Source organism: Bauldia sp., assembly GCF_020442045.1.
In the GTDB taxonomy this organism is placed as follows: Bacteria; Pseudomonadota; Alphaproteobacteria; order Rhizobiales; family Kaistiaceae; genus Bauldia.
This window is the reverse complement of the sequence record NZ_JAGRLA010000108.1, coordinates 1-57,671: the sequence shown is the minus strand read 5'-3', so window position 1 is coordinate 57,671 and position 57,671 is coordinate 1. Positions and strand designations below refer to the sequence as shown.

Below are 57,671 nucleotides of genomic sequence, written 5' to 3'. Positions count from 1 at the left end.
CGGTGCCTTCGGCGCCGGCGCCGCAGACCAGCACGCAGATGTGCTTCATGCCTTCGAGCCCGGCGACGCCCTTGTTGAGCGCCGCCATCGCGGCCGCGCCCGACAGGTCGGCGGCGATGCCCATCTCGAACCACAGCCAGCGCGAGGCCGCCTCCATCTCCTCGTCGGTGACGAGGACGATGTCGTCGACATTCCGCTGGACGATCTCGTAGTTGATCTCCTCGGTCTTGCGGCAGGTCATGGTCGGGACCCTCGAGGTGACCTCGGGGAGCTCGACCAGCCTGCCCGCGTCGAGGCAGGCCTTGAGCGTCGGCGCGCCGGTCGGCTCGACGCCGACGATCCGGATGCCGGGCCGCCGCGCGCGGATAGCCGTCGACATGCCGGCGATCAGGCCGCCGCCGCCGATCGCGATCAGGATCGCGTCGATATCCGGGAGGTCATCGAGAATTTCGAGGCCAAGCGTGCCCTGGCCGGCGATGACCAGCGGATCGGCAAAGGGATGGAAGTAGATGGCGCCGGTCCCGGCGACGAGATCGAGGGCGGCCTTGTTCGACTGGGTCCATTCGTCGCCGACGACCTCGACCTTCGCCTCCCATGCCCGCATCTTCGCGACCTTTTCCGGAGAAACGCCGGAGGGGACGAAGATCGTCGCCGGAACGCCGGCCGCGTAGGCGGTGCGCGCCACGGCGAGGCCGTGATTGCCGCCGGAGGCGGTGACGATGCCCTTCGCGACTTGCCCGGCCGGCGTGGCGAGCAGGCGGTTCATGGCGCCACGCGCCTTGAACGAGCCGGTGACCTGCAGCGACTCGAGCTTGAGCGAGACCCGGGCGTCGGTCGGCGGCGGGTTCTTCAACTGGCCGAGGGGAATGACCGGGGTGTGACGCACCTTGCCGGCGATGCGCTCCCGGGCGGCTTCGATATCAGCGATGTCGACCGTCAAAGCTCTTCTCCATAGGGGGCGGCGACCACGAGGCAGCAGTTGCCGGGCTGGACCCGGCCGGGCTGACGGCGGCCGTAGAGGATGCCGTCGGCATTATAGGCGAGCGTTTCCGGCGGACGGGTCGGGTCCCACGGGCAATGGATACGGCCTGCCGGCTCGCCGGCCTTCACGTCGCGGCCGTTGTGGTGGAAGGCTTCGAAGACGCCGTCCATGGTCGCGTAGACGAAGGCGGAAGAGCCGGGGAGCTCGAGGACCTTCCGGTTTCCGTTGCGCAGCTCGATGGCGTGGCCGGGAAGCGCGCCGAGATGGGCGAGCACGTTGCGGATGCCGCGCCGGCAGATTTCCAGCGCGTCGATCGACACGGTGCCGCCGCCCGCCATCTCGGTGCCGACGGTGATCAGGCCCGAGGCCATCGCCGAGGCGGTGGCGGTGCGGGTATCGCCGAGATTGCTGATCACGACGATGGCGGGCGCGTCGAAGGCGCGGTTGGCCTCGATGCTCTTGCGGAGGAGCTCCTTGTCCTCGCTCGGCTCGACGACCGAGCTCGGAATGATGTCGAGGGACGAGCCGCCGGAATGGAGATCGAGAAAGGCGTCGCCGCGCGGCAGGATCTCGTCGGTCATGAAGGCGGAGATCTGCTGGGTGATGGTTCCGGCCGGGTCACCGGGGAATGTGCGGTTGAAGTTCAGGCCGTCGACCGGCGAGGTGCGCCGGCCGGCCATCGCCGCATGAACGTTGTTGGCGGGCATCAGGATCAGCCGGCCCTGAACCTCGCCGGGATCCAGGTCGCGGATCAGCTCGGCGATGGCGATCGGTCCTTCATATTCGTCGCCGTGATTGCCGCCTTCGAGGATCACGGTCGGTCCTTCGCCATTGGCGATCACGCCGATCGGAATGCGGGTGACGCCCCAGGCATCCTCGTGCGGCGAATGCGGGATCATGACGAAGCCGGTCTGCTTGCCCGGCTTGTCGAGATCGACCGTGGCGAATGCTGTGGTTGCGCGTGGCCCGGTAATGCGGCGGCCCATGGTATGCCTCTTGTCTTCGATTTGACGCGTCTTGTCGGCCGGATCGGAAGGAGGAATCAATATATACTCATTCCCGCGGCGCGATCAGCCGCGCAGCCGTGAAAGGGGAGGCAAAATTTGCAGAAGGACAGCAAGGTTCTGCTGGTCGGCGAGACCTGGATGTCGGCGGCCACGCATTACAAGGGTTTCGACGACTTCCGCAGCACCACCTTTCACTCGGGTGCGGGGCCGCTGCTCGCGGCGCTCGCCGACAGCGAGTTCGACGTCACGCAAATGCCGGCCCACGAGGCGGCGGAGGGATTGCCTTTCACCGTCGAGGCCCTTTCCGGCTATGACGTGATCCTGCTTTCCGACATCGGCGCGAATACGCTGCTGCTGCACCCGGACGTCTGGCTCCACGGCAGGACCGTGCCGAACCGGCTCAAGACGCTTCGCGACTGGGCGAAGGCCGGCGGCGGGCTCGGGATGATCGGCGGCTATCTCACCTTCCAGGGCATTGACGGCAAGGGGCGCTGGCGGCGGACGCCGGTCGAGGAGGCGCTGCCGGTCCGGTGCCTGCCCTATGACGACCGCATCGAGGCGCCGGAGGGTTTCGGGGCCGAGGTCCTGCTGCCCGACCATCCGATCGTCGCCGGGCTGGACCCGGAGTGGCCGGCGCTGCTCGGGGCCAACGAGGTGGTGGCGAAGGATGGCGAGGACGTCGAGATCGTCGCGCGCCTGCCGGCCGATTTCGGCGGTCATCCGCTGATCGTCACCGGGACCCATGGATCGGGCCGGACGCTCGCCTGGACATCCGATGTCGGACCGCACTGGCTGCCGCAGAGCTTCGTCGACTGGCCGGGATACGCGGTCTTGTGGCGGAACATGCTCCGCTGGCTGGCGAAGCGCGTCTAGGCGGTCGCGGCGGCTGTCGCCTTCCGAAAAATCGAGGTCCGCCCGCCCTGGTCGAGGGATTGCGCCCGCGCGCCAGGTCGGGTGAAACAATCGGAACCACGGGGGAGGTCCAGGATTGAACATTTCGGAAAGCGGTTCGACCGGCGGGCAGGCGGAGCCGGCGCTGGTCGGCATCGACCTCGGGACGACGTCGATCCGGGCGATTGCCTTCGACCCGAGGGGCCGCAAGGTGGCCGCCGCGTCGCGTCCCACGCCACTGAACACGGTCGAGACCGGCGGCGAATACGATCCGGACCGGATCTGGGCGGTGGTGCTCGAGGTGCTGTCCGACATCGGCGCCGCGCTCGCCGGCCGTCCGGTCGGCGGGATCGCGGTGGCGAGCGTCGGCGAGAGCCCGGTGCTGATCGGCGATGACGGGCAATCGCTGGCGCCGTCCATCGTCTGGTTCGATCGCCGGACCGAGCCGCTGGTCGAGGAGATCGCGGAGCGGATCGGGGAGGACTGCGTCTTCCGCATCAGCGGCCACGCGATCCAGCATTACTTCACCCTGCTGAAACTGATCTGGATGCGCCGGCACCGGCCGGAGGCGATGGCCGCGGCCCGCCATGTACTGATGATGGCCGACTGGATCGCCTATCGTCTCAGCGGCGAAATGGCGACCGACCCGTCGCTCGCATCGCGGACGCTCTATTTCGACATCGTCAACCGCAAATGGTCGGCGGAAATGCTGGCGCTGGCCGGGGCGGGACCGGATCTCCCGGCGCCGATCACGGCGAGCGGCACGGCGCTCGGTCCGCTTCTCGACGACGTCGCCGCGGCAACCGGCATCAAGGGACGCCCGATGATCGGCGTCGGCGGCCACGACCATATCGTCGGCGGCTTCGCCGTCGGGCTGAGGCAGCCAGGAACGGTCATCGACAGCATCGGCACGGCGGAAGCGCTCCTGCTTGCCGGTGCCCGGCCGCTGTCGGACCCGGAACTGGTCACGCGGGGCTATTATCAGGGCGCGATCGGGACGGACCGGGCGATGTCCTATCTCGGTGCCGGCATATTCAGCGCCGGCGGGGCCATGGAGTGGCTGCGGTCGATCGTCGGCGGCCTTCCCGTCGACACGCTGATCGCCGAGGCCGCACGGGTGCCGCCCGGATGCAACGGCGTTGCCTTCCTCGCCGACCTCGGCGGGCTCTCGCCGCCCGATCCGGACCCGCACGCCCGCGGCGCATTCGTCGGCATGACGCAGCAGACGACACCGGCGGTGCTCTACCGCGCGGTGCTCGAGGGGCTGGCGATCCAGTCGCGGATGATCTTCGACGCGATGGGGGCCTTTCCCGGGGTCGAGCCGCCACGTGAATTGCGGCTGATCGGCGGCGTGTCGCGAAACCGGCTGTTCCTGTCGATCAAGGCGAGCGTCATGGCGCGTCCGATCGTGGTGGTGGACGAGCCGGAGGCGACGGCGCTCGGCGCGGCGTTGCTCGGCGGGATCGCCGGCGGCGTCTTCCCTTCGCTCGACGCGGCCCTGGCGGGGCTCGACCGGACGGAATTCGTCGTCGAGCCGGACGATGCCGAGGACCGCTACGCAGCGCTGCGGACGATGGTTTTTGAGCAACTGCATGCTAGGATGCGGCCGATCAACCGCAGTCTCCACGTATTTCAGGGAGGAAGCGAGGCTCGGTGACCAGGGCCGGCGGGCACCAGCCTGACGGCCTGAAAGGCGGAATCATGCGGCGATTCGATTCGCGGCATGGCCAAAGCAAATGGGAGGAAGGAACATGATTCAACGCAGGTCATTTCTCGGTCTGATGGGTGCTGCGACCGCCGCGGCGGGAACCGGATCGCTGGTCCTGCCGGCGGCCGCCGAGAACAAGAAACACACGATCGCCCTTGTGCCCGGCCTGACGACCGATGCCTTCTACATCACCATGCATCGCGGCGCCGACGCCGCCGCCGAGGCGCTTGGCCAGGATCTCCTGTTCCAGGGCGCTTCGGAGTGGAACGTCACCCTGCAGGTGCCGGTGCTCGACGCGGTCATCGCGCGCAAGCCCGACGCGATCCTGATCGCGCCGACCGACAAGGTGCAGCTGGTCGAGCCGCTGAAGAAGGCGAACGACGCCGGTATCACGGTGGTCTGCGTCGATACCTTCATCGGCAACGGCGTGTTCCAGACCGGCGCGGGCGACGCCGATTTCCCGATCTCCTATGTCGCTTCCGACAACGTCCTCGGCGGCGTCATGGCGGCGCGGGCGCTTGCCCAGTCGATCGGCGAAAAGGGCAAGGTCTATGTCTCCAACGTGAAGCCGGGCGTGTCGACGACCGACCAGCGCGAGGAAGGCTTCAAGCAGGAGATGGCCAACCATCCGGACATCGAGGTGCTCGAGACCCAGTTCAACGACGACGACGCGAACAAGGCCGCGGCGCAGGTCCAGGCGGTCATCGGCCGCGTACCGGACCTTGCCGGCGTGTTCGGCGCGAACCTGTTCTCGGCCTCGGGGACTGCCAATGGCGTCAAGCAGGCCGGCAAGCAGGGCGAAGTCAAGATCGCGGCATTCGACGCGCCGCAGTCCGTCGTCCAGGAGCTCAAGGACGGGACCTTCGAGATCGTCATCGCGCAGCATCCCGCCGAGATCGGCTATTTCGGCGTTGTCGCGGCCTATGCCCATCTGACCGGAAACCCGGTTCCGACCCATATCGGCACCGGCTTCACCGTGATGACCAAGGACAATATCGACGATCCGAACGTCTCCAAGTATCTCTACACCGGCTAGGCGCGGGACCAGCCGTCGAACATGAACCGCCGGCCCCGGAGGGGACCGGCGGTTCGGTCTCTTGGATCGCGAAAGCGGATAGCCGATGACCGCTCTTTCCAGTGAAGCTGCCCCACCGCCCGGGCGTACATTCCTGTCGAAGGTCGCCGACCTTCGCGCCTGGCTGTTCCTTGTCATCCTCGTCATCTTCTTCGAGACCTGGGCGCAAACGGTCTACGGCGTCACCTTTGTCGGCAATACCTATAACCTCCAGTCGATCGGCATCTTTGCGACCGCCCCGTTGCTGCTGGCGCTCGGCCAGACCTTCGTGATCATCTCGGCCGGCATCGACCTTTCGGTCGGCTTCACGATGGGCCTGGCCGCGGTTGTCTCGGCCCATATGGCCAATCTCGGCGCAAGCCATCTCGGCCTGCCGCCATTCCTGTCGATGTTGCTGGGCATTGTCTCGGGCGTGGCCGTCGCCTTCGTTCCCGGCCTCGTCAACGGCTGGCTGATCGCCCGGCTGCGGGTGCCGCCTTTCATCGGCACCCTCGGCATGTATGGCATCGCGCGGGGGGCGGCCTATCTCATCGCCGGCGGCATGACCGTGCCGGTTTCCAACGCGTGGTTCGCCTGGATCGGCAACGGCCGGATCGCCGGCGTCCCGATCCTGGTGATCATCGCGGCGGTGGTCGTGCTGATCATGCACTACATGCTGTCGCAGACCCGCTTCGGCCAACACACCTATGCCTTCGGCGCGAGCCGCGTCGCGGCGGTGCGCTCGGGCATCAATGTCGGCAAGCTGACGATGCGGATCTACCTGCTCGCGGCGGTTTGCGCCGGCCTCGCCGGGGCGCTCTATTCGGGACGCTTCGCCGCCGGCGCGGCGCAGGCGGGGGAGCCGCTGCTGCTCAGTTCGATCGCCGCGGTGGTGATCGGCGGGGCGAGCCTGTTCGGCGGTTCCGGGAATATCGCCGGCACCGTCGCCGGCGCGCTGGTCATCGCGGTCATCGAATACGGGCTGGTCTTCATCAACGTCGAGCCGTTCTGGCAATTCATCGCCGTCGGCGTGGTGATCATCATCTCGGTGCTGGTCGACCAGAGCCAGAGGAAGCTGCTGGGAGGGCGTGTCGATGAGTGAACCGCTCCTGTCGATCCGCGGCGTCTCCAAGTATTTTGGCGGCGTCCATGCGCTCGAGGACGTCTCGATGGATCTCAAGGCCGGGGAGGTCGTGGCGCTGGCCGGCGACAACGGCGCCGGCAAGTCGACCCTGATCAAGGCGGTCTCGGGCGTCTACAAGGCCGATCGCGGGGAGATCAGGCTCGACGGGACGCCGATTTCCTTCGAAAGCCCGCAGCAGGCGCGCGATCGGGGCATCGAGACGATCTACCAGGATCTGGCGCTTGCCGACAACCTGTCGATCGGCGCCAACATCTTCCTTGGCCGTGAACCGAAGCGCCGCGCATTCGGCTTCCTGCCGGTCCTCGATCGCGCGCTGATGGCGGATGCGGCGCAGGAGACGATGCGGCGGCTCGACTTCCACGTCGATCGCCTCGAGGCGCCGGTATCGGCCTTTTCGGGCGGGCAGCGCCAGGCGGTCGCGATCGGCCGGGCGATCTACTGGAACGCCAAGGTGCTGATCATGGACGAGCCGACCGCGGCGCTCGGCGTGCCCGAGCAGCGCAAGGTCCTGGCGCTGGTGATGGCGCTGAAGGAGCAGGGGAAGGGCGTCATCTTCATCTCCCACAATCTCGGCGACATCTTCGCGGTGGCCGATCGCATCGTCGTGCTGCGGCGCGGCATCAAGGCCGGCGAGCGCGTGCCGGCGGAGACGACGAGCGACGAAATCGTGCGGTTGATGGTCGGCGGCTGACCTCACGGGTGCTATCGTTCCGCCGAGTCGACCGAGGTCGAGGGCAGGACGTTCCATCCCTTCCAGATCGCGCGGGCTTCTTCGCAGCTGATGAGCACTCCCCGATCCGTGACCAAGCCGGAAGCCCGCCGCATCTGGCTGCGCGCCCAGCGGCTGGATGCGCAAGCGCCGTTCGGCAGCGGGCCGGAGGCGACACGCCTGGCGACCGAACATCTCGGCTATGTGCAGATCGACACGATCAACGTCATCGAACGGTCGCATCACCATATCCTGTTCACGCGGATTCCCGACTATCGCCGCGCCGACCTCCATCAGGCGCAAAGCGTCGACAAGAGCGTCTTCGAGTTCTGGACCCACGCGCTTTCCTATGTGCCGACGAGGGACTTCCGCTTCTTCCTCAGGGCGATGAAGAACGACTGGCGGCGACACGGCTGGTTCGGGGAGGTGAAGCCGGGCGACTCCCGCAAGGTGCTGCGCCGGCTCCGGGATGACGGGGCGCTGACGATCCGCGACATCGACGACGACGTGCTGGTCGACAAGGATCACCCCTGGGCGAGCCGCAAGCCATCGAAGCGCACGCTGCAGCTCGCCTTCCACCAGGGCAAGGTGACGATCAGCCAGCGCAGCGGGATGCTGAAGACCTACGAGCTGACGGACCGCCATTTCGGTTGGGAGCGGCCGCCGCGCGCCGCGACCGAGCGCGAGATACTCGCCTACCGGCTGGATCGCGGACTCCGTTCCCAGGGCATCGTCAGCCTCGATTCGCTCTGCCATCTCGACGCGCGGTCGAAGCCGGGGATGCGGGACTTGATCGAGGCGCGGCACCGCCGCAAGGAACTCGTGCCGGTCGCCATCGACGGCATGGAAAAGGCGGCGCACTGGGCGCGTCCCGAAGACCTCGAGGTGGCGGGCGGCGCCGAAGAGGCGCCGGTCCACATCCTCTCGCCGTTCGACCCGCTGACGATCCAGCGCAAGCGCCTGCAGCTCTTCTTCGACTATGAGCATCGCTTCGAGGCCTATGTCCCCAGGGCAAGGCGGGTGTTCGGCTATTTCGCCCTGCCGGTGCTCGTCGGCGACGAGATCGTGGCGGCGATCGATCTCAAGACCGACCGCGAGCGACGAAAGCTCCTCGTCCAGAACTGGACGTGGGTGGGCAAGGGCGCCGCCCGCCGGCACAAGAAGGCGATCGATGAGGCGCTGCACCGCTTCGAGCGCTTCCAGCTGGCGGACTGAGGCTGCCGGGGTTCGCGCGAGCGACGGATATGGCGGAAGGGGAGGTGGCTGCGATCACGGCCGGACGGCGCAGGATGCGCCGGCCACCGGCTTGCGAAGGCGGGACGATGCCCTTGCGCATCGCGCGGGAGCCGGTTGACGGCCCGGCAGACGCCATTTAACGTTAAACGTACCGGGATGTTGCAGCAAATCATAGGTGTGAAGGTGATCATTTCGTCCGAGCTGAAGCAGAAGCTCTACGCAGCGGTGTTGTCCGATGTCCTGGATGGAATGGGGCATGGCGGCCAGGCGATGCGCCCTTTCGTCCGGCCGCTGGATGAATCGCTCGTCCTTCTCGGCAGGGCGCGGACCGGCGGCTACACCAATACCTATTCGGTCGAGGACGACGAGAATCCCTACGAGCTCGAGATTCGTCTCATTGACGATCTCAAGCCGGGCGACGTGCCGGTGCTCGGCTGCGGCGGTCCGACGGAAAGGATCGCGCCGTGGGGTGAGCTCCTCACCACCGCTACGATGGCGCGGGGCGGCGTCGGCTGCGTCACCGACGGGCTGGTGCGGGACATCAAGCACATCCGCGCGCTCGAATTCCCGGTCTTCCACGGCGGCATCGGTCCGCTCGACAGCCGCGGCCGGGGGCGGATGGTCGAGATCGACCGGCCGGTGCAGTGCGGCGGCGTCACCGTCCATAGCGGCGACATTGTCTTCGGCGACGCGGACGGTCTCGTCGTCGTGCCGCAGGACATCGCCGACGAGGTGTTCGAGCGGGCGCTGGCGAAGGTCGCCGACGAGAACCACACCCGCGACGAATTGCTGAAGGGCAGCCTCCTGGGCGACGTCTACGCCAAATATGGCGTGCTCTAGGCGCGCCGCAGGCGCCGATGAGCGTCCCGGATGCCCATGGCGGGCCCTTCGACCAGATGTGAGTGAGGTTCCTGCCAGCCGATCGCCGACCAACCAACCGGAGACCGCGTTTCGTGATCGACGCCGAGACCAGCGACCCATCCCGTTCCGCCCCGGCCGATCCTTCCGGCAGGGCGCTGCGTTTCGCGGTCGATACCGGTGGCACCTTCACGGACCTGATCGTCGGCGAGGCGCAGGGCAGCGTCGGCATCTACAAGGCAGCGACGACTCCCGAGGACCCGGCGGCCGGCGTGCTCGACGCATTGGCGATCGCCGCGAGCGACGCCGGGGAAAGCCTCGAGGCCTATCTCGGCCGGGCCGAGTCCATGGTTCACGGCACGACCCATGCGATCAACGCCATCGTCACCGGCCGGACGGCGCGCACCGCGCTGCTGACGACGAGCGGGCATCCCGACACGCTGGTCTTTCGCGAAGGCGGCCGGCAGGAGGCGTTCAACTTCACGGTGCCCTATCCCGAGCCGTTCATTCCGAAGGCGCTGACCCATGAGGTGGGCGAGCGGGTGCTCCGGGACGGGTCGGTCCATGTCGCCCTCGACGAGGCCGAGGTGGTCGACCTGTTGAAACGGCTGGGAGATGACGGGGTGGAGGCGATCGCCGTCAGCCTGCTCTGGTCGATCGTCAACCCGGCGCATGAGCTGGCGATCGGCAGGCTGATCGAGGCGCATCTTCCGGGCGTCCCCTACACCCTCTCGCATCGCATCAACCCGTCGATTCGCGAATACCGGCGGGCGATGTCGACCTGCCTCGACGCATCGCTGAAGCCGATCATGGGCGCCTATATGAGCGGCCTCGGGGAGCGGCTGGCAAGCGCCGGCTTCAAGGGGCGGCTGCTCGTCGTCACGTCGCAGGGCGGTGTCATGGACGCGGCCGATGTCGCCCGGGCGCCGGTGCACCTGATCAACTCGGGCCCGAGCATGGGACCGGTCGGCGCCCGCGCCTACGCGGGTGACGCCGCCTCCGAAACGCTGATCGTCGGCGATACCGGAGGGACCACCTTCGACGTCTCGCTGGTCCGGGCAGGGCGGATTCCACGGACGCGCGAGACCTGGCTGGGGCGTCCGCTGTCGAGCCACATGACCGGCATGCCCTCGGTCGATACCAAGAGCATCGGTGCCGGGGGCGGCTCGATCGCCTGGGTCGACAGCGGCGGGCTTCTCCATGTCGGGCCGATCAGCGCCGGCGCGGTGCCGGGACCGGTCGCCTATGGCCAGGGCGGGATCCGGCCGACGGTCACCGACGCGTCGGTCATCCTCGGATTCATCGATGCCTCCTTCTTCCTCGGCGGACGGATGGAGCTCGACCGCGACGCCGCCGTCGCGGCGGTCCGTCGCGAGGTCGCGGAGCCGCTGGGTCTTTCGGTCGAGGAGGCGGCGTCGGCGATCGTCGGGCTGGCGACGGAGACCATGGTCCAGGCGATCATGGGGATCACCGTCAACCAGGGCATCGATCCTGCTCATGCGGCCTTCGTCGCCGGTGGCGGCGCGGCCGGTATCAATGCCGTCGCGATCGGGCTGCGGCTCGGCTGCCACACGGTGCTGGTGCCCGAGACCGGTGCGGTGCTCGCCGCCGCCGGCGCGCTGGTCTCCGACCTGATGGCCCACCACCAGGCGATGTTCCACACCGACAGCCGCGCCTTCGACATGGACGGCGTCAACGCGGTGCTCGACGATCTCGAAAGCCGGTGCCGCGGCTTCGCGACAACCACGGGCACGGACCCCGCGGCGGTCGAGATCGACTGGTCGACCGAGGCGCGCTATCCGGACCAGGCATGGGAGATCGAGGTGCCCCTCCGGGCCGGCCGGTTCCGTGTTCCAGAGGATGTCGCGGCGCTGGTCGAGGATTTCCACAAGACGCACCGCGAGATCTTCGCGGTCGACGATCCGACCTCGGCGATCGAGACGGTCGGCTGGAATGCCACCGTCCGCTGCAAGATCGGCGCGGACCGGCCGGGGCGAATCCGCGTTCCGGCGTCGTTCGAGCCGCTGGCGCGGCGCCGGGTCTATTTCGCCGGGCCTGGCTGGACCGATACGGCGGTGCACCGCTTCGAGGCATTGGCCGAAGCCGACACGATCGTCGGTCCGGCGGTGGTCGAGTCCGATTTCACCTCCGTCGTCATCGACCCCGGCACCACCGCCCGACGCGACGCGATGGGCACCCTCGTCATCGACCTCGACAGCCAGGAGCCGTGAATGGAACAGAGCCCGACAATCGGCGGCGTCCAGATGGCGGTGCTGACCGCCCGCTTCGAGGGCATCGCCCGCAAGATGGCCAATACCCTCCACCGCACCGGCCGATCCGGCATCCTGACGATCGCGCGCGACTTCTCCTGCGTGATCCTGACCGCCAACCACGAGCTGCTGACGGCGTCCGACAGCCTGCCGATCCATGTGCTCCGCGGGCCGGAGATCATGTGCCGGACGATGACCGACAACCATCCGGAGCTGCGGCGGGGTGACGCCTATCTGCACAACTCGCCCTATCACGGATGCACCCATCCGGCCGACCATTCGATCCTGATCCCGGTGATCGACGACGACGGCATCCACCGCTTCACGGTGCTGGCCAAGGGCCATCAGGCCGACTGCGGCAACGCGCTGCCGACCACCTATATGGGCGCAGCCAAGGACGTCTACGGCGAGGGGGCGCTGATCTTCCCGGCAGTGAAGATCCAGAGCGACTACCAGCACAACATGGACCTGGTGCGGATGTGCCGGATGCGGATCCGGGTGCCTGACCAGTGGTGGGGCGACTATCTCGCGACGCTTGGAGCGGCGCGGGTGGGCGAGCGGGAAATCCTCGCGCTCGGGCGCGAGGTCGGCTGGGAAGCGCTGGAAGCCTATTGCAGGGCCTGGTTCGACTACAGCGAACAGCGGATGGTCGACGTGATCCGGGCGATGCCGAAGGGAACGATCACCCGCAAGAGCCGCCACGACCCGTTCCCGGCGACGCCCGCCGATGGCGTCGAGATCAAGGTGACGGTCGACGTCCAGCCGGACAACGCGATGATCGAGGTCGACCTTCGCGACAATCCGGACTGTATGGAAAACGGCATCAACCTGTCCGAAGGTTGCGCGCTCTCGGCGCCGATGGTCGGCATCTTCAATTCTATCGACCATACGGTTCCGAAGAACGAGGGCAGTTTCCGCCGGATCAGGGTTCACCTGCGGGACGGCTGCGCGGTCGGGCGGCCGTTCCATCCGACCTCATGCTCGGTGGCGACGACCAATCTCGCCGACCGCGTCGCCAACCCGGTGCAGTGCGCGATCGCCGAACTCGCCGACGGCCTCGGCATGGCGGAGACCGGGGCGGTGATTCCGCCATCGTCCGGGGTGATCTCGGGCATCCATGACGGCGAGCCCTTCGTCAACGAGGTCTATCTCGGCTGCACCGGCGGCGCCGGCACGCCGACGACCGACGGCTGGCTGACCATCCTCCATGTCGGCAATGCCGGCATGTGCTACCAGGATTCGATCGAGATCGACGAGCTGCGGCATCCGATCCTCGTTCACGAACGGCGGCTGATGCCGGACACCGAAGGCGCCGGCCGGTTTCGCGGGGCGCTTGGCGCCTATTCGGAATTCTCGCCGCTCGGCTGCGAGATGACCGTCGCCTATGTCAGCGACGGCAACGCCAATCCCGCCGCCGGCACGCGTGGCGGCCGCCATGGCGGGCCTTCGTCGCAATTCCGCAAGCTCGCCGACGGCACGCTGGAGCCGGTGCCGGGATGTGCCGAGGTGGTGATCGGTCCCGACCAGGCGATGGTGTCGATCAGCTGCGGCGGTGGTGGTTACGGGCCGCCGGCGGAGCGAGCCCCGGAGCGGGTCGTGAGCGACGTCCGCGAGGGATGGGTCAGCCGGGAAAGGGCCGAGAGCGTCTATCGCGTCGCACTGACCGCGGCGCTCGACCTCGACGCGGAGAGGACGGCGCTGCTACGCAACGACGTCCGGCCGGCCTGATTTGCGTCGCGGGCAATGGAGCGGCAAGGCCGGGGCCGATCAGGAGGCAGTCTGTCGATGAAAGCGGACCGGTCGCGCCCACAGCGGGGACGCCCGCCGACGCTGCGGGACGTCGCCGCCTATGCGGACGTATCGATGATGACGGTTTCCAACGTCATCAACGAGCGGACGGCGCGGGTTTCGGAGCAGACACGAGTCCGTATCCTCGCCGCGATCGACAAGCTCGGCTACCGGCCGCAGCGCAGCGCCCGGGGCTTGCGCATGCAGCGCGAATACGCGATCGGCCTGACCATCGTCCGCCCCGACCGTCGTTTCCTCGACGATCCCTACGTCACCGAAGTCGCGGCGGGGATGAGCAATCGCCTCGCCGCGGCCGGCTACGGACTTATGGTCAACGGGGTCACCGACGTCGACGGTCTGAAGGCGCTGCTCACCCATGCCTCGAATGTCGACGGCCTCGCGGTGATGGCATCCGGTCCGCGCCCCGGGCGCGAGGAAGTCTACCGGCTCCTCGAGCGGCTGCACCATCCGCTGGCGATCATCCAGGACGACATGGCCGGCCTCGCCGACACATGCTGTTTCATCCAGGACGACGAGACGGGCGCGCGGATGATCACCGAGCAGGTGATCGCGGCGGGGGCCCGCACGCTGCTCTTTGCCGCGCCGGATCACCTCTGGCCGGCAGTGGAGCGCCGCGAGGCGGGCGTGCGCGCCGCGGCGCGCAGGCGCGCGAAGGTAATGCGGATCGGATGCAACGAAGCCGATTTCCAGGGCAGCATCGCAACCATCCTCGCCGCCTTCGAGCGCCGCGGCGTGCCGGATGCGGTGGTCGGAGCCAACGACCAGATCGGTATCGCCGCGATCCACGCGGCCATGCAGCGAGGGCTCGTGGTTCCCGACGACCTGATGGTCACCGGCTTCAACGCTTTCCCGTTTCGCCAGTTCTCCGGACCGTTGATATCGAGCATGCGTTCACCGGCCTATGCGCTTGGCGAAGCCGCGGCGGTAGGGTTGCTGAGCCGGATCGACGGCGAAGGCTTCGAGACGACGAAGCAGGTCCTGCCGGTGGTGCCGGCCGAAGGCGTGACCATCCGGATGTGCCGGGAGACGTTATGATCGCCGCGCGCATCCCGATGCGCGGCAGTTGATCCTCGGAGAACCGTGACCATGAAACTGACGGGCTACAGTGATCGATGGTCGGTGCGACCCGGCGAGACGATGACCTTCCATGTCCACAGCGTCGCGCCGAGCTATGAGGCGCAACTGGTGCGGCTCATCCACGGCGACGAGAATCCACATGGACCGGGCTTCCGGGAAGCGGAGATCGAGAGCGCGCTCGACGGCCCCCATCCGGGGGCGCCGCGCACGATCCGCAAGGGCTCCTATGGCCTTGTCGCCCAGGCGATGCCCGGGGGCGATTTCTCGATCGATGCCTGGATCTGGTCGACCCTGCCCGGGCCCGCCCGGCAGGGGATCATGGTCTGGGCCTCCGGCGACGCTTCGGCTTTTGGGCTGTTCCTCGGCGCCGACGGTCATCTTGAGGTCGACGGGGAGGGGACCATGCTGCGGTCCTCGCGCGCCCTCGCGCCCAAACAATGGTATCGCGCGACGGTCACGGTCTCGCGCTCGGCCGGGACGGTGGCACTGAGCGTCGAGCCCGGAATCTGGCTGCCGGAATCCGTGAATCCCGACGGCGGCGAAGTGACGCTCGCGGCACCGATCGCCGCCGGCGACGGGCGGCTGGTCTTCGCGGCCGGCAGGCTCGAGGAGACGCCGGACGGGCCGCACCCGCGCGAGGTCTTCAACGGCAAGATCGCGCGGCCCCGGATCGTTGGCCCGGACGGGGCGACGCTCGCGGCGTGGGATTTCTTCCAGCATGCGGGCGAGGCGACGATCGCGGGGGTTTGCGGCGGCGCCGACGGCCGCACCGTGAACCGGCCGTCGCGGCTGATGACCGGCCCCGGCTGGCCGGGAGCGACCAATTCGACGACGCCGCTGCCCGAGACGCATGACGCCATCCATTTCCATGACGACGACGTCGCCGATGTCGGCTGGCCGGTGAGCCATGAATTCGCCGTCCCCGCCGATCTCCGCTCGGGCGTCTATGCGCTTCGCCTGCGCACCGGCGAGGACGAGGAGCATCTGCCATTCTTCGTCTGTCCGCCAAAGGCGGAGGGGGACGCCGCGCCTCTGGCGGTGCTGATGCCGACGATGAGCTATCTCGCCTATGCGAACGAATCCCTCGATGTCAGCGACTCCGTGCAGGTCTCGCCGCGCCAGGACATGACCATCACGCCGGAGCGCTACGCCTATGTCGCCGAGAATGGCCTGAAAAGCCTCTATGACAACCATCGCGACGGCAGCGGCATCGCCTATGGGTCAAGGCGCCGGCCGATCATCGATTTCCGCCCGAAGGCGCGCTGCCGCACCTTCGACGCGCCGCATCAGTTCGCCGCCGACCTCCACCTGATCGACTGGCTGACCGAGAAGGACTACGCCTTCGACGTCATCACCGACGACCTGCTTCACGCCGAGGGCGCTTCGGTCCTCGATCGCCACCGGGTCGTGGTCACCGGCAGCCATCCGGAATACTGGACGGCGCGGATGCTGGACGCGCGGGACGACTGGCTCGATCGCGGCGGGCGCTTCCTCTATCTCGGCGGCAACGGCTTCTACTGGGTCACCGGAGTCGCCGAGGACGAGCCCGACGTCATCGAGGTCCGGCGCTATTCCGGGACGCGCACCTGGGCCGGGGAAGCCGGCGAGGAGACGGTCAGCGTTTCCGGCGAGCGGGGCGGCCTGTGGCGGGATCGCGGCCGGCAGCCGAACAACCGCGTCGGCATCGCCTTCACCGGCCAGGGCTTCGACCGTGGCGCGGCCTATCACCGGACGGAAGCGAGCTTCGCCGATGTCCATGCCTGGATCTTCGCCGGCGTCGAAGGCGATGTGGTGGGTGCCGGTCCATCGCTGGTCCTCGGTCACGGCGCGGCGGGCTTCGAGGTCGACAAGGCCGACACCCGGATCGGGACACCGCCGCACGCGGTCGTTCTCGCTTCGACCAGGGGCTTCACCGACGCCTATCAGGCGGCGATCGAATGCTTCCCCCAGATTCACCCCTGGATGGGCGGCTCCAACGCGCAATCGGGTGTCCAGTCGGATATCCTGTTCATGCATGGTCCGCACGGGGGCGCTGTCTTCTCAGCCGGTTCGATCACCTGGTCGGCAACCCTGTCGGCGTCCGGATATGACAGCGATACCTCGCGGATCACCGCCAATGTCATTGATGCGTTTCTCGGCGGGCGGCTTCCGGGAGCGCCGCGGGAATGAAGACAGAACCAGGGTGCCCCGCGCGACGGGACACGTGCGGACGTCGCCCGTCGGAGGGAACGGCAGGCCGGAACGAGGGCTGGCGGACCGGGCGTGGATCAGGGCTATTCGGATTGACCTTCATACCCCGTGGGGGTACGTCTCGAGCATGCAGGACGACACGAAACAGGCGGTGTTGAAGCGACTCGGCCGGATCGAGGGGCAGATCAGGGGCCTCTCGAAGATGGTGGCCGAGGACCGGTACTGCATCGATATCGTGACCCAGGTCTCGGCGGTGCGGGCCGCGCTGCGCAGGGCCGAAGACGAGATCCTGAAGGACCATGTCGCGCACTGCGTGACCGGCGCGATAAGAAGCGGCGACGAAGACGACCAGCAGCAGAAGATCGCCGAACTGATGGACGTCATCGCCCGAACCTCGCGCTGACCGGTGAAGAATCGCGGATCCGCATCGACGGGTCTCCTGAAAGCTCCACCCGCGCGTATCGTCAGACCCTTTCCGACCGGTTCGGGACCTGTTCGGAAGAGTCGCTGGATCATGCTCCACTCTATTCTATGATGCTACCGCACAGAGTTCAGGCGCTTGTATAGACAATAGGCGGCGCGCGGACCCGATATCCCACGTCGGAGACCACCAACGCTGGCAGGTGACAATGGCCATCGGTCAACCCTCGAAAAGAAATACCGAACCACGAATAATCGAAATCGATACCAAACGAATACTCGGCCGGCAGCAGGATCACTATGCGGTGATCGACATCGGATCCAATTCGATCCGCCTGGTTGTCTATGACGATTTGAGTCGCGCGCCGTTTCCCCGGTTCAACGAAAAGGCCCTCTGTACGCTTAGCGCCGGCCTGGACGAAGATGGCAACCTGTCCGACGAAGCCATCTCGGCCGCGGTCCATGCCATCGCGCGTTTCCACGCCGCCGCGAAGGCGATGAACGTCCGCCGTATCGACGCGCTGGCGACAGAGGCGACGCGGCGCGCCCTGAACGGCTCCACCCTCGTCGAGACCATTCGCGAGAGGACGGGCCTCGAGACGAGGGTCCTGTCGGGCGAGGAGGAGGCGACCTACACCTCCTACGGGGTTATCTCCGGCTTCTTCCAGCCCAGAGGCCTGGTCGGCGATATCGGCGGCGGCAGCCTCGAGGTGGCCGAGGTCGTTGGCGATCACGTCGGCGAACGCATGACCAGCATGCCGCTCGGGACCCTGCCCGTGAAGAAGCTGATGACGGAGAATGTCGATACGGCAAAGAAGAAGATCGATGCGCTTCTTCAACAGAACCTTCCGCCCCTTCTGACCGATCCGGTCTTCTATGCGATCGGCGGCGGCTGGCGGGCGCTTGCCCGCGTGCATATCGCGATGCACGGGCTTCCGGTCAATGTCGTCCACGGCTACGAGATGCCGGCCAACGAGGCTCGCGCGCTCGCCAAGAAGATCGCCCGTATGTCGCCGGAGCAGGTTGCCGACCTTCCGGACGTTCCGGGCCGTCGCATCGACACGTTACCGGCATCGGCGCTCGTCATGTCGCGGGTGCTGCGAAACCTGAAGCCCGACCGTGTCGTGTTCTCGGCCTATGGCCTGCGGGAGGGATGGCTCTATTGCCAGCTCGATCAGAAGGAGCAGTACCGCGATCCGCTCCTCGAAGGAGCGCAAGCCATCGGCCTTCCGACAGCGCGTGTGCCCGAATTCAGCAAGGCGCTCGGCGATTGGACCGAGGGCCTGTTTCCGGGCGAGGCGCAGAGCGAACGTCGCCTCAGGCTCGCGGCCTGCGCCCTGACCGACATGTCCTGGCGAGACCATCCCAAGGTCCGCGCCATCGAGAGCTTCCTGCGCATCCTGCAATTCCCGTTCATCGGCATCTCCCACCCCGAACGCGCATTCCTTGCCGTCGCAATCCTCGCGCGCTACGGCGGAAAGGTCGATGACGCGGTGAAGTCGGCGACACGTGAGCTGCTCAGCCCCAGCGAGCTTCGACGCGCCGAGATCCTCGGGCGGGCCATGCTGCTCGGGCACCGCTTTTCGGCGAGCGTGCCGGAGATATTGCGACAGGCGAATTTACGGATAGAGGCGGACGCGGTGCGGCTGGAAGTCCTGAATCCCGAAAGTGTTCCGGACAGCGATGCAACCCAGAGCCGGCTGCGACAATTGGCGGATGCCGCGGGCGTCGCCGGCGCGGAGATCGTCTCGGGAGGCGTCCCGGCCGCGAAGTCCTGAGACCCCCGGCGGCGCATCCCCACCTCCGTTGACCGTCACGCGAACTGCCGCCTCCTCTCGAATCCGCGCCAAGTCATCAGCGATCCTTCCGGGCCAATGACGACAGCGAAATCGGCCGCTGCTCGACGATCGATTCCATGGCGAAGTAGGATGTAACCGTCTCAAGCTCGACGCGAGAAATGATGTCCTGATAAACAGCGTCGTAGCTTGCCATAGTACTAGTGATGATCTTCAGCAGATAATCGTAGTCCCCACCTATGCGATAAAAGTCAACGACTTCCGGGATCACAGAGATGCTTTGGCGGAATCGGTTCAACCAGTCCGCGGAGTGATGCCGGGTTCGCACCATCGCGAAAACAACGAGCCCGGCGCCGAGCTTCTCCCGATTGAGCAGGATGGTCCGTCCCCGGATCACGCCGGACGACTCAATCGCTTTCAACCTCCGCCAGCAGGAATTCTGCGACAGCCCGACCCGCTCGGCGAGCTGCCGTTGAGATTGCGATGAATCGAGCATCAGCTGCTCGAGGATACGAATATCAATCTTATCCATTTGGCAGAATATGTCGTTCAAATGATAGAATGTCAAACAATTCCCGTGTGAATATGATGAACATTTCACCAAAAATCCTTGTTATCATCATTCTTAATCCGACAAGGAGTGCACGGTAAGATGTCGCCTTTTTCCGCATTGGAGGATCTGCTCGATCAGCCAGATATCGTCGATCGGGTTCGCGCCGGCATCATTGGCGACGATGCGACGCTGGATGGCCCGTTCGGCCCAAAGCCCCTCGTATATGCGGACTATGTGGCATCCGGTCGGGCGCTGACCCTGATCGAAGAAGTTGTGTCTTCTCGCATCCTTCCGTTTTACGCGAACACCCATTCGCGGGCATCGTTCGTGGGCGAGTTTTGCACCTCGCTTCGTGAGGAGGCGCGTTCAAGAATCTCGCGTTTGCTCGATGTCGGGCAGGCGCACAGCACCATCTTTTCCGGTTCGGGTGCGACCTCAGGGTTGAACCGTCTTGTCAGGTTGCTCGATATCGAGGCTCTCGTCAGGAACGGAGGCCGGGCCACGGTTCTGATTGGGCCGTATGAACACCACTCAAATATCCTTCCCTGGCGTGAGACCGGTGCAGATGTTGTGGAGATTGAAGAAGCGCCCTCAGGCGGCCCCAGTCTTAGCGACCTTGAAGCGCGACTTCGTGCATCGGCCGGCTCCGACGTCATCGTCGGGTCCTTTTCAGCCGCTTCCAATGTGACCGGCAAGCTTACCGATACCGACGAGGTCACAAGGCTCCTGCGCAGCTACAAGGCGCTTTCCGTCTGGGACTACGCCTGTGCTGCGCCGTACCTTCCAATGACGATCGGAAAGGGCGGTGTCGAAAAGGACGCCATGGTTTTCTCTGCCCACAAATTCGTTGGTGGGCCTGGTGCGTCCGGCGTTCTGATCGTTCGCGACGACCTTGTCCGGCGCACGACGCCGACGCAGCCGGGCGGTGGCACGGTTTCGTATCTGTCGCCGTGGGACCACCGGTATTCGGCGCGGCTTTGTGACCGCGAAGAAGCGGGAACTCCGAACGTGCTCGGCGATATTCGCGCCGCGATGGTGCTGATGGTCAAGGAGAAGCTGGGCATCGATTGGCTCTTGTCGCGGCAGGCCGCCATGCGGCAGAAGGCCGAACATGAATGGGCCCGAATACCCGAAATCGAGATTCTCGGCGGTACCGGTTTCTCAGATGCTCTGCCGATATTTTCGTTCCGCGTGCGCGATGCGACGGGACGGCTCGTCCATCATCAGTTGTTTACCAGGATGTTGAGCGACCTTTGCGGAATTCAAGCGCGGGGAGGCTGTTCCTGCGCCGGCGCGTACGCGCATAGGCTCCTGGGGATAGACCGGAAAGCTTCGAAGCGGATCCTGTCCGACATCGACCTGGGAATCGAGGCATCGAAGCCAGGATGGGTGCGGCTTAATTTCTCGCCGCTGCTGACAGACCAGAAGGCGGATTACATCATTGAGTCGGTCGCGGCCCTGGCCAAGCAGGTGTCAAGTTTCGAGCGGCTGTACGAAGTTGACCAAAAAAATGCCCGCTATACGGCCAAAGCGGCCGGCAAAAGCCCAATCGTTGCGGAATCGGTTGATGTGATGGCGCCGGCTGTCTAGGTGCTATCGACCGGTCCGACTCATTTAACGACGGATCGAACTGATCCGATTAGTGCACTAACGCTTTTGTAATGTTGCAAGAAAGGGACATCGGGATGAAACGATTCGAAACGTCTTCCATTGGACGGCGAGGCGGGCTGTCGGCATTCGCGGCGGCGGTTCTGGCCGTTGCGGCGAGCCTGGCGCCAAACGGGAGCCATGCGCAAGAGACCGTGAAATTCGGTGTCTCGCTGCCGATCACCGGCGACATGGCCGAGTTTGGCAGCTTCATCAGAAACGGGATTGAATTGGCTATCGACCAGGCCAACGCGAAAGGCGGCTTGGACGGCAAGATGGTCGAGCTTGTGATCGAGGATAGTCGCGGCGACCCGCGCGAGGCGGTGCTGGTGGCGGAGCGCTTCGTCGCCAATGATGAGATCCTGCTTGAGATCGGCGATTTCACGTCCTCGGCCTCGATGGCAGCTGCTCCGGTCTACGAGGCGGCGGGCATGGCGCAGATTTCGCCAACCGCGTCCCACCCTGACTTTTCAGGCCTGGGCGACAACATGGTGCGCGTCATGGCGATCCAGAAGGCGGAAAGCCAGTATCTCGCCCGTTGGGCAGTGCAGGACATGGGAAAGCAGAAGATCGCCACGATCTATACCAACGACGACTGGGGGGTGCAGGCCAGCGCCTCATTTGCCGACGAGGTCAAAGCCCTGGGTGCCGACGTGCTGACCGAAGAAGGCATCACGCCGGGCGAAAAGGACTTTGCCGCCGTCGTGACCAAGATCAAGAATATGGGGCCTGACGCCGTCTTCATCGCCGGACATTCCGCCGAAACGGGCGCAATCCTGGCCCAGTCGCGTCGCGCGCGGCTGCAGACGCAGTTCTTGAACTCCGGCGCGCCGCGATCTCCCGAATTGCTTGAGCTGGCGGGCTCCGCCGCCGAGGGCATTGCGGGCGTCGCACTCTATTTTCCGGAAAATCCCGATCCGGTGTCGAAGGCATTCACGGACGCCTATGTGGCCAAGTACGAAAAGACGCCTAATCTCTTCGCGGCACTCGGCTACGATGCCGGCCTGCTGGCGCTGCAAGGTGCCAGCGCCGCGGGTGGAAAACGGTCCGCCGTCGCGCCCGCGATCTTCCAGTTGAGCGACTTCGTGGGTGTCACGGGCGGTTTCGACTACACCGCTTCGCGTGATCCGGTGAAAACCTATAACCGTACCGTCGTGCGCGATGGCGAATGGGTGATGTCCGAGTGATCCGAATCCGGGCGGCGGCCAAAACCGCCGCCCGAAATCGATAAAAGACAAGGCGATGTTCGAGCAGCTGGTCAACGGCCTCACGCAGGGCAGCATCTATGCGCTGCTTGCACTGGGCTTCACCATCATCTTCGGCGTGCTGCGCATGGTCACCTTTGCGCATGGCGAGGTTTTCATGGTCGGCGCCTATGCCGGGTTCGTGGTCTTCACCCACCTGCAGGACAACCTTGTCCTGGCACTCATCGCCGCAGTGGTTGCCACCTTCCTGCTCGGGGCGCTGATAGAAATCGTTGCCTTCAGGCGCCTGCGGAACGCGCCTCACTTCTCGTCGCTGCTGGTGACCATCGGCTTTTCCGTCGTGCTGACGCAGCTTGCGCGGCTGATCTTTGGCGCCGAAGTAGAATCCATCCCGATGCGCCAGATCGAGGGACTGGCCTTTTCCGAAATCCGCATCGGCGAAGTCTATGTTTCGTACCTGCAACTCTCCGTCCTGATGGTCGCGCTTCTGATCATGGCTGCGACCTTCCTCTTCTTCCGGTACAGCCGCCTGGGAACCGCAATCCGCGCCACGGCGCAGGACCATGAAGCTGCGATGGCCATGGGCGTCGATGTCAACCGCATCTTCACCATTACTTTTGCCTTCGGATCGATGATGGGCGGGATCGCGGGCGTGCTGATCGGCTTCTACTACAACCTCTTCTACCCGACGATGGGCGTAATGCTGGGCCTCAAGGCGTTCAGCGCGGCGGTGATTGGCGGGCTGGCCTCGATGCCCGGAGCGATCCTGGCGGGACTGCTGATCGGGGTGGTCGAGGTGTTTTCGGTGGACTTCGTCAACTCAAATTTCCGCCACCTGATCGCGTTTGTCTTCATGTTCGCCGTTCTGCTGATCCGTCCGCAGGGTCTGTTCGGCGGTGGCCAGCTCAAGGGCGCACGGGGCGACTGATGCCGCAGATTGTCAAGAATGCGCTTGAGAACAGCCCGCTAATCCTGTTTCTCGCCGCGCTGGTCGCCGCGCCCTTCGTGATCTCGAACCAGTATGTCCTGCAGATCATGATTTTCATCGGGATCTACGTGATCCTCGCGCAGAGCCTGAACCTGTTGAACGGCTATATCGGCCTCATCGCCATCGGCCATGCGGGATTTTACGGGATCGGCGCCTATACGTCGGCGATGCTGACGGTGGATATGGGCGCGCCGTTCGAAGTCGCGTTCCTGGCCGCCGGGCTGGTGGCCGGTGCCTTCGGTTGGGCGCTGGGGCGACCGACGCTCCGGCTCGAGGGGATCTATCTCGCCCTCGCAACACTGGGTTTCAACATCATCGTCTGGCTGGTTCTGCTGAACTGGAACGGGTTCACCGGGGGACCACTCGGCATCAAGGACATACCGCGGCCAAGTGTCTTTGGTTGGGAGGTCGACACGCGGATCGAGAATTACTTCTTCGTTCTCGCCGTCGTCGCGGTGGTGGTTTTCACCATGGCACGGCTGGTGAATTCGCGCTTCGGGCGGGCACTGGTGGCGATCCGCGAGGATCAGCTTGCCGCCGCCGCAATGGGCGTGAACGTCACCCGCTACAAGGTGCAGGCCTTCGTGATCTCGGCCTTCTACGCGGGGATTGCAGGGGCGTGTTATGCGCATTCCGTTCGCTACATAAGCCCTGACAGCTTCACCATGCTGGAGAGCTTCATTCTGCTTGCCATTCTCGCGCTTGGCGGATCGGGAAACATGATCGGTCCCATCGTGGGCGCGGCGATCCTGATCGCCATTCCCGAACTGTTCCGCGCGGTGTCTGAATACCGGATGCTGCTTTACGGGCTGGTGCTGATCATCGTCATGCAGGTGCGGCCGCAGGGATTATTCGGCGGGCATCACTACGACCTGCGGCTGCGGCTGTTCGATCGGCGGCAGAGAAAAGCCTATCGCGGTGACGTCTTCCTGCCGCCAGAGGCCATGTAATGGCCGGTTTTCTCGAGATCGGCGGCCTTTGCAAGGACTATGGCGGCGTTAGAGCGGTGCAAGATGTGTCGATGCAGGTTGACGAGGGCGAGATCGTCAGCCTGATCGGCCCCAACGGCGCCGGGAAGACGACCCTGTTCAACTGCATCACCGGCACCGCTGCGGCCAGCGGTGGAAAGGTGAGTTTTCTGGGTCAAGACATAACGCACTTGCCACCGCATCAAATCGCCGGGACCGGCATCCGTCGCACCTTCCAGCATATCCGCCTCTTTCGCGATATGACCGTGATGGAGAACGTGTTGGTTGGTGCCCACCTGACCACCCGAAGCGGTATTGTCAGCGGCATCCTGCGTCCGTCCTGGCAGCGCGAGGAAGAGCGCGCGGCGCGGGCGCGCGTCATCGAGGTGCTCGAACAGTTCGAAGAGCGGCTGCTGCCGCGCGTCGACCAGAAGGTGAAGGTGCTGTCCTATGCCAATCAGCGACGCGTGGAGATAGCGCGCTGTCTGATCGGCCAGCCAAAGCTCATCCTTCTGGACGAGCCTACGGCGGGAATGAATCCGCATGAGACGCAAGGCATCGTCGATCTGATCTTTCGCCTGCGCGACCTGGGCTACACACTGCTGGTTGTCGAACACAAGATGCGGCTGGTGATGAGCGTCTCGGACCGGGTTGTCGTGCTCGACCATGGCGAGAAGATCGCCGAAGGCGCGCCGGCAGACGTGACAGAGAACCCCGAGGTGATTGAGGCTTATCTGGGGCAGAGAGAGAATGCTGGAATTGAATGACGTCAATACCTGGTACGGCTCCGTCCACGCCTTGCGCGGCGTGTCGCTGAGCGTGGGCGAGGGGGAGATCGTCGCGCTCCTGGGGGGCAACGCCTGCGGCAAATCCACGACGATGAAGTCCATCCTGGGCTGGGTGAAGCCGCGCAGCGGCGACATAGTCTTTCGCGGAGAGCGCCTTATCGGCAAACGGCCGTCCCAGATTGTCGATGCGGGCATCGCACCGGTTCTGGAGCGCCGGCGCATGTTCCCGCAACTGACCGTGCGTGAAAATCTGATGATGGGCGCCTGGCGCCGACGCGATAGCAAGGGGATCGCCGAGGATATCGCCAAGATGGCCGAGATATTTCCGGTCACGGCGTCCCGCGCCGGGCAGGCGGCAGGAACACTGTCGGGCGGAGAGCAGCAGATGGTCGCCATGGCGCGCGCCCTTATGGCTCGACCGAAACTGCTCATAATGGACGAGCCTTCGATGGGCCTTTCGCCAAAATATGTGCGCACGATCTTCGACCTGATCGTCAATCTCAATCAGAGCGAAGGGCTGTCGATCCTCCTGGTCGAACAGAACGCCAATGTGGCGCTGTCGATCGCGTCGCGGGGATACGTGCTGCAGACCGGGGTGGTGGTGATCGCCGACAGGGCAGCGGCGCTGCTGGAAAATCCGCTGATGCAGAAAGCATATCTCGGCATCGCGTAGCATCTGAAACAACAATCAAAAGAATGGAGACGGAAATGGACAGGCAGGAACGATTCCGCGCGGCGGTTGCGGGTGAAGCAGTGGACCGGGTGCCGCGCACCTGCTGGACCCATTACATGACCGAGACCCTGGGCGGGGCGGAACATGCGCGGCGGCACATCATCTATCAGGACGAATACGACTGGGATATTCTTAAGGTTGTGAACGATTTTCACTACCCATTTCCCGATGGCGTCGAGACAATCCGAGGCCCCGAAGACATAGATCGCTTCGAACCGGCGCCGATGACTGATTATATGTTTGCCGAAGAGATCATTTGCTTGAAGATGCTGCGCGAGCACTATGGACCGGGCATGCCAATCCTGTTCACCACCTTCGATCCGTGGCGGCAGGTAGTCCGGCGCGCGGGGATGGCTTGCATCCCGATCCTCAAGGCGCATCCAGAGGAAACGCTGCGGATGCTGCGAGCGGTGGGCGAGAGCATGTGCGCCTTCATGGCTGCGCTGCGCGAGGCGGGATGCGATGGCATCTTCTTTAGTGTCAACAGCGGCAATCAGCCCGGCTCGCCCTTGCACGCGGATGACGACACCTACGAGCTCTTCATGCGACCTTTCGAGATGGAGATGCTCGAGGCGATGGCCGGCATGGTGCGTCTCATCCATCTGCACGGCGCGCCAATTTCGCTGGATCGTTTCGCGGATTACCCCGTCGAGGTGTTCAGCGTTTCAGACAAGCTGGCGGGCAACCCGTCTCTTGGTGCGATCCGTGAGGCGACCGGCAAGGGCGTGATCGGCGGTGTGGACGAAAGCCGCATTGCTGACATGACGCCCGACGAGTTGCGCACGCAGATCCGCGATACCCTTGCCACCTGCGGCGAGCGCGGGCTGATCCTCGCCCCCGGTTGCACGATTCCGGTTTATACGCCCGCGCATCTTATCCGGATCCTCGCGGACAAGGCCGACTGAAGCTGCGGCATGGACGATACCGACCGCCGCATCCCGGCGGCGGTCGGGGAATCTGGACAGGGGCGATGAGGGGATGATCCGAGTCCGTCCGGCTATATCGCCGCCATCGCAACGGCCCATGGTTTCACCGTTGCGACACCCGATGTCAGCGCCTTCGATGCGGCAGGTGTTCCGGTCATCGATCCCTGGACTGTCCGGCACTGAACAAGGGGTGTCGCCGAGCCCGAAAGCAAAACTGTCGCGGATTTCGGGACCTTTGCGGCCACACCTCATTGTGTAAGGCGGGATCGGCTTTATCACCGCAGAAATCCCGATCCGCAGCTTTGGCGTGTCCGCTCCCCTCCGCAACGCCGAACCTGAAACCGAAATCCTGCTGCTACGCCGGAATCACAGCCTTGTTGGCGAATGGTGTCAAATCGCCGGGAGGCATCGAGGAGGGCGAAAAGGCATGGCGGAGAGACAGGGATTCGAACCCTGGGAACGCTCGCGCGCTCAACGGTTTTCGAGACCGCCCCGTTCGACCACTCCGGCACCTCTCCATCATGTGGCCTGTTCGGCGCGGCGGACCATACACGAGGGCCACCGGTCGGAACAAGCATCAGATGGTGGCTGTGGGAAGGATAAGCAAATCCGTCTTCCGGCGGCTCAGGCGGTGTCGGTTCGCCGCGGCGTCTTTCTCAGGAAATCGAAGTCGCAGCCGTCTTCCGCCTGGAGCACCTGGTCGAGATAGAGCCTGAGATAGCCGCGGCCGGAGCCGGGAATTTCCGGCGGCCGCCAGTTCGCCCGCCTTTCGGCGAGCGTCGCCTCCCGGACCAGGAGCTCGATGCGGCCGGCCGCCACGTCGAGGGATATCTGGTCGCCGTCCTCGACCAGCGCCAGCGGCCCGCCGACCGCCGCTTCCGGGCTGATATGGAGGACGATGGTGCCGAAGGCGGTGCCGCTCATCCGGGCATCGGAAATCCGGACCATGTCCTTGACGCCGGCGGCGGCGAGCTTCTTCGGGATCGGGATGTAGCCCGCCTCCGGCATGCCCGGCGCGCCCTTCGGGCCGGCGTTGCGGAGGACCAGAATATCGTCGGGAGCGACGTCGAGGTCGGGTGAGTCGATCCGTTCGGCGAGGTCGCGGAGGGAATCGAAGACGACGGCGCGGCCGGCATGCTTGAGGAGGGAGGCGGTCGCCGCAGCCTGCTTGATGATCGCGCCGTTCGGCGCGAGGTTGCCACCGAGGACGCGGATGCCGCCGCCCTGGTGGATCGGCTCGGCGAGCGGCCGGACGACGTCCTGCGGCCATGGGACGGGAGCGTCGGCGATATTCTCGCCGAGCGTCCGGCCGCTGACGGTCCGGCAACCCGTATCGAGCATCGCCTCGATCTCGCGGATGACCGGGGTCAATCCACCGGCCTTCTCAAGGTCTTCCATATAATGCTGGCCCGACGGCTTGAGGTCGACCAGCACCGGCGTCTCCTTGCCCATCCGGTCGAACGCGCCGAGATCGATGTCGATGCCGAGCCGTCCGGCAATGGCCGTCAGGTGGACCAGGCCGTTGGTCGAGCCTCCGATCGCCTGGAGGACGCGCAGCGCGTTGCCAAAGGCGGCCTCGGTCATGATGTCGCTGGGCTTCAGCTTTTCGGCCGCGAGCGCAACCGCGCGCGCACCTGTCGCCTCGGCATGGCGAAGCCGGTCGGCGTTGACCGCCGGAATCGCCGCGCCACCCGGCAGCATCATGCCGAGCGCCTCGGTGACCAGCGCCATGGTGCTTGCGGTCCCCATCACCATGCAGGTGCCGGGCCCCGGCGCGAGCTTGCCGCTGATCTCCTCGGTTTCGGCCCCGCTGACCGTTCCGGCCCGGTGCATCGCCCAGAAACGGCGGCAGTCCGTGCAGGCGCCGAGGCGCTCGCCGCGATAGCTGCCGGTGATCATCGGGCCGGTGACCTCCATGATCGCCGGCAGGTCGACACTGGCCGCCGCCATGAGGAGGGCCGGCACCGTCTTGTCGCAGCCGCCGATCAGAACCACCGAATCCATCGGCTGGGCGCGGATCATCTCCTCGGCGTCCATCGCCATCAGGTTGCGGAGGAACATGGACGTCGGGTGGGAGAAGGATTCGTGGATCGAGACGATCGGGAACTCGATCGGCAGCCCGCCGGCGAGCATGACACCGCGCTTGATCGCCTCGATCAGGTCGGGAACGTTGCGGTGGCAGGCGTTGTAGCCGGAGAAGGTATTGGTGATCCCGACGATCGGCCGGTCGAGGGCCGAATCCGAATAGCCCATCGCCTTGATGAAAGCCTTCCTCAGGAAGAGCGAGAATTCAGCATCGCCGTAATTGGCGAGGCCTTTCCTCATGCCGGAAGGGGCGTCGGTCATCCGCGGTGTGCCGGGGTGAGGTCGAGCATGGTGCAACCGTCATAGGTCATGACGAAATAGCTGTCGATGGCCCATTCCCGGGATGGCTCTCCCGCCCATATCCGGCGCGCCGACCCGCCGCGCCCGAGGGGTGTTAAAGCTTTGCCGAACATTTCGGGCTATTATCGTGTTTGAATACCTGACGAGCGGAGCCTTCCAGGCCGTTCGACGGGAAAAGAGGGAGACGGTCATGGCATCGAATGCGGACAAGGAGTTGTCGGACAATCTCGACCAGATCCGCGCCGATATCTCGGCACTCACGGAGACGGTGAAGACCCTGGTCGCCGATACGTCGGGGATCCAGTCCTCGCTGAAGAAGAAGTTCGACGAGACGAGGAAACAGGCGGGCCATCTCGGTGAGCAGGTGCTGAAGGACGCGACGGACATGGGGAGCGACGCGCTTCATGCCGCCGCCCGCCAGGCGTCGAACAAGATCGATGAGGTGGAGGTCAAGATCACCCAGAATCCCTTCACCTCGGTGCTGATCGCGCTGGGCGTCGGATTCGCGGTGGGGCTGCTGAGCCGCCGTTAGCCGCCATGAAGCTCGCCGGAATCCTGAAGGCTGCCGAACTCGGCGCGCGCCTGGCCCGGCATGAGGTCAAGGCCGCGGTCGCGCGGGCGGTCAGGAACGCCGCCTTCGGCGCCGCGTTGGCAATCCTGGCGGTGTTGGCCTTCGGCTTCGCGCTCGCCGCCTTCACCGTCTGGCTGGCGGGCGAGATCGGCGCCGTGCCGGCCCTCGGCTATATCGCGCTCGGCTTCCTCGTCCTTGCCGTGATCGTCTACGTCATCTGGCGGGTGTCGATGGGCGGCGGCCAACGCCGCCGCCGGCCCGAGGCCTCGCCGCTCGCCGCGGCCCTCGACGGCGAGTCCCGGGAGAGCGGGCAGGAGCCGCCCGCCGGTTCGGCACTCGGTTCCCTCGGGGTGGTGGCGCTGGTCGGGTTCCTGATGGCGCGGCAGATGTTCCGCCGCTGACCGGATCCAACGCGCCCGGCCGTCGACGGAGCGCGCCGACCTTCCCCTGGATGGTCGGTATGGGCTATCAGTCTGGCGGGCGCCGTCTTGCCCGGATTTCCATAGCAATGCCGGAGCGATTGACCGAGATGATTGTGGTTACGGGAGGAAGCGGCAAGCTCGGCCGGGCCTGCGTCAAGGATCTGATGGACCATGGCTACACGGTCACGTCAGTGGACATGACGCCGCCGCCGGGACAGCACAATCCGCCGCTGCCGGGCGACGTTACCTTCAGCCGCGCCGATGTCACCGATTTCGGCCAGGCGATGGCCGCCCTGTCGATGATCGACGAACGGGTCGAGAAAGTGACCGGGGTCGTCCACCTGGCGGCAATCGCCGCGCCGGGGCAGGCGACCAACCACGTTACCTTCCAGACGAATACGGTGTCGACCTATAACGTCTTCGAGGCGGCGCGGCAGCTCGGCATCAGGAATGTCGTCTGGGCGTCGAGTGAGACCGTGTTCGGCATCCCCTATCCGAACGGACCTGCCTATGTTCCGGTCGACGAAGGGGTCGAACGGCCGGAGACCGCCTATTCCCTGTCGAAATTGATGGGGGAGAAGATGGCCGAGCAGTTCTGCCGCTGGGACCCGGAGATGAAGATCATCGGCCTGCGTTTCTCGAATGTCATGGAGCCGCAGGATTACGAGAATTTCCCCGGCTTCGATGCCGACCCGCGGTCGCGGCATTTCAACCTGTGGACCTATATCGACGCCCGGGACGGTTCCCAGGCGATCCGCCTCGCGCTCGAGTCCGACATCAAGGGGGCGGAGGTCTTCGGCATCGCCAACGCCCAGTCGGTGATGAGCCGCGCCAACGACGCCCTCCTCGACGAGGTATTCCCGAATACCGAGCGCAAGCGGGCGATCGAGGGCAACGAGTCCCTGATCTCGATCGACAAGGCGCGGCGCCTGCTCGGCTACGAGCCGCAATATCCCTGGCGCGATCAGATCAAAGCCTGACTGCGCCGCATATGCCGGAAACCTCCGTCGGTGAGAAAGGCATGGTGGTTGCCCCCCACGGGGCGGCGGCCGAGGCCGGGGCGAACATCCTGAGGGAAGGCGGCAACGCCGTCGAGGCCATGATCGCGGCGGCGGCCAGCATCGCCGTCGTCTACCCGCATATGAACGGCATCGGCGGCGACGCCTTCTTCCTGATCGCCGAGCCGGGCAGGCCGCCGCGCGTCATCGACGCCTGCGGCCGCTCGGGATCGCTCGCGACGATCGAGCGTTACCGGTCCCTGGGCCATGACGAGATACCCGTGCGCGGGGCGGAGGCCGCGCTGACCGTCGCCGGTGCCGTATCCGGCTGGCTGCTCGCCAGCGAGGTCGCCGCGGCGCTTGGCGGCCGTATTCCGCGCGGCGAACTGCTGGAGGCCGCGATCCGCCAGGCGAAAGAGGGAAGCCCGGTCACGCGGTCCTTCGCCCGTTGCATCGCCGACGACCGGTCGTCGCTGACCGGCGTGCCGGGGTTTGCCGACCACTTCATGGCCGACGGCAAGCCGCGCGAGGTCGGGGCCGTGTTCGTGCAGGAGCGCCTTGCCGATACGCTCGACCATCTCGCCCGGACCGGATTTGCCGATTTCTATCGCGGCGACGTCGCCGCCGAGATGGCCGCCGACCTCGAGGAGGCCGGTTCGTTCGTGACCCGCGAGGACCTTCGCAAGCAGGAGGCGCGCCTGACCGGGCCGCTGTCCGTGCCGCTGGTCGACGCGACGCTGTTCAACACGCCGCCACCGACCCAGGGGCTGGCTTCGCTGATCATCCTCGCGATCTTCGAGAGGCTCGGCGTCCGGCGAGGAGAAGGCTTCGAGCATGTCCACGGACTGATCGAAGCCGCCAAGCAGGCCTTCGCCGTCCGCGACCGCGAGATCCGGGATCCCGACCACGCGGGCGAGATCGGGCGTTACCTCGAGGCCGGATGGCTCGACGAAGCCACGGAGCGCATCGATAGAAAACGGGCCGGACCATGGCCGCCCGGCAACGGGGACGGCGACACCATCTGGATGGGCGCGATCGATTCCAATGGACTTGCCGTCTCCTTCATCCAGTCTCTCTACTGGGAATTCGGCTCCGGCGTGGTGCTGCCGAAGACCGGAGTCACCTGGCAGAATCGCGGCATCAGCTTCTCGCTCGATCCGCGTTCGGCCAATCCGCTCCACCCGGGACGCAAACCTTTCCATACGCTCAATCCGGCTTTCGCGCGGTTCAAGGACGGCCGCAGCATGGTCTATGGATCAATGGGCGGCGACGGCCAGCCGCAGTTCCAGTCGGCGATCTTCACCCGCCATGTCCGCTTCGGCATGGACCCGGCGGAGGCGATCGACGCGCCGCGCTGGCGCTGGGGACGAACATGGGGCGAGGGCCAGACCGGAGTCGAGGTCGAGAACCGGTTCGATCCCGACCTCCTTGCCGCTCTCGAGCGCGCGGGTCATACAATCAGTGTTCTCGACGTGCCCTATTCCGATGGTATGGGGCATGCCGGAATGATCATCCGGCGCGCCGACGGCCGGCTCACGGGCGCATCGGACCCCCGATGCGACGGCGAAGCGGTCGCGGCCTGAATGCCAACCGACAGGTTCCAGTCATGCTTATTCCCTCCGATCCGGTGAATGCCTTTGTCGACTATGACGACACGCCGGTGCCGAATGCCGGGGACGGGCCGCTGGCCGGGCTGACCTTCGCGGTCAAGGACATCTTCGACGTTGCCGGCTATCCGACAGGCTGCGGCAACCTGGAGCGTCGTGCCGAGGGCGGCGTTGCTTCGGAGGATGCGCCGGCGGTCAAGGTGCTGCTCGATGCCGGCGCCCGGTTCGTCGGCAAGACGCACACGGCCGAGCTCGCCTTCTCGCTCGACGGAACCAATACGCATTACGGAACACCGATCAATCCGGCGGCCCCGGACCGGGTTCCCGGCGGCTCTTCCTCGGGCTCGGCATCGGCGGTCGCGGCCGGCCTCGCCGATATCGCGCTCGGCAGCGATACCGGTGGTTCGGTGCGGGCGCCGGCCTCTTTCTGCGGCATCGTCGGGCTCCGGACGAGCTTCGGACGGGTCGCCATCGACAAGGTCATGCCGCTCGCCGAGAGCCTCGACACCGTCGGCTGGTTCACGCGGGACATCGACCTCTATGACAGGGTCGGCGCGGTGATGCTCGGCGACGACGTGGCGGGACCTGATCTGACCAGGATGATGGCCGCCGGGGATATCCTCACCTGCGTGATGAGCCCGGCGGCCCTGCCGGCGGTCCAGCCGTTCGTCGACAGGCTCGCCGCGATCTACGGCCAGCCGGAGACGGTCACCCTCGCCGAGGAGGGCCTGACCGAGTGGCAGCGCGTCTTCCGAACCGTGCAGGGCTACGAGGCGTGGCGGTATCACGGACCATGGATCGAGGAGCGCAAGCCCAGGCTCATGGATGCGGTCCGCGGGCGCTTCGAGGCGGCGAGCCGGGTGTCGGCTTCGGACTATCAGGCCGCGACCGCGGAGAGGGGGCGGATACGCGATCGGATGCTCGACATCCTGGGCGATGACGGTTTCCTCGTCTGGCCGACCTTGCCGACCATCGCTCCGCTCGTCCGGTCGAGCGAGGCGGAGCTGGAAACCTTCAGGGCGAGGGCGCTGTCGATGCTATGCACCGCCGGCCTGGCGGGCCTGCCGCAGATATCGCTTCCGGTTGCGACGATCGACGGGGCGCCGTACGGCCTGTCGCTGGTCGGGCCGCCGGGGCGCGATCGTGCCTTGATCGCGCTCGGGCGGAAGGCAATGGGTTCGGGCTAGTCCGGAAACGAAGGGTCGAAGCGATGAAGCCTCTCTGTTTCGTCCTGATGCCATTCGGCCGGAAACCGGAAGGAACCGGGCGGATCATCGATTTCGATGCCGTCTACAACCAGATCATCGCGCCGGCGATCGAAGCGGCGGGGATGGATCCGGTCCGCGCCGATCAGGAGGAGATCGGCGGCACCATCCACAAACCGATGTTCGAACGGCTCATGCTGTGTGACTACGCGGTCGCGGATGTCACCGGCGCCAATCCCAATGTCTATTACGAACTGGGGATCCGTCATGCCCTCAGGCCACGCAGCACCCTGATCATCTTCGCCGACAATACCGCGCTTCCCTTCGATATCGCCCAGCAGCGCGGCGTTCCCTACAGGCTTGACGCGAGCGGCGGCATCGTCGACGCGGAGAATGACATCCGCCTGATCGCGCAACGGCTCACGACCGCCAACGAGAACGCCCACGACGACAGCCCGCTCTTCCAGATGATCGATGGCATGCCGCGCATCGAGGTCGATCACGCCAAGACGGATATCTTCCGCGACCGGGTGGAGATCGCCAAGGAATACCGGACGGCGCTCGCCTCCGCGCGCAAGAAGGGGGTCGAGGCCGTGAGGGCCGTCGCGGACGACCCGCGGCTGGCCGATCTCCGCCATGTCGAGGCCGGCATCATCGTCGACCTTCTGCTTTCGTTTCGGGCGATCGGCACGGCCGAGGGATGTCGGGAGATGATCGCTCTCCATGCCCGCATGCCGAAGGAACTGCAGCACGCGCGGCTGGTGCGCGAACAACTCGGATTCGCCCTCAACCGTGTCGGGCGTTCCGACGAGGCGGAGCAGGTCCTGACGGAGGTGATCCGGGAATTCGGACCGAACAGCGAGACCAACGGGCTGCTCGGCCGCGTCTACAAGGACCTTTGGGAAAAGGCGAGGAAGGACGGCCAGCGAATCCCGGCGCGGGGCTACCTCAAGCGCGCGATCGAGACCTATCGGGCGGGGTTCGAGGCGGACTGGCGCGACGCCTATCCCGGCATCAACGCCGTCACGCTGATGGAGCTGCAGGACAAGCCCGATCCCGCCCAGAATGACCTCCTGCCGGTGGTCCGCTACGCCGCGTCGCAGAGGGCCAATCGCGACGATGGCAATGCCGGGGACTATTGGGATCACGCGACGCTGCTGGAACTCGCGGTCCTCGCGCGGGACGAGGAGGGGGCGGAGGATTCCGCCGCCCATGCGCTGTCGCTGGTGCGCGAGCCCTGGGAGCCGGCGACCACGGCGCGGAACCTGAGGCTTATCCGCGAGGCGCGGGAGGCGCGGGGAGAGGACGTCGCCTGGCTTGTCGAGATCGAGGAAGCACTCGCCGATGCCGAATCCCGGATGCAGGCGGCGGGCTGAGACAAACCGGCGCAGCCAGAGCATGTCTCCCGCCTCGATAAAGCCGCAGTCATCCAGTCTGAAGGCAAGGGGATCAGTCGGATGCGATTCATCAGGACCGCGTTTGCCGTAACGGCTTTCCTGGCCAGTGGGACCGGCGCGGGAGCGCATCCGCATGTGCTGGTCGATGCCCGCGCCGAGGTCGTCTTCGATCCCGCGGGGGAGATCAGCGCGATCCGGAACATCTGGCAATTCGACGAGGCGTTCACCGCTTTCGCCATCCAGGGGCTCGATGCCGACGGCGACGGCGAACTGAGCGACGCGGAACTGGCGCCGCTGGCGAAGGTCAATGTCGATTCCCTGAAGGAGTTCGACTTCTTCACCTTCCTGACGGTGGGCGACAAGTCGATCGGCTTCACCCCGCCGACCGAATATTTCCTGCAGTTCTACGGCGGCCGGTTGACCCTGTTCTACACCCTGCCGCTCAAGACGCCGGTCGCCGTCGGCAAGGCGACGACGCTCGAGGTCTTCGATCCGGAATATTTCGTCGCCTTCAACTTCGTGGAAGATACGCCGGTCACGCTCGTCGATGCGCCGGCGAGCTGCGGCGCCGCCTATCAGGCACCGCACGAGCTCGACGCCGAGACCATGGCGATCCTGAGCGCCATCCCCGCGGACCAGCGCGACCTTCCGCCGGCGTTGCAGGACGCCGCGGCGGGGCTCGCCAGCCTCATCCGGATATCGTGCGATTGAGGCGCGACAGGCTGGCGGTCTCGGTCGCCGTCGCGATCGCGGTCTGCCTGTTCGCCGCCAGCGCCCTGGCGGCGCAATCGCCCTTCGGTATCGCGACGCCGGATGGCGGTGGCGGAGGGTTCGGCGGCCCGCTCGGCCCGGTCTTCTTCTGGATCGCCCAGCGCCAGCGTGAATTCTACCAGAGCCTGACCGCGGCGCTTTCGAGCTTCAAGGACAGTGGCGCGGCGGTATGGGCCCTGCTCGGCCTCAGTTTCTTCTACGGCATCTTCCACGCCGCCGGTCCGGGGCACGGCAAGGTGGTGATCAGCTCCTACCTCGTGGCGTCGGGCGAGACGGTCCGCCGCGGCATCGCCATCGCTTTTGCCGCCGCCTTCGTCCAGGCGGTGACGGCGGTGGTGGTGGTCGGGATCGCCGCGGCGATCCTCAACGTGACGGCGCAGACCATGACGGCGGCGACCGACTGGCTGGAGATCGGCAGCTATGCGCTGGTCGCGGCGGTCGGCGCGTGGCTCCTGTGGTCGAAGACGGTCGGCGGCGGCCACCACCACCATCATCATCATCACCATCACGTTCCCGTGGCCGATACCCGGCAGCCGCGCCATGATCATCACGACCATGAGCATGGCCACCGGCATGACCATGACGACGGCCATCATCACCACGACCACTGCCAGGCGCTTGCCGCCGCCGCGCCGGCGGCCGCGACCTCCGGCAATCCGCTGGCGAAGGCCTGGTCGGCGATCCTCGGTGTCGGTATCCGGCCCTGCTCGGGAGCCATCATCATCCTGGTCTTCGCCCTCTCCCAGGGGCTGTTCATCGCGGGCGTCGCGGCGACCTTCGTGATGGCGGTCGGCACGGGGATCACCGTCGCCGCGCTGGCGACGCTTGCGGTTTCGGCCAAGGGCGTCGCCGCCCGGCTCGCGGGTGGCGAGAGCGAAACCGGGCACCGCGTGCTCCGGGCGATCGAGATAGCCGGCGCGCTGGCGGTGCTCCTGCTCGGGCTGCTCCTTCTCGGCGGTGCGCTGTCGGCCCGGTTTTCGGGCTGATCATTCAGCCGCGTCGCGGGCACCTTGCCGGCGGGCCATCGAGGCTCGCGCGGCCTCGCCGAATGCCCGGAAAAGGCGGGCCGACGGCTGGTCGCTCGCCACCCAGTATTCGGGATGCCACTGAACGCCAATGGCGAAACCGGGCGAGCCGACGACCCGCACGGCCTCGATCGTGCCGTCGGGGGCGGTCGCCTCGATCGCCAGGGCGGATGCCAGATCGCCGATTCCCTGACGGTGAAGCGAGTTGACGCGAATTGTTTCCGCGCCGAGCATGCCGGCGAGCTCGCCATCCGCGGCAATCGATACATCCTGGCGGATCGCGAACCGTTCGGCCTGGACGTCGGAAACCGGCGCGCGGTGATCGTCGCGGCCTTCCAGGTCCTGGAGCTCGGAAACCAGCGTGCCGCCGAGCGCGACGTTGAGCTCCTGCATCCCCCGGCAGATGGCGAAGAGGGGAATACCCTTGCGCAGCGCAGCGCCAATCAGCGCGAAGACCATGGCGTCCCGCGCCGTGTCATAGGGCTCCGACGCCGGGTCGGGCGCCTGGCCATAGCGCTCGGGATGGACGTTGCTCCGGCTGCCGGTCAGCAGGACGCCGTCGACGCGGTCGAGCACCGCATCGACGGCGATGTTATCGGCGAGAGACGGCAGGATGACCGGGATTCCCCCGAATCCCGTCGCGATCGCCCGCAGATAGGGTTCGGCGGCTGTGTGCCAGCGATAGCCGTCGATATCCTTGACGTCGGCGGGCACGAGGATGAGCGGTGGTTGATCCATGTCTGCAAACACGATGGCCGAGTAGAGGCTCGGCTTCCGTCAGGTTGACTCTCTCGGGAAAACGACGGCTGCTTGTCCCGATCGCCGCTTCGGGAGGCGAAGCGGCAGGCAGAATGAAACCAAGGAATGGATCGTCCCGACTTTGTCAAGAAAGCCGGCATGGCATGAGCGACGCACCGGATTGGCGGCAAGCACGGATCGACGATCTTCAGGCGATGATCGAGATCGCGGCCGCCGTGCATCCGGGCCATCCGGAGCGGCCGGCGATCTTCGCCGAGCGGCTGGCGCTCTATCCGCGAGGGGTTCTGGTTTTCGCCAATGGCGCGCCGGCGGGCTATGCGATCAGCCACCCCTGGATGCTGAACCGCCCGCCAACACTCGACATCCTCCTCGGCGAGCTGCCGTCACGGCCCGACACATTCTATGTTCACGACATCGCCCTGATGCCGGAAATGCGGGGGAAGCGGGCCGGGCGGCGGATCATGGAAAGGCTTCTCGGCCATGCCGCCGCGGAGGGATTCGCAACCGCGTCGCTGGTCTCGGTCATCGGCGAGGGCTATTGGCGCGCGCTCGGTTTCCGTGATGCAAGCGGTCGTCTCCCCGCCGGCAAGCTCGACAGCTACGGGGCGGGCGCCCGATACATGATTCTCCAGCTCGACGGCGGGTAAACGCCGGCTTCCGGCGGTGAATCGGACGGCGGGAGCGGTCGGCGATTGAACCTTTCCGCCGACCCGGCCATCATGGCGGGAATGCGCCCGGAGGACGGAGGCTCGATGGCTCTCGCGGAGGTCTCGCTCGGAGACAAATACGACCTCGGAAAGAGCCGGATTCTGTTGACCGGGATCCAGGCGATCGTCCGGCTGGCGCTCATGCAGCAGGCCCGCGACCGCCGCATGGGCAAGCATACGGCCGGCTATGTCACGGGCTACCGGGGATCGCCGCTCGGCAGCCTCGACCAGCAATTCGCCCGCGCCGCCAATGTGTTGGCCGGTACCGACATCGTCTTCCAGCCCGCCGTCAACGAGGACCTGGCGGCGACCGCGATATGGGGGGCGCAGCAGGCCGAGATGCGCGGGGAAGGGCGTTTCGACGGTGTCTTCGGCATCTGGTACGGCAAGGGACCGGGCGTGGATCGCTCCGGAGACGCCCTGAAACACGCCAATCTCGCGGGCACGTCGCCCTGGGGCGGGGTGCTGGCGCTGATGGGCGACGACCATACCTGTGAATCGTCGACCACCGCCCACCAGTCCGAATACGCCTTCGTCGATGCGATGATCCCGGTCCTGTCGCCGGCCGGGGTCCAGGAGATCCTCGACTTCGGGCTGTTCGGCATCGCCATGTCGCGCTTCACCGGACTGTGGGTCGGCCTGAAATGCACCAAGGACACGGTCGAATCGACCGCGACGATCGACGGTTCGCTCGATCGGGTGGCGACCATCATCCCCGGCGCCTACCGGATGCCACCGGGCGGCCTCGCCATCCGGCCGCGCGACACGCCGCTGGCGCAGGAGGAGCGCCTCCACGAAAGCAAGCTCGCGGCGGCGCTCGCCTTCCTGCGGGTCAACGTGCCCGACCGGCTGGTGCTCGCCGGCGGTCGCGAGCCGCGGCTGGGGATCATTACCGCGGGCAAGAGCTATCTCGACGTCCTCCAGGCGCTCGATGATCTCGGCATCGACGAGGCCCGCGCCGCGGCGCATGGCATCAAGCTTCTCAAGCTCGCCTGCACTTGGCCGGTCGAGCCGAATACGATCCGCCATTTCGCCACGCGTCTCGAGAAGATCATCGTCGTCGAGGAGAAGCGCGGGCTGATCGAGACTCAGGTCAAGGAAATCCTCTACGGCGCCCGCAACCAGCCGGTCGTCGTCGGCAAGCACGACGAGGCCGGTGGGTGGCTGCTGCCCTCGAAAGGGGCGCTCGATTCGAACCGCATCGCCATTGCGATCGGCGACCGCGTCCTCGAGAAGCAACAGGATATGCAGGTCGACCGCAAGCTTGCCGGGCTCAAGGCGGCCGAGGAGCGCCTTGCCGAAGGGCATGATATCGCGACCCGCGGCTTCTATTTCTGCGCCGGCTGTCCCTACAACACCTCGACCGTCGTTCCGGAGGGATCGCGCGCCTATGCCGGCATCGGCTGCCATTTCATGGTCCAGCGCGTCGGCCGCTCGACCGAAGGCTATACACATATGGGCGCCGAGGGGGCGAACTGGGTCGGCGAAGCGCCTTTCTCGAAGCGGCACCATGTCTTCCAGAATATCGGCGACGGCACCTATAACCACTCCGGCAGCCTCGCCATTCGCGCGGCGGCGATTTCCGGCGTCAACATCACCTACCGCATCTATGTCAACGACGCGGTGGCCCTGACCGGCGGCCAGAAGGTCGACGGGGAAATGAGCGTCGCGCAGCTTGCCGACGAGGTGCGCGCCGAGGGCGCCCGCCGCATCATCATCGTGTCGGAAGAGCCCGGCCGCTATCCCGACTCCTCGGCCTGGCCGATGGGCACGACGGTCGTCCATCGCGACGAGCTCGGCCCCGCGCAGGAGGAACTGGCGGCGACCGATGGCCTCTCGGTCCTGATCTACGACCAGACTTGCGCCGCCGAGAAGCGCCGACGGCGCAAGCGCGGCAAGCTCGCCGATCCGGATCGCCGGGTGATGATCAACGAGCTCGTCTGCGAGGGCTGTGGCGATTGCGGGGTCCAGTCGAATTGCGTCGCCATCGTGCCGGTCGAAACCGAATTCGGCCGCAAGCGCGCCATCGACCAGAGCTCCTGCAACAAGGATCTTACCTGCCTCAGGGGATTCTGCCCGAGCTTCGTGACGGTTCACGGTCCACGGCAGCACGAGCGCAGCATCGACGTCGATTTCGATCTGCCCAAGCCGGCAATGCCCGCCTTCGACAGGGATTACGCCATCCTCGTCACCGGCGTCGGCGGGACCGGCGTCGTGACCATTGGCGCGCTGATCGCCATGGCGGCGCATCTCGAGGGCAAGGGCGTCGGGGCGATCGATATGGCCGGCCTCGCCCAGAAGGGCGGGCCCGTGACCAGCCATATCCGCATCGCGCCGAGCCCGGTTGGGATCACCGCGATCCGGGTCGCGGCCGGGGGCGCGGACACGTTGCTTGCCTGCGACATGGTCGTCGCGGGGTCGGCGCGATCGCTCGCCGCGATCGATCCGGGTCGCACCCGCGCCTTCGTCAATACGCACGAGACCTATCCGGGCGAGTTCACGCACGATCCCGACCTGACCCTGCCGACGCGCCGGCTGATCCAGGCGATCAGCGATCGAGCGGGACCGGGAAGGACGGCGGCCATCGAAGCGACCCGCATCGCCACCGCGCTGCTCGGCGACTCGATCGCGACCAACATGTTCATGCTCGGCCTGGCGCTCCAGTCCGGCGCGATCCCGCTTTCACCCGCCGCCATCGAACGGGCTATCGAGCTGAACGGCGTCGACGTCGCGATGAACAAGGCGGCGCTAGCCTGGGGGCGGCGGGCGGCGATCGAGCCGGAGGTGGTGGCGGCGGCGGCGGAGCAGAGGTCTGGCCGTATCCTGGAAGGGGAGCCGCAGGATCCCGATACCATCATCCGAAGGCGGGTCGCGTTCCTCACCGGCTATCAGAATGCGGCTTATGCCAGGCGCTTCGCGGAGGCTGTCGCCGAGATCAGGGAAGCCGAGACGAAGGCCGCGCCGGGTCGCGACGACCTGACGACCGCCGTCGCCCGCAACCTGTTCAAGCTGATGGCGGCGAAGGACGAATACGAGGTGGCAAGGTTGTTCGCCGATCGCTCCTTCGAACGCCAGCTTCGCCGGGAATTCGCGTCGTGGGACAAGCTCGAATTCCACCTCGCGCCGCCGCTCTTCGCCCGTACCGATCCGGAGACCGGCCACATGGTCAAGTCGAGCTATGGAGCCTGGATGCGCAACGCCTTCGGCATCCTTGCCCGCTTCAGGCGCCTGCGGGGAACGCCTTTCGATCCTTTCCGCGGTTCACCTGACCGCAGGCTGGAACGGCGCCTGCTCGCCGAGTATCGCGAGACGCTGAAAGAGATCGTCGCCGGCCTGACCGCAGGCAATCATGGCGCGGCCGTCGCGCTTGCCCGCTATCCCGAGACGATCAGGGGCTACGGTCACGTCAAGCAGGCGGCCGCGGAAAGGGCCGATAGCGAGAGGGCAAGCCGGCTCGCAACGTTCGTCACCGCCGGTCCTCCGGCTGCCGTCGCCGCGGAATAGCCTGCCAGTGGCCCCCTGAGCCACCTCTGTCGGCTGCGCCGCATGTGGACCTGCGGTAAGGATATCCAGCCGGCGGACCGCGGTGACGGCCGGATATGGGATACTCGCGCAGGTCATGCCGCCCGGTTAGAGGAGAAACGATATGGCATATTCGATGAAGAGGGTTTCGGTTGCCGCGCTGGGGATGACGATTCTTGGCGCTTTGGCGATGACGCCTGCTCATGCCGAGATGGTCAAACTGACCATCCTCGGCGTCGGCGACATCTACAATTTCGAGGGGGTGAAGGACCGCGGCGGTTTCGCCCGCCTGAACGCCGTGGCGAAGGCGGAAAAAGAAAACAATCCCAACACGTTATACGTGTTCGACGGCGACATGCTGTCGCCCTCCCTGCTTTCGGGATTCGACAAGGGGGCGAATACGATCGAACTCACCAATCTCGTGCCGTTCGATATCGCCGTTCCGGGCAACCACGAGTTCGACTTCGGGACGGACAACTTCCTCGAGAAGATGAAGATGTCGAAATATCCCTGGGCTGCGATCAACGTCACGCACGCAGACGGATCACCGATCGAAGGCCTCGGCGGCACGATCATGAAGGACATTGGCGGACTGAAGGTCGCGCTGGTCCCCATTGCCCAGGATACGACGCCGGAGGTCACGAGTTCCGGAGACTGGAAGTTTGGCGGAACCGTCGAATCGGCGATCGCCGGCGCGAAAGCGGCGCGCGACGAAGGTGCCGACCTGGTGATCGGCGTCGTCCAGGGCGATCACGAATATGATCGCGCCATCATGGCCAGCCATGCGCTCGATGTCCTGATCTCCGGGGACGATCACGACTACATGACCGGTTACGACGGCATCACCGCCTATGTCGAAACGTCGACCGAGGCCAAGTTCCTGAGCCCGCTCGATCTGGAGGTGATGGTTACCGAGAAGGACGGGAAGCGCTCGATCTCCTGGACGCCGTCGTTCCGGTTCATTGACACCAAGACGGTTACGCCCGATCCGCCCACCCAGAAACTCGTCGATGAATTGGCGACGAAGCTCGATGCCAGCCTCAATATCGAGATCGGCACGACCGTGGGTCCTCTCGACTCGCGCCGGAACGTCGTGCGTGGCCAGGAAGCGGCGATCGGCAATCTGATTGCCGATGCCATGCGCGGCGCCAATGGCGCCGACGTCGCAATCACGAATGGCGGCGGCATCCGCGCCGACCGCCAATACCAGGCCGGGACGGTGCTGACGCGGCGGGACATCCTGACCGAACTGCCCTTCGGCAACGTCACCGTCGTGACCGAGGTCAGTGGCCAGCAGCTTCTCGATGCGCTTGAAAACGGCTTCAGCGAGATAGAGAACGGCGCCGGCCGCTTCCCGCAGGTTGCGGGCCTCAGGATCGTCGCCGATCCCAAGAAACCGGCCGGCAGCCGTGTCGTCTCGGTAATGGTCGGCGATGCACCGCTCGATCCCGCCGGAACCTACAAGGTCGCAACCAACGACTTCATGCTCCATGGCGGCGACGGCTATACCGCGCTTGCTGCCGGCAAGGTGCTGATCGGCCCGAAGGTTGGGAACCTGATGGCGAATGATGTCATCGCCTATGTCGCCGCGGCCGGAAAGGTCGACGCGAAGGTCGAGGGCCGTATCGTGCTGCAATAACTCGGACCGCCGATCCCGAGGGGGACCCTTCGTCCCCCTCCCCACGGCCCGGTGGAGCAGGTGCCGAAGCGGTTTTTTCAGAGGCCCTTTTTCCTCGTTTTTGGATCGCACCGCCAGAGGTGGATATTTGTCGCTAGCCCCCTATGTTGACGGCGGAGAACCGCTGGGCATGAACGCAGAATCCCCGACTGATACCGATTCCTCCGGACACATGCCCGCCGGCCATCCGCCCGTCCGCTTCGGGCGCGTCGGCGTGCTGCTGGTCAATCTCGGCTCGCCGTCGGGGACCGACTACCGGTCGGTCCGCCGCTACCTCAAGCAATTCCTCTGGGACCGCCGGGTGATCGAGGTCGCGCGGCCGCTCTGGTGGCTCATCCTCAACGGCATCGTGCTGTCGACGCGGCCACAAAAAACCGGGCATGCCTACCGGACGATCTGGAACGACGAACGGGACGAGGCGCCGCTGATCACGATCAGCCGGGCGCAAGCAGAGAAGCTCGCCGCGCGGCTTGCCGGCGACGGCGTCGTGGTCGACTGGGCGATGCGCTACGGCGAGCCGGCGATCGGCGAGCGGATCGAGGCGCTGAAGGGGCAGGGCTGCGACCGCATCCTGGTGGCGCCGCTCTATCCCCAATACGCGGCGGCGACGACGGCGACGGTCAACGACGTGGCCTTCGACACGCTCAAGGCGATGCGCTGGCAGCCCGCTATCCGCACGCTGCCTTCCTATCATGACGATCCCGTCTACATCGACGCGCTGGCCGACTCGCTGACCGCCGGCCTCGCCGGGCTCGATTTCGAGCCGGAGCTGGTGCTCGCCTCCTTCCACGGGCTGCCGCGCGACTATCTCGACAAGGGCGACCCCTATCACTGCCATTGCCAGAAGACGACGCGGCTCCTGCGCGAGACGCTCGGCTGGCCGGAGGAGCGGCTGAAAATCTGCTTCCAGTCGCGCTTCGGGAAGGCCGAGTGGCTCCAGCCCTATTTCGAGGAGACGGTGACGGACCTTGCCAGGAGCGGGACGAAGCGCCTCGCCGTCATCATGCCGGGCTTTTCGGCGGACTGCCTGGAAACGCTGGAGGAGATCGCGATGCGGGGCGGCGAGACCTTCCGCGAATCCGGCGGCGAGGATTATGCCGCGATAGCCTGCCTCAACGACAGCGAGCCCGGCATGCGGCTCATCGAGCATCTGGCGCGGCGCGAGCTTGCCGGCTGGATCTGACCCGGCAGGCAAAGCGCTTCGGCATTGCCGGTTTTTGTGGCGGATATCCACCCGGCTTCATACATGAAGGACCGGAAGGATGCGCGACCGCATGGTTGGCGCAATCCGCGATAGACTGCGCTTTCCACCGCGGTGCGCGGTCTGATTCGAAAACGGAGGTCGAGGAATGTTCGGCTTTGATTGGGTCGTCATTGCTGTCGTCGCATTGATCATCCTGGTGTTGTTCGCGGGCATCAAGACGATCCCGCAGGGTTCCAACTACACGGTCGAGCGGTTCGGCCGGTATACGCGGACGCTGAAGCCGGGATTGAACCTGATCGTCCCCTTCATCGACCGTATCGGCGCCAGGATGAGCATGATGGAGCAGGTGCTCGACGTCCCGACCCAGGAGGTGATCACCCGTGACAATGCCACGGTCTCCGCCGATGGCGTGGTCTTCTACCAGGTGCTCGACGCGGCGCGCGCCGCCTATGAGGTGAAGGGGCTCGAAAACGCCCTGCTCAACCTCACCATGACCAACATCCGGACGGTGATGGGCTCGATGGATCTCGACGAGCTTCTGTCCAAGCGCGACGACATCAATGACCGGCTGTTGCATGTCGTCGATGCCGCCGCGTCGCCCTGGGGCATCAAGATGACGCGCATCGAGATCAAGGATATCGAGCCGCCGCGCGATCTCGTCGACGCCATGGGCCGGCAGATGAAGGCGGAGCGCGACAAGCGCGCCCAGATCCTGGAGGCCGAGGGCGAGCGGGCCTCTCAGATTCTCAAGGCCGAGGGCGAGAAGCAATCGCAGATCCTCCAGGCCGAAGGACGGCGCGAGGCGGCCTTCCGCGACGCCGAGGCGCGCGAGCGGTCGGCCGAGGCCGAGGCGATGGCGACGCGCGTGGTTTCGGAGGCGGTCGCCGGCGGCGACGTCCAGGCGCTGAACTATTTCATTGCGCAGAAATACACCCAGGCGCTCGAGTCGCTTGCCTCCGCGCCGAACCAGAAGGTGATGATGCTGCCGGTGGAGGCCGCCTCGCTGATCGGTTCGCTGACCGGCATTGCCGAAATCGCCAAGGCTTCGTTCGGCGAGGAGGCGGCGCAGCGCCGGTCCGGCCGGGTGCCGTCGACGGGTGGCGGGGGCTCGACGTGATCCTCGACCTTCTCGAGGAGCTCGGTGCCTGGGCGTGGTGGATCGCGGGCGTGCTGCTGCTCGCGCTCGAGATACTGCTGCCGGGCAACGTCTTCGTCTGGTTCGGCATCGCGGCCATCCTGACCGGCGTCGTCGCCTTGTTCGGCGACCTCTCGTGGCAGATCGACCTCCTCATCTTCGCTGTCCTGTCGCTGGTTCTGGTGATCGTCGGGCGCCGGTATTTCGCCCGGCGATCGGAGAGCGACGAACCGCACCTCAACATGCGTCTCGACAGCATGGTCGGCCGCAGCTACGTGCTGCCCGAGCCGATCGTCGACGGGGTCGGCCGTATCCGGATCAATGACGCGAACTGGCGCGTGAAGGGGCCCGACCTGCCGTCGGGCACGCGGGTGAAGGTGATCGGCCACGACGGAGCCATGCTGAGCGTCGGACGCGACGAGGACTGAGTGCGGAAGGGCCGGATCCGGCGGTCAGACGACGCCGATCCGCAGCAGGTCGTGGACGTGGACGATGCCGACCGGCTTGTCGTCCTCGACGACGAAGACGGCGGTGAAGGGGCGTGACGCGTTGTTCATCAGCGCCAGCGCCTCGCCGACAAGGGTGTCGGGCGTCACGGATTTCGGCGCCCGGGTCATGATGTCGACGGCGTTCCGGCCGAGGAGATCGGGGCTCATGTGACGGCGAAGGTCGCCGTCGGTGACGATCCCCGCCAGGCGCCCGTCCCGGTCGACGATGCCGACGCAGCCGAAGCTCTTCTGGGAGATCACCAGGATCGCGTCCGACATCAGCGTATCCTCGGCGACAAGCGGTATCGCCGCGCCGCCATGCATGACGTCGCGAACGAATTTGAGGTTGGCGCCGAGCTTGCCGCCGGGATGGAAGGCGTGGAAGCCTTCGGCAGTGAAGCCGCGGCTTTCCAGCAATGCGATGGCAAGCGCGTCGCCGAGGGCAAGCTGGATCATTGCCGATGTCGTCGGCGCGAGCCCGTGGGGGCAAGCCTCCTTGACCTGGGGCAGCAGCAGGACGATCTCGGATTCGCGGGCGAGGGAGCTCTCGGCGGTCGCCGTCATCGCGATCAACGGGATGTGGAATCGGCGCGAGTATTCGACGATGCCGCGGAGCTCCGCGGTTTCGCCTGACCAGGACATGGCGAGGATGACGTCCTCGGTGGTGATCATCCCGAGGTCGCCATGGCTGGCTTCCGATGGATGCACGAAGAAGGCCGGCGTCCCGGTGGAGGCAAGCGTCGCTGCGATCTTGCGGGCGACATGGCCGCTCTTGCCGAGCCCGGTCACCACCACCCGGCCGGACCCGTCGCGAATACGCGACACGGCCTTGTCGAACGGTGCCGCCAGGCCATTGTCGAGGGCGGCCTGCAATGCGACGAGGCCGGCGCGCTCGGTTTCCAGCGTACGGCGCGCCGAAGCCGAGACAGGCGCATCCGGCTGCGAAGAGACCACCTCGATTGCCCGCTTGCCAGGGAGTGTAACCAAGCCCGTGACCTGCCTTTCCTGATTTCGTGGACGTGTCTAGCAGGAATCGGCCGTTCCGAGAAAGGGCCGCAAGCCCGCAGTCAACAACAGTCCATTAACCATCGCTGTTTACGGTTCGGAAAGTATAAGCGCTCCGTCGGCAGCGCCATCGTTCCCTGGGGCCGGTGTCATGCGTATCAGTGTCATCATACCCCTGAAAGCGGGGGTCGTCGCGTCGCTTCTGGCGACGTCCGCGGCCAACGGACAATCGGCCTCGCCCATATCCGGCGGGCTGCGGACGACGATCGCCGACATCAACCCGGGCGCGCCCGTCGCAGCCGCGGTTCCCGGCGAAAAGGCCGATGAAGCCGCTGCGGCCGGGGAGGCCGCTTCGCCGAACCCGGATGCCATCGTGACCGGCGCGATCGAGAATCAACGGGCGACCAGCACCCGGGTACTGCCGGAAGCGGTGATCGACACGTCCGATCCTCCGGCATTTGTTGCAGGCAACGCGCTCCGGCGCACGGCGGACGATGCCCCCTATGCACCGCTCGGGATCAGGGCGGGGAGCTTCCTGATCTTTCCCGAGGTCAGCCTCGGTACCGGCTATACCACCAACGCCACGGATGCCCCAGGCGGCGGCGACGCCGGGCTCGCGGCGATCGCCCCTCAGGTCCTGATCCGGTCCGATTGGTCGCGCCACGAGGCGACGCTGCTGCTGCGCGGCTCCCAGGAGGTGTATTCGGACGGGTCGGACAACGCTCCCGAAGCCGAAGCCATCGCCACGCTCGGGCTGGCACTGGCCGACGGCTGGGGGGCGGATTTGCGGTCGAGCTTTCGATACGGTCGCGACGGTCTGTCCGACCCCGATCTGCCGGGTGGGGTCGACAAGGCCCCGGACCGGTATCACTTCAACAATTCCGCGGCGCTGTCGGGAACGGCGGGGCCGGGCGTCTTCACCTTCGGTGTGAGCGCCGACCGCGAAGCCTACGACGAGGCGAAGTCAGGCGGAAAGAGCTACGACCAGCGCGATCGCGACAACACCCTCTATGGAGCGACGCTGCGGGCGGGATACGAGGTCAGCGAGGCCTTTGTTCCCTTTGTCGAGGCGCAGCTCTCCAATCGGCTGTATGACCGGAAGAAGGACGACAACGGCATCCGGCGCTCCAGCCATGGCGACGGGTTGCGGGCCGGTTTCGCCTTCGACCGCGGTCCGGTTTCCTCCGGCGAGATCGCCGTCGGGTACCTCCGCGACACCTTCGACGACAACGCGCTGAAATCAATCACGGCGTTTGCGGTCGATGGATCCTTGACATGGTCGCCGGGCCATCTCTCGACGATCACCGCGGATGTCTCGACGGCGATCGATCCGACGACCAGGCGCAACTCGTCGGGGTCAATCGTCTATGACGGCCGGCTGGAATATGCCTATGCCTGGCGCGCCAATGTCGATCTCGGTGCCAATGCGGCGGCGCGCTATCGGCGTTACCAGGGCATCGACCAGATCGACTGGACGTATCAGCTAGGCTTCGACGCCACCTGGAAGATCAACCGCTACTCCGAGATCGCCGCCGGCTACGTCCACGAATGGCGCGACAGCACGAAGCGGTCCGACAACTATGCGTCGGATACCATTCGCGTCGATCTTCGCGTCTACCGCTGATCCGGGCTCGTCCGGGCGCTGGCGGAATCAGCGGCCGGCGGCTTCGAGGAGTGCCCGTGCCTCGGCGGCGAAATCGGCGGCAAGCTCGTCGCGTTCGAGCGCGAAGGCGACATTCGCGGCAAGGAAGCCGAGCTTCGAACCGCAGTCATAGGTCCGCCCCCTGAACGGACAGGCGTAGAAGGGATGGGTCTCGAGCAGCCGCAACATGGCGTCGGTGAGCTGGATCTCGTTGCCGGCGCCGCGACGGCCTTCCGCGAGCAGGGCGAATATCTCCGGCTGCAGGATGTAGCGCCCGGTGATGTAGAAGTTCGACGGCGCGTCCTCCGGCTTCGGTTTCTCGACCATCGACGTCATGCGATAGGCGTTGCCCACGGCCTCGCCGATTCCGACGATCCCGTAGCTGGCGGTCTCGGACGGATCGCATTCCTCGACCGAGATCAGGTTGCCGCCGGTCTCGTGATAGGTCTTCAGCATCTGGTCGAGGCAGCTCGTCTCGCCGCGCATGATCATGTCGGGCAGGATGACCGCGAAGGGCTCGTTGCCGACGATCTCGCGGGCGCACCAGACCGCGTGGCCGAGGCCGAGCGGCTCCTGCTGGCGGGTGAAGGTCATCTCGCCGCCACCGACCTGATCGCGGCGCAGCCCGTCCAGCGCGGCGGTCTTGTTGCGCTCCTTCAGCGTTGCCTCGAGCTCGTAGGCGATGTCGAAATGATCCTCGATCACGGCCTTGTTGCGGCCGGTGACCATGATGAAATGCTCGATCCCGGCGTCGCGCGCCTCATCGACCACATACTGGATCAGGGGCCTGTCGACGACCGTCAGCATTTCCTTCGGCATCGCCTTGGTCGCGGGCAGGAAACGGGTGCCAAGACCGGCGACCGGGAAGACAGCTTTGCGGATGGGGGCTGGCACGTCGTGATTCCTCATGAAATTGGTCCGTCGGGCGGGACTATGCCTCGACGGATGATACATTTTCGTTACCCGCCGCCGCGATCGGGGTTTTTTTGACCCAGGCCGGAAAGAGTGGCTGCACGTCGCGCGCCGCTACCGTATAAGCGCGGCATGAGCGTTCTGGTTACCGGCGGCGCCGGCTATATCGGCAGTCATATGGTCTGGCATCTCTGCGATGCCGGCGAAGATGTCGTCGTGATCGACAACCTGACGACCGGCTTCGATTGGGCCATTGCCCCCGAGGCGCGGCTGATCCAGGGCGATTGCGGCGACCTGGACCTGCTCCGTCGCGTCATCGAGGAGAGCGGCGTCGATGCGATCATCCATTTCGCCGGCTCGATCGTGGTGCCCGAATCCGTCGCCGATCCCCTCGGATATTACCTCAACAACACGGTGAATTCGCGGGCGCTGATCGAAGCCGCGGTCGGCACCGGCATCGGCGCCTTCATCTTCTCGTCGACCGCAGCGGTCTATGGTACGCCGGAGACCTATCCGGTGGACGAGGATGTGCCGCTGTCGCCGGAATCGCCCTATGGGCGGTCGAAACTGATGACCGAGATGATGCTGGCCGATGCCTCGGCGGCGCACGGCCTTCCCTATGCGGCATTGCGCTACTTCAATGTCGCAGGCGCCGATCCGGCGGGCCGGACCGGACAGTCGACAAAGGGGGCGACCCACCTGATCAAGGTTGCCTGCGAGGCGGCCCTCGGCAAGCGCGACAGCCTGACCGTCTTCGGGACCGACTATCCGACCCCGGATGGCTCGGGGGTGCGGGACTACATTCACGTCACCGACCTTGTCGCCGCCCATGGCGAGGCGCTGCGCCACCTTCGTTCCGGCGGCGGGAACCTGGTCGCGAATTGCGGCTACGGCCACGGCTTCTCGGTGCTGGAGGTGGTCGACGCGGTCAAGCGCGTGTCGGGCCGGGATTTCGCGGTGGAGATCGGTCCGAGGCGCCCGGGCGACCCGGCGGCGATCGTCGCCTCCCCGGCGCGGATCATCCGCGAGCTCGGCTGGAAGCCGCAGCATGACGACCTGGAGGGAATTGTCGCCAACGCCCTGCAATGGGAAGAAGCGCTCGGCCGGCGGAACCAGCGCTAGGTCGCAATCCGGCGAAATTCACCAGTTGTTAACTCCAATTTGTCCCAATCCGACCCTATCTAGATCGTTAAAGAGGGGTTGCCGCGCTCCTCCCGCGGAATAGTATTGGATTGCGAATTCGGGCGGGGCGGCGGCTCGACGAAAGGTGATCACATGACCACCGAAAACGCCACCGGACTGCGAATCGGGCAGTTCGCGGCCCTGCTGCTGAGTCTGGCATTGCTGACGTTTGCCGGCGCCGCCGAGGCGGCGACGAGCCCGTCGCAGTGGGTGAAATCCTTCTGGCCAACGGCGAAAAAGGCCGGCATCTCGTGGAGCGTTTACAACAAGGCGCTGGGAGGCTTCACGCCGGATCCCGACGTTCTCAAGCGCGCTGGCTCCCAGGCCGAGTTCAAGACCCAGATCTGGGACTATCTCGATATGACCGTCACCGACGATCGCATCGAGAAGGGCCGGGCGCTGCTGACCCAATACGGGCCGCAGCTTGCCGCGATCGAGCGGAAATACGGGGTCGACAGGCACATCTGCGTGGCGATCTGGGGTGTCGAGTCCCACTATGGCGAGGTTCTCGAGAACCCGAAGATCGTCAAGGGCACGATCCGCTCGCTCGCCACCCTGGCCTATCAGGGTGGCCGGCGGGCGAAATTCGGGCGCACGCAGCTGATCGCCGCCCTCAAGATCCTGCAGCGGGGCGACGTGACGCCGGCTGCGATGACCGGGTCCTGGGCGGGAGCCATGGGCCACACCCAGTTCATCCCGACAACCTACAATGCCTATGCCGTCGATTTCGACGGCGACGGCCGCCGCGACATCTGGCGCTCGCCGGTTGACGCGCTCGCTTCCACGGCCGCCTATCTCGACAAGATGGGCTGGCGGAACGGCGAGACCTGGGGCTACGAAGTCGAATTCGACAAGGGATTCGACTATAGCCTGGTGCAGAAGGGCGGAAGCCGCTCGCTCGGCGAGTGGCAGAAGCTCGGCGTCCACAGGGTCGGCGGCAAGAACTTCCCGCGGCAGGGCGACTCGGCGACCCTCTTCGTACCCGCCGGGGCCCAGGGGCCGGCCTTCGTGCTGATCAAGAACTTCAGCGTCATCAAGCGCTACAACAACTCGAACTTCTACGCGCTGGCCGTCGGCCATCTCTCGGACCGGTTGCGCGGCGGCGATGCGTTCGAGGCGTCGTGGCCCCGGAACGAACGGCCGCTGACCACCGCGGAAAAGGAGAAGCTGCAGAAGCTCCTGGCCGCCCGCGGCCATTATGATGGCCCAATCGACGGTAAGATCGGCAGCGGCAGCCGCAATGCGATTCGCGACTACCAGATGAAGGTCGGCCTTGTCCCGGACGGCGTCGACTCGGTAATGGTCTTGCAGCGTCTGGAGGCCAGCCGATAGTCTAGCCGGGGCGATTGTTGGGAGCCGGGTCGAACCGGCCGGAACTGGATACCGGTTACTTGTTGGCACCCCGGAAGCTGATATTCGCGCTGATTGTCGCCCTGATCGCGATCGCGGTGGTGTTGCCCGACGTAACGCCCGCGGTCGCGCAGGAAATCCAGCTTGCCCAGGCCAAGAAGAAGCGGCCGGGGCTCTTCGAACGCCTGTTCGGCTCGCGGAAGAAGACCGAGACGAAGCGGGCGCCGGTTGTCCGGAAGAAGTCTTCCGCGCCGGTCAAGCGAAGGTCGACCTCCTCGTCGCAGAAGAGGCGGACGACCACCGCGGCGCCGGCGGTGAAGACCGCGGACGTCGTCGAGAAGGACGAGAACGCGCACAAGATCCTGATCGTCGGCGATTATCTGGCTTCCGGGCTTGCCTGGGGCCTCGATCAGGCGCTCGCCAAGGAGACCAAGCTCGCGGTCGTCGAGCGGACCGACGGCTCGTCGGGCCTGGTAGCCAAGGACGACTTCGACTGGAACCAGAAGATCCTGGGAATCCTCAACGAGGAGTCGCCGGACGTCGTCGTGGTTGCCCTCGGCGCAAACGACCGCAAGGAAATCGCCGCCGGCGAGGAGACCTATCCCGTCGGTTCCGAAAAGTGGGAGGAAATCTACAGCCAGCGGGTGGCGGGCCTGGTCGACACGCTGAACATCTATGGCCGGCCGTTCTTCTGGGTAAGCCTGCCGCCGCTGCGCGGGACGGAGGCGACGGCTGACATGGCCTATTTCAACGGTCTCTACAAGCCGGCCGTGGAGAAGGCCGGCGGCCACTATGTCGACCTGTGGAACGGCTTCACCAACGCCAGTGGCCAATTCATCACCAGCGGTCCGGATATCGACGGCCAGGTCAAGGCGCTGCGCACGCGTGACGGCGTGAACTATACCAGCGCCGGCAAGCTGAAGCTGGCCTATTACGTGGAACGCGACATCCGCCGCGAGACCGGCTTCGGAGCCGGAGCGATCGACATCCTCGCCTCCGTCACCCTGTCGAGCACGATCGAGATCGGGCCGGACGGCAAGAAGCGGCTGGTCGGGCCGGTCCTGTCGCTGGCCGATCCGTTGCCCGGTGGCAGCGGCGAACTGGCGGGTGAGCCCGATCCGGTCATCTTCGACCCGGTCAGCGGCAAGGCGCTGACGTTGCCCAAGCTCGACGACGAGCCCCTCGCGAAAGAGGACGAGACCCCGCAATACCGGCTCATCGTCAAGGGCGAGGCGCCGCCGACGGTGGTGGGACGGATCGATGACTTCGCCTGGCCGCCGTCGAGCCGCGAGAGCCCGGTCTTCATAGCGCCCGAGGCCGCCGAGGAAGCCGATGCCATGGATGAGACCGCGCTTGTCGGCGAAGAGGGCCAGGGAGACGGCGCCGCGGTGCTGACGCCGGTCTCGAAGTCCTCGCAATAGCCGCTTCGAAGGGGCGGCGCCTATCCTCGCGGCAGGATCAGGCCGCCGCGGGTCTCGACCGCCCAACCGTCGCCATGGGGCGCGATTCGCTCGACAAGGCCGAGACCGGGAAGCCGTGAGCCGGGCGCAACCTCGAAATAGCCGCTGTCGCCCTGGACGAGGGCGCGCCCGTTGCGGACCCGCCACAGGGTCCAGCCCTCGGCGACCGGAGGCGAAGCGACCCCGATCGAGCCGGTGATCTCAGGCGACACCAGCGCGGGATCGCCGGCATCGGCCATGTCGGCGCCAGCCAGCAGTCGCTGCGTTGCACCGGCGTCGTCCGAACCCGCGAGCCGTGCCTTGAGCGAAGCCACCTCGGTCGTGAGCCGGGCAATGCCGGCGCGGAGGGCGCTTTCGGAGCCTCCGTCATTGGTGACGATGGCGATGGCCTGGCCGAGACCGCTGGAGACCACCGATCCGACGACGGCTCCCAGTCCGGCCGCGACGGCGACCACGGCCGCACGGCTGTTCAGCCACCGGGCCAAGCGGCGGCGATTGGCGATTGCCGCAGCCATCAGGGCGGCGGACACCGGGATTTCCGGTTGTTTCGCCGGTTCTGGCGGTGCGCCGGTCTTGTCGGCTTCGGCGGATTCCGGCGACATTGCCGGCTCGTTTCTCGGGGCAGCCAACACCGTCTTCGCGTCCGGCGCTTCGCCGGGCCTGGGAGCTTCGGTGGCCTCGACCTTCGGCGCCTCGGCGCCGGGCGCGGGCTCCGCCCCTGCCTCGGCGTGTGCCCCGGCCTTCACATCGGCCGGGCCGTTCTTCTCGCCGGACGGTCCGGTAGCGGTCTTTCGCGTGCTTTTCTTCGCCATGACGCGGTCCTATGGGCTTTACCCATTGGTAACCGCGTCTTGGTTAGCGAAAGGTTATCCGTCCCTATCGGGGGAGCAGCGTCTCGCCCATCAGGTGCTTGTCGACCGAGCGGGCGCATTGACGTCCCTCGCGGATCGCCCAGACGACCAGGGACTGGCCGCGCCGCATGTCGCCGCAGGTGAAGACCTTGTCGCGACTCGACTGATAGGCATTGGTGTCGGCAAGCACATTGCCGCGCTTGTCGAGTTCGATGCCGAGGGCGTCGATCATGCCGTCCTGGACCGGCCCGAGGAAGCCCATGGCGAGAAGGACGAGGTCGGCCTTGATGGCGAATTCGGACCCTTCGATCGGCTTCATCTTCTCGTCGACGCGGATGCAATTCAGCGCGGTGACCTTGCCGTCCTTGCCTCCGAAATTCTGGGTGAGAACCGAGAAATCCCGCTCGGCGCCTTCCTCCTGGCTCGACGAGGTCCGAAGCTTCAGCGGCCAGTCCGGCCACGTCAGCATCTTGTTCTCCCTGACCGGCGGCTGCGGCATGATCTCGAGCTGGGTGACGGAAAGGGCGCCCTGGCGGATCGACGTGCCGATGCAGTCGGAGCCGGTATCGCCGCCGCCGATGACGACGACGTGCTTGCCACCGGCGAGGATCGGGGTGACCTCGCCAAGCGGCTCCCCACTGACGCGGCGGTTCTGCTGCGGCAGGAATTCCATGGCGAAATGCACGCCGTCGAGATCGCGCCCCGGTACCGGCAGATCCCGCGGCTTTTCCGCGCCGCCGGCGAGAACGACGGCGTCGTGCCGGGCGACGAGCTCGCCGATCTCCAGCTCAACGCCGACGTGGATGTTGCAATGGAAGACGACGCCTTCCGCCTCCATCTGCGCGACGCGGCGGGCGACGTTGCTCTTTTCCATCTTGAAGTCGGGAATGCCGTAGCGCAGCAGCCCGCCAGGGGTGGCGTTCTTTTCGTATACGTGGACCGCATGGCCGGCGCGACGGAGCTGCTGGGCGCAGGCGAGGCCGGCCGGTCCCGAACCGACGACGGCGACCGAACGACCCGTCTCCTTCGCCGGAGGCTGGGGCGTGACCCAGCCTTCCGCGAAGCCACGGTCGATGATCGCGCATTCGATCGTCTTGATGGTGACCGGGCTGTCGATGATGTTGAGGGTGCAGGCCGCCTCGCACGGCGCCGGGCAAATACGGCCGGTGAATTCCGGGAAGTTGTTGGTCGAAAGCAGGTTGCGGAGGGCTTCCTGCCAGTCGCCGTGATAGACGAGATCGTTCCAGTCCGGGATCTGGTTGTTGACCGGGCAGCCATTGTGACAATAGGGGATGCCGCAATCCATGCAGCGCGCCGCCTGGTTGCGATTGGCTTCCTCGGACAGGGGAATGACGAATTCGCGGTAATTGCGCACACGGTCGGCGGCCGGCTCGTAGCTCCGGTCGTGCCGGTCGATCTCAAGAAAACCCGTTACCTTGCCCACGTCAGCTTTCCACGCTCAATCGGCAATTCCACGAAACCCGGGCCTGGGACCGGGTTCCGACAACTGCCCCCAATACAAACATCCATGGTCCGAGTCACCATGAACGCGATTATCGACCGCCGGATGCAATGATCCCGGCGTGGGGCAGGACGCGGCGGAGTCGGTTTCGCCGCTTCCCGCCTTCATTCCCCGGCGGCCGCCATGAGAGGTTCTTCCTCGCGCTGCTGCCGCTCCAGCTCCGCCAGCGCGCGCCGGTATTCGACCGGCATCACCTTGCGGAATTTCGGCAGGTAGTCCGCCCACCCATCGAGGATCTGCCCAGCCCGCGTCGAACCGGTGAAATGAGCATGACGCGCGATCAGCAGGCGAAGCCGCTCGGCGTCGTGACGGCTGAGGTCCGACATGACGTCGACCAACCCCTTATACTCGATGTCGCCGCCCTGGTGCTGGAGGCGCTCGAGGAGGTCGTCTTCCTCCGTCACGGGTTCAAGCTCGACCATCGACATATTGCAGCGGCTGACGAATGTGTCGTCTTCGTCGAGCACATAGGCGATCCCGCCCGACATGCCCGCCGCGAAGTTGCGGCCCGTGCGTCCGAGCACGACCACGACGCCGCCGGTCATGTATTCGCAGCAATGGTCGCCGGCGCCTTCGACAATCGCCACGGCGCCCGAGTTGCGGACGGCGAAGCGTTCACCGGCCACGCCACGGAAATAGCATTCGCCGGAAATGGCGCCGTAGAGGAGGGTGTTGCCGACGATGATCGATTCCTCCGGAACGATGCCGGAATCGTCCGATGGACGAACGACGATGCGGCCACCGGACAAGCCCTTGCCGACATAGTCGTTGGCTTCCCCGACGAGCTCCATGCTGACCCCCGACATCAGCCAGGCGCCGAGGCTCTGTCCGCCGGTTCCGGTCAGCTTGATGGCGATCGTGTCCTCGGGCAGGCCGTCGAAGCCATAGCGCTTGGCGACTTCGCCCGAGAGCAT

48 protein-coding genes and 1 tRNA gene (1 of these 49 running past the window's edge) are annotated in these 57,671 nt (G+C 65.9%); 38 read left to right on the top strand and 11 right to left on the bottom strand.

What is annotated here, in order from left to right:
* Together KDJ86_RS12395 and KDJ86_RS12390 are read right to left on the bottom strand one after the other, a co-directional pair.
* Positions 1-940: the 5' portion of a threonine ammonia-lyase gene (locus tag KDJ86_RS12395; RefSeq protein ID WP_291746094.1), read on the bottom strand. It extends 5 nt beyond the left edge of the window; only the first 940 of its 945 coding nucleotides appear in the window; its start codon is at positions 938-940; its stop codon lies off the left edge, out of view.
* Positions 937-1,968, bottom strand: a complete 1,032-nt coding sequence (locus KDJ86_RS12390) for a succinylglutamate desuccinylase/aspartoacylase family protein (protein WP_291746091.1) — start codon at positions 1,966-1,968, stop codon at positions 937-939. Before KDJ86_RS12390 ends, KDJ86_RS12395 begins: the two co-directional genes overlap by 4 nt.
* Before the next feature lie 117 nt (positions 1,969-2,085).
* Here KDJ86_RS12390 and KDJ86_RS12385 point away from each other — a divergent pair, with 117 nt between their 5' ends.
* From KDJ86_RS12385 to KDJ86_RS12325, 13 genes are all read left to right on the top strand, one after another.
* Complete coding sequence (locus tag KDJ86_RS12385) at positions 2,086-2,862, top strand: glutamine amidotransferase (protein WP_291746089.1); 777 nt, start codon at positions 2,086-2,088, stop codon at positions 2,860-2,862.
* Positions 2,863-2,977: 115 nt separating this feature from the next.
* A complete protein-coding gene (locus tag KDJ86_RS12380; protein ID WP_291746086.1) occupies positions 2,978-4,537 on the top strand; it encodes an FGGY-family carbohydrate kinase in 1,560 nt (519 codons plus the stop codon).
* 124 nt (positions 4,538-4,661) lie between these two features.
* Positions 4,662-5,624 carry an ABC transporter substrate-binding protein gene (locus KDJ86_RS12375; protein ID WP_367116797.1) on the top strand — a complete coding sequence of 321 codons (963 nt, stop codon included), beginning with the start codon at positions 4,662-4,664 and terminating at the stop codon, positions 5,622-5,624.
* Between the two features lie 85 nt (positions 5,625-5,709).
* Complete coding sequence (locus KDJ86_RS12370; protein ID WP_291746081.1) at positions 5,710-6,744, top strand: ABC transporter permease subunit; 1,035 nt, start codon at positions 5,710-5,712, stop codon at positions 6,742-6,744.
* Positions 6,737-7,477, top strand: a complete 741-nt coding sequence (locus KDJ86_RS12365) for an ATP-binding cassette domain-containing protein (protein ID WP_291746078.1) — start codon at positions 6,737-6,739, stop codon at positions 7,475-7,477. Before KDJ86_RS12370 ends, KDJ86_RS12365 begins: the two co-directional genes overlap by 8 nt.
* Positions 7,478-7,567: 90 nt before the next feature.
* Positions 7,568-8,710, top strand: a complete 1,143-nt coding sequence (locus KDJ86_RS12360; RefSeq protein ID WP_291746076.1) for a winged helix-turn-helix domain-containing protein — start codon at positions 7,568-7,570, stop codon at positions 8,708-8,710.
* Between the two features lie 198 nt (positions 8,711-8,908).
* Entirely contained in the window at positions 8,909-9,571 is a 663-nt protein-coding gene (locus KDJ86_RS12355) for an RraA family protein (protein ID WP_291746074.1), read from the top strand.
* Positions 9,572-9,684: 113 nt separating this feature from the next.
* Positions 9,685-11,820 (top strand): hydantoinase/oxoprolinase family protein, encoded by a 2,136-nt coding sequence (locus KDJ86_RS12350; RefSeq protein ID WP_291746071.1) that lies wholly within the window; start codon positions 9,685-9,687, stop codon positions 11,818-11,820.
* The gene (locus KDJ86_RS12345; protein ID WP_291746068.1) at positions 11,821-13,587 is read left to right on the top strand and encodes a hydantoinase B/oxoprolinase family protein; all 1,767 of its coding nucleotides are present in this window, start codon (positions 11,821-11,823) and stop codon (positions 13,585-13,587) included. It abuts the gene before it with no gap.
* Positions 13,588-13,644: 57 nt separating this feature from the next.
* Entirely contained in the window at positions 13,645-14,703 is a 1,059-nt protein-coding gene (locus tag KDJ86_RS12340; protein ID WP_291746065.1) for a LacI family DNA-binding transcriptional regulator, read from the top strand.
* A gap of 51 nt (positions 14,704-14,754) precedes the next feature.
* Positions 14,755-16,914: a N,N-dimethylformamidase beta subunit family domain-containing protein gene (locus tag KDJ86_RS12335; protein ID WP_291746062.1), complete on the top strand. Its 2,160-nt coding sequence runs from the start codon at positions 14,755-14,757 to the stop codon at positions 16,912-16,914.
* Positions 16,915-17,062: 148 nt separating this feature from the next.
* A complete protein-coding gene (locus KDJ86_RS12330) occupies positions 17,063-17,338 on the top strand; it encodes a metal-sensitive transcriptional regulator (protein WP_291746059.1) in 276 nt (91 codons plus the stop codon).
* A gap of 322 nt (positions 17,339-17,660) precedes the next feature.
* Complete coding sequence (locus KDJ86_RS12325; protein WP_291746055.1) at positions 17,661-19,133, top strand: Ppx/GppA phosphatase family protein; 1,473 nt, start codon at positions 17,661-17,663, stop codon at positions 19,131-19,133.
* Positions 19,134-19,209: 76 nt separating this feature from the next.
* Here the strand turns inward: KDJ86_RS12325 and KDJ86_RS12320 are convergent, their stop codons facing one another.
* Positions 19,210-19,683, bottom strand: coding sequence for an Lrp/AsnC family transcriptional regulator (locus tag KDJ86_RS12320; RefSeq protein ID WP_291746052.1), 474 nt, complete (start codon positions 19,681-19,683; stop codon positions 19,210-19,212).
* Positions 19,684-19,803: 120 nt separating this feature from the next.
* On the opposite strand from KDJ86_RS12320, the gene KDJ86_RS12315 reads away from it, so the two are divergent.
* From KDJ86_RS12315 to KDJ86_RS12285, 7 genes are all read left to right on the top strand, one after another.
* Positions 19,804-21,294, top strand: a complete 1,491-nt coding sequence (locus tag KDJ86_RS12315; RefSeq protein WP_291746049.1) for an aminotransferase class V-fold PLP-dependent enzyme — start codon at positions 19,804-19,806, stop codon at positions 21,292-21,294.
* Positions 21,295-21,389: 95 nt separating this feature from the next.
* Positions 21,390-22,538 (top strand): ABC transporter substrate-binding protein, encoded by a 1,149-nt coding sequence (locus tag KDJ86_RS12310; protein WP_291746046.1) that lies wholly within the window; start codon positions 21,390-21,392, stop codon positions 22,536-22,538.
* 55 nt (positions 22,539-22,593) lie between these two features.
* Positions 22,594-23,484, top strand: coding sequence for a branched-chain amino acid ABC transporter permease (locus KDJ86_RS12305; protein ID WP_291746043.1), 891 nt, complete (start codon positions 22,594-22,596; stop codon positions 23,482-23,484).
* Complete coding sequence (locus tag KDJ86_RS12300) at positions 23,484-24,494, top strand: branched-chain amino acid ABC transporter permease (protein WP_291746041.1); 1,011 nt, start codon at positions 23,484-23,486, stop codon at positions 24,492-24,494. Before KDJ86_RS12305 ends, KDJ86_RS12300 begins: the two co-directional genes overlap by 1 nt.
* On the top strand, positions 24,494-25,279 hold the full coding sequence (locus KDJ86_RS12295; protein WP_291746038.1) for an ABC transporter ATP-binding protein: 786 nt from the start codon (positions 24,494-24,496) through the stop codon (positions 25,277-25,279). Before KDJ86_RS12300 ends, KDJ86_RS12295 begins: the two co-directional genes overlap by 1 nt.
* The gene (locus KDJ86_RS12290; protein WP_291746034.1) at positions 25,263-25,973 is read left to right on the top strand and encodes an ABC transporter ATP-binding protein; all 711 of its coding nucleotides are present in this window, start codon (positions 25,263-25,265) and stop codon (positions 25,971-25,973) included. Before KDJ86_RS12295 ends, KDJ86_RS12290 begins: the two co-directional genes overlap by 17 nt.
* A 35-nt stretch (positions 25,974-26,008) precedes the next feature.
* A complete protein-coding gene (locus KDJ86_RS12285; RefSeq protein ID WP_291746031.1) occupies positions 26,009-26,938 on the top strand; it encodes a uroporphyrinogen decarboxylase family protein in 930 nt (309 codons plus the stop codon).
* A 449-nt stretch (positions 26,939-27,387) separates the two neighbouring features.
* Here the strand turns inward: KDJ86_RS12285 and KDJ86_RS12275 are convergent.
* A tRNA-Ser gene (locus KDJ86_RS12275) sits at positions 27,388-27,477 on the bottom strand.
* Between the two features lie 106 nt (positions 27,478-27,583).
* Positions 27,584-29,305, bottom strand: coding sequence for an IlvD/Edd family dehydratase (locus tag KDJ86_RS12270; RefSeq protein WP_291746029.1), 1,722 nt, complete (start codon positions 29,303-29,305; stop codon positions 27,584-27,586).
* A gap of 229 nt (positions 29,306-29,534) precedes the next feature.
* Between KDJ86_RS12270 and KDJ86_RS12265 the strand changes: the two genes are divergently transcribed.
* The 8 genes from KDJ86_RS12265 (at position 29,535) to KDJ86_RS12230 (ending at position 37,301) form a co-directional block, all read left to right on the top strand.
* Positions 29,535-29,876 (top strand): ElaB/YgaM/YqjD family protein, encoded by a 342-nt coding sequence (locus KDJ86_RS12265; protein ID WP_291746026.1) that lies wholly within the window; start codon positions 29,535-29,537, stop codon positions 29,874-29,876.
* Positions 29,877-29,881: 5 nt separating this feature from the next.
* Positions 29,882-30,316 (top strand): phage holin family protein, encoded by a 435-nt coding sequence (locus tag KDJ86_RS12260; protein ID WP_291746021.1) that lies wholly within the window; start codon positions 29,882-29,884, stop codon positions 30,314-30,316.
* Between the two features lie 128 nt (positions 30,317-30,444).
* Positions 30,445-31,317, top strand: a complete 873-nt coding sequence (locus KDJ86_RS12255; protein WP_291746105.1) for an NAD-dependent epimerase/dehydratase family protein — start codon at positions 30,445-30,447, stop codon at positions 31,315-31,317.
* 11 nt (positions 31,318-31,328) lie between these two features.
* A complete protein-coding gene (locus KDJ86_RS12250) occupies positions 31,329-32,918 on the top strand; it encodes a gamma-glutamyltransferase family protein (protein WP_291746017.1) in 1,590 nt (529 codons plus the stop codon).
* Between the two features lie 23 nt (positions 32,919-32,941).
* Entirely contained in the window at positions 32,942-34,129 is a 1,188-nt protein-coding gene (locus tag KDJ86_RS12245; protein WP_291746013.1) for an amidase, read from the top strand.
* Positions 34,130-34,152: 23 nt separating this feature from the next.
* Complete coding sequence (locus KDJ86_RS12240) at positions 34,153-35,523, top strand: TRAFs-binding domain-containing protein (protein ID WP_291746010.1); 1,371 nt, start codon at positions 34,153-34,155, stop codon at positions 35,521-35,523.
* An 81-nt stretch (positions 35,524-35,604) separates the two neighbouring features.
* A complete protein-coding gene (locus KDJ86_RS12235) occupies positions 35,605-36,255 on the top strand; it encodes a DUF1007 family protein (protein WP_291746007.1) in 651 nt (216 codons plus the stop codon).
* Positions 36,246-37,301: a nickel/cobalt transporter gene (locus KDJ86_RS12230; protein WP_291746005.1), complete on the top strand. Its 1,056-nt coding sequence runs from the start codon at positions 36,246-36,248 to the stop codon at positions 37,299-37,301. The genes KDJ86_RS12235 and KDJ86_RS12230 overlap by 10 nt, the downstream gene beginning before the upstream one ends.
* Here the strand turns inward: KDJ86_RS12230 and KDJ86_RS12225 are convergent, their stop codons facing one another.
* Positions 37,302-38,078: a gamma-glutamyl-gamma-aminobutyrate hydrolase family protein gene (locus KDJ86_RS12225; protein WP_291746002.1), complete on the bottom strand. Its 777-nt coding sequence runs from the start codon at positions 38,076-38,078 to the stop codon at positions 37,302-37,304.
* A 164-nt stretch (positions 38,079-38,242) separates the two neighbouring features.
* Between KDJ86_RS12225 and KDJ86_RS12220 the strand changes: the two genes are divergently transcribed.
* From KDJ86_RS12220 to KDJ86_RS12195, 6 genes are all read left to right on the top strand, one after another.
* Entirely contained in the window at positions 38,243-38,746 is a 504-nt protein-coding gene (locus KDJ86_RS12220; protein ID WP_291746000.1) for a GNAT family N-acetyltransferase, read from the top strand.
* A gap of 105 nt (positions 38,747-38,851) precedes the next feature.
* Positions 38,852-42,310, top strand: coding sequence for an indolepyruvate ferredoxin oxidoreductase family protein (locus tag KDJ86_RS12215; protein ID WP_291745997.1), 3,459 nt, complete (start codon positions 38,852-38,854; stop codon positions 42,308-42,310).
* Between the two features lie 142 nt (positions 42,311-42,452).
* The gene (locus tag KDJ86_RS12210; RefSeq protein ID WP_291745994.1) at positions 42,453-43,967 is read left to right on the top strand and encodes a bifunctional metallophosphatase/5'-nucleotidase; all 1,515 of its coding nucleotides are present in this window, start codon (positions 42,453-42,455) and stop codon (positions 43,965-43,967) included.
* A 169-nt stretch (positions 43,968-44,136) separates the two neighbouring features.
* On the top strand, positions 44,137-45,189 hold the full coding sequence (gene hemH, locus KDJ86_RS12205) for a ferrochelatase (RefSeq protein ID WP_291745991.1): 1,053 nt from the start codon (positions 44,137-44,139) through the stop codon (positions 45,187-45,189).
* A gap of 166 nt (positions 45,190-45,355) precedes the next feature.
* Positions 45,356-46,327 carry an SPFH domain-containing protein gene (locus KDJ86_RS12200; protein WP_291745988.1) on the top strand — a complete coding sequence of 324 codons (972 nt, stop codon included), beginning with the start codon at positions 45,356-45,358 and terminating at the stop codon, positions 46,325-46,327.
* Complete coding sequence (locus KDJ86_RS12195) at positions 46,324-46,773, top strand: NfeD family protein (protein ID WP_291745985.1); 450 nt, start codon at positions 46,324-46,326, stop codon at positions 46,771-46,773. The genes KDJ86_RS12200 and KDJ86_RS12195 overlap by 4 nt, the downstream gene beginning before the upstream one ends.
* A gap of 24 nt (positions 46,774-46,797) precedes the next feature.
* Here KDJ86_RS12195 and KDJ86_RS12190 read toward each other — a convergent pair whose 3' ends face one another.
* Entirely contained in the window at positions 46,798-47,820 is a 1,023-nt protein-coding gene (locus tag KDJ86_RS12190; RefSeq protein ID WP_521085287.1) for a KpsF/GutQ family sugar-phosphate isomerase, read from the bottom strand.
* 169 nt (positions 47,821-47,989) lie between these two features.
* Between KDJ86_RS12190 and KDJ86_RS12185 the strand changes: the two genes are divergently transcribed.
* On the top strand, positions 47,990-49,462 hold the full coding sequence (locus KDJ86_RS12185) for an outer membrane beta-barrel protein (protein WP_291745983.1): 1,473 nt from the start codon (positions 47,990-47,992) through the stop codon (positions 49,460-49,462).
* A 27-nt stretch (positions 49,463-49,489) separates the two neighbouring features.
* On the opposite strand, the gene galU is transcribed toward KDJ86_RS12185, so the two are convergent.
* Positions 49,490-50,374, bottom strand: a complete 885-nt coding sequence (galU, locus tag KDJ86_RS12180; RefSeq protein ID WP_291745982.1) for a UTP--glucose-1-phosphate uridylyltransferase GalU — start codon at positions 50,372-50,374, stop codon at positions 49,490-49,492.
* A gap of 150 nt (positions 50,375-50,524) precedes the next feature.
* On the opposite strand from galU, the gene galE reads away from it, so the two are divergent.
* From galE to KDJ86_RS12165, 3 genes are all read left to right on the top strand, one after another.
* Positions 50,525-51,514: a UDP-glucose 4-epimerase GalE gene (gene galE / locus KDJ86_RS12175; RefSeq protein ID WP_291745980.1), complete on the top strand. Its 990-nt coding sequence runs from the start codon at positions 50,525-50,527 to the stop codon at positions 51,512-51,514.
* A gap of 153 nt (positions 51,515-51,667) precedes the next feature.
* Positions 51,668-52,906, top strand: a complete 1,239-nt coding sequence (locus tag KDJ86_RS12170; protein WP_291745978.1) for a lytic murein transglycosylase — start codon at positions 51,668-51,670, stop codon at positions 52,904-52,906.
* A 59-nt stretch (positions 52,907-52,965) separates the two neighbouring features.
* Positions 52,966-54,345, top strand: a complete 1,380-nt coding sequence (locus tag KDJ86_RS12165; protein WP_291745977.1) for an SGNH/GDSL hydrolase family protein — start codon at positions 52,966-52,968, stop codon at positions 54,343-54,345.
* 20 nt (positions 54,346-54,365) lie between these two features.
* On the opposite strand, the gene KDJ86_RS12160 is transcribed toward KDJ86_RS12165, so the two are convergent.
* The 3 genes from KDJ86_RS12160 to KDJ86_RS12150 all read right to left on the bottom strand — a co-directional run.
* Positions 54,366-55,196, bottom strand: a complete 831-nt coding sequence (locus KDJ86_RS12160; protein WP_291745975.1) for a hypothetical protein — start codon at positions 55,194-55,196, stop codon at positions 54,366-54,368.
* Between the two features lie 64 nt (positions 55,197-55,260).
* Positions 55,261-56,679: a glutamate synthase subunit beta gene (locus KDJ86_RS12155; protein WP_291745973.1), complete on the bottom strand. Its 1,419-nt coding sequence runs from the start codon at positions 56,677-56,679 to the stop codon at positions 55,261-55,263.
* A gap of 182 nt (positions 56,680-56,861) precedes the next feature.
* On the bottom strand, positions 56,862-57,671 hold an 810-nt coding region (locus tag KDJ86_RS12150), incomplete at its 5' end, for a GltB/FmdC/FwdC-like GXGXG domain-containing protein (protein WP_521085286.1).

Bases quoted from the DNA above. Each gene is read 5' to 3' on its own strand.
- KDJ86_RS12390 (WP_291746091.1), bottom strand. From the start codon at position 1,968: ATGGGCCGCCGCATTACCGGGCCACGCGCAACCACAGCATTCGCCACG.
- KDJ86_RS12375 (WP_367116797.1), top strand. From the start codon at position 4,662: ATGGGTGCTGCGACCGCCGCGGCGGGAACCGGATCGCTGGTCCTGCCG.
- KDJ86_RS12370 (WP_291746081.1), top strand. From the start codon at position 5,710: ATGACCGCTCTTTCCAGTGAAGCTGCCCCACCGCCCGGGCGTACATTC.
- KDJ86_RS12365 (WP_291746078.1), top strand. From the start codon at position 6,737: ATGAGTGAACCGCTCCTGTCGATCCGCGGCGTCTCCAAGTATTTTGGC.
- KDJ86_RS12360 (WP_291746076.1), top strand. From the start codon at position 7,568: ATGAGCACTCCCCGATCCGTGACCAAGCCGGAAGCCCGCCGCATCTGG.
- KDJ86_RS12345 (WP_291746068.1), top strand. From the start codon at position 11,821: ATGGAACAGAGCCCGACAATCGGCGGCGTCCAGATGGCGGTGCTGACC.
- KDJ86_RS12340 (WP_291746065.1), top strand. From the start codon at position 13,645: ATGAAAGCGGACCGGTCGCGCCCACAGCGGGGACGCCCGCCGACGCTG.
- KDJ86_RS12335 (WP_291746062.1), top strand. From the start codon at position 14,755: ATGAAACTGACGGGCTACAGTGATCGATGGTCGGTGCGACCCGGCGAG.
- KDJ86_RS12330 (WP_291746059.1), top strand. From the start codon at position 17,063: ATGCAGGACGACACGAAACAGGCGGTGTTGAAGCGACTCGGCCGGATC.
- KDJ86_RS12320 (WP_291746052.1), bottom strand. From the start codon at position 19,683: ATGGATAAGATTGATATTCGTATCCTCGAGCAGCTGATGCTCGATTCA.
- KDJ86_RS12315 (WP_291746049.1), top strand. From the start codon at position 19,804: ATGTCGCCTTTTTCCGCATTGGAGGATCTGCTCGATCAGCCAGATATC.
- KDJ86_RS12310 (WP_291746046.1), top strand. From the start codon at position 21,390: ATGAAACGATTCGAAACGTCTTCCATTGGACGGCGAGGCGGGCTGTCG.
- KDJ86_RS12305 (WP_291746043.1), top strand. From the start codon at position 22,594: ATGTTCGAGCAGCTGGTCAACGGCCTCACGCAGGGCAGCATCTATGCG.
- KDJ86_RS12300 (WP_291746041.1), top strand. From the start codon at position 23,484: ATGCCGCAGATTGTCAAGAATGCGCTTGAGAACAGCCCGCTAATCCTG.
- KDJ86_RS12295 (WP_291746038.1), top strand. From the start codon at position 24,494: ATGGCCGGTTTTCTCGAGATCGGCGGCCTTTGCAAGGACTATGGCGGC.
- KDJ86_RS12290 (WP_291746034.1), top strand. From the start codon at position 25,263: ATGCTGGAATTGAATGACGTCAATACCTGGTACGGCTCCGTCCACGCC.
- KDJ86_RS12285 (WP_291746031.1), top strand. From the start codon at position 26,009: ATGGACAGGCAGGAACGATTCCGCGCGGCGGTTGCGGGTGAAGCAGTG.
- KDJ86_RS12270 (WP_291746029.1), bottom strand. From the start codon at position 29,305: ATGACCGACGCCCCTTCCGGCATGAGGAAAGGCCTCGCCAATTACGGC.
- KDJ86_RS12265 (WP_291746026.1), top strand. From the start codon at position 29,535: ATGGCATCGAATGCGGACAAGGAGTTGTCGGACAATCTCGACCAGATC.
- KDJ86_RS12260 (WP_291746021.1), top strand. From the start codon at position 29,882: ATGAAGCTCGCCGGAATCCTGAAGGCTGCCGAACTCGGCGCGCGCCTG.
- KDJ86_RS12255 (WP_291746105.1), top strand. From the start codon at position 30,445: ATGATTGTGGTTACGGGAGGAAGCGGCAAGCTCGGCCGGGCCTGCGTC.
- KDJ86_RS12250 (WP_291746017.1), top strand. From the start codon at position 31,329: ATGCCGGAAACCTCCGTCGGTGAGAAAGGCATGGTGGTTGCCCCCCAC.
- KDJ86_RS12245 (WP_291746013.1), top strand. From the start codon at position 32,942: ATGCTTATTCCCTCCGATCCGGTGAATGCCTTTGTCGACTATGACGAC.
- KDJ86_RS12240 (WP_291746010.1), top strand. From the start codon at position 34,153: ATGAAGCCTCTCTGTTTCGTCCTGATGCCATTCGGCCGGAAACCGGAA.
- KDJ86_RS12235 (WP_291746007.1), top strand. From the start codon at position 35,605: ATGCGATTCATCAGGACCGCGTTTGCCGTAACGGCTTTCCTGGCCAGT.
- KDJ86_RS12225 (WP_291746002.1), bottom strand. From the start codon at position 38,078: ATGGATCAACCACCGCTCATCCTCGTGCCCGCCGACGTCAAGGATATC.
- KDJ86_RS12220 (WP_291746000.1), top strand. From the start codon at position 38,243: ATGAGCGACGCACCGGATTGGCGGCAAGCACGGATCGACGATCTTCAG.
- KDJ86_RS12215 (WP_291745997.1), top strand. From the start codon at position 38,852: ATGGCTCTCGCGGAGGTCTCGCTCGGAGACAAATACGACCTCGGAAAG.
- KDJ86_RS12210 (WP_291745994.1), top strand. From the start codon at position 42,453: ATGGCATATTCGATGAAGAGGGTTTCGGTTGCCGCGCTGGGGATGACG.
- hemH (WP_291745991.1), top strand. From the start codon at position 44,137: ATGAACGCAGAATCCCCGACTGATACCGATTCCTCCGGACACATGCCC.
- KDJ86_RS12200 (WP_291745988.1), top strand. From the start codon at position 45,356: ATGTTCGGCTTTGATTGGGTCGTCATTGCTGTCGTCGCATTGATCATC.
- KDJ86_RS12185 (WP_291745983.1), top strand. From the start codon at position 47,990: ATGCGTATCAGTGTCATCATACCCCTGAAAGCGGGGGTCGTCGCGTCG.
- galE (WP_291745980.1), top strand. From the start codon at position 50,525: ATGAGCGTTCTGGTTACCGGCGGCGCCGGCTATATCGGCAGTCATATG.
- KDJ86_RS12170 (WP_291745978.1), top strand. From the start codon at position 51,668: ATGACCACCGAAAACGCCACCGGACTGCGAATCGGGCAGTTCGCGGCC.
- KDJ86_RS12160 (WP_291745975.1), bottom strand. From the start codon at position 55,196: ATGGCGAAGAAAAGCACGCGAAAGACCGCTACCGGACCGTCCGGCGAG.